Origin of the sequence: Nocardioides sp. NPDC000445, assembly GCF_040300245.1 — a bacterium.
GTDB lineage: Bacteria > Actinomycetota > Actinomycetes > Propionibacteriales > Nocardioidaceae > Nocardioides.
Window position 1 is genome coordinate 338,425 of record NZ_JBEPDH010000001.1, and the last position, 57,671, is coordinate 396,095.

The 57,671-nt window shown below is 69.9% G+C and carries 50 protein-coding genes (1 of these 50 running past the window's edge); 23 read left to right on the plus strand and 27 right to left on the minus strand.

The genetic code is table 11. The annotated features are described in order from the left end of the window. Nucleotides 1–12: 12 nt before the first annotated feature. Nucleotides 13–591: a TetR/AcrR family transcriptional regulator gene (locus tag ABT304_RS01605; protein WP_350713037.1), complete on the minus strand. Its 579-nt coding sequence runs from the start codon at nt 589–591 to the stop codon at nt 13–15. Between the two features lie 121 nt (nt 592–712). Between ABT304_RS01605 and ABT304_RS01610 the strand changes: the two genes are divergently transcribed. After that, entirely contained in the window at nt 713–2,125 is a 1,413-nt protein-coding gene (locus ABT304_RS01610; RefSeq protein ID WP_350713038.1) for an APC family permease, read from the plus strand. 46 nt (nt 2,126–2,171) lie between these two features. Next, nucleotides 2,172–3,536, plus strand: coding sequence for a flavin monoamine oxidase family protein (locus ABT304_RS01615; RefSeq protein WP_350713039.1), 1,365 nt, complete (start codon nt 2,172–2,174; stop codon nt 3,534–3,536). A 10-nt stretch (nt 3,537–3,546) separates the two neighbouring features. On the opposite strand, the gene ABT304_RS01620 is transcribed toward ABT304_RS01615, so the two are convergent. Continuing rightward, entirely contained in the window at nt 3,547–5,067 is a 1,521-nt protein-coding gene (locus ABT304_RS01620; protein ID WP_350713040.1) for a PAS domain-containing sensor histidine kinase, read from the minus strand. 176 nt (nt 5,068–5,243) lie between these two features. On the opposite strand from ABT304_RS01620, the gene ABT304_RS01625 reads away from it, so the two are divergent. The 12 genes from ABT304_RS01625 to ABT304_RS01680 all read left to right on the plus strand — a co-directional run bounded on the left by ABT304_RS01625 (nt 5,244) and on the right by ABT304_RS01680 (nt 18,381). Continuing rightward, nucleotides 5,244–6,389, plus strand: coding sequence for an acyl-CoA dehydrogenase family protein (locus ABT304_RS01625; RefSeq protein ID WP_350713041.1), 1,146 nt, complete (start codon nt 5,244–5,246; stop codon nt 6,387–6,389). A gap of 28 nt (nt 6,390–6,417) precedes the next feature. Further along, complete coding sequence (locus ABT304_RS01630; protein WP_350713042.1) at nt 6,418–6,804, plus strand: hypothetical protein; 387 nt, start codon at nt 6,418–6,420, stop codon at nt 6,802–6,804. Then, entirely contained in the window at nt 6,801–8,099 is a 1,299-nt protein-coding gene (locus ABT304_RS01635) for an aromatic ring-hydroxylating oxygenase subunit alpha (protein WP_350713043.1), read from the plus strand. The genes ABT304_RS01630 and ABT304_RS01635 overlap by 4 nt, the downstream gene beginning before the upstream one ends. Continuing rightward, complete coding sequence (locus ABT304_RS01640; protein WP_350713044.1) at nt 8,092–8,622, plus strand: aromatic-ring-hydroxylating dioxygenase subunit beta; 531 nt, start codon at nt 8,092–8,094, stop codon at nt 8,620–8,622. Before ABT304_RS01635 ends, ABT304_RS01640 begins: the two co-directional genes overlap by 8 nt. Then, nucleotides 8,619–9,365 carry an SDR family NAD(P)-dependent oxidoreductase gene (locus ABT304_RS01645; protein ID WP_350713045.1) on the plus strand — a complete coding sequence of 249 codons (747 nt, stop codon included), beginning with the start codon at nt 8,619–8,621 and terminating at the stop codon, nt 9,363–9,365. Before ABT304_RS01640 ends, ABT304_RS01645 begins: the two co-directional genes overlap by 4 nt. 30 nt (nt 9,366–9,395) lie before the next feature. Then, nucleotides 9,396–10,346 (plus strand): PDR/VanB family oxidoreductase, encoded by a 951-nt coding sequence (locus tag ABT304_RS01650; protein WP_350713046.1) that lies wholly within the window; start codon nt 9,396–9,398, stop codon nt 10,344–10,346. Between the two features lie 142 nt (nt 10,347–10,488). Continuing rightward, a complete protein-coding gene (locus ABT304_RS01655) occupies nt 10,489–11,985 on the plus strand; it encodes a GMC family oxidoreductase (protein WP_350713047.1) in 1,497 nt (498 codons plus the stop codon). Between the two features lie 35 nt (nt 11,986–12,020). After that, nucleotides 12,021–13,472 (plus strand): aldehyde dehydrogenase family protein, encoded by a 1,452-nt coding sequence (locus ABT304_RS01660; RefSeq protein WP_350713048.1) that lies wholly within the window; start codon nt 12,021–12,023, stop codon nt 13,470–13,472. A gap of 245 nt (nt 13,473–13,717) precedes the next feature. Further along, nucleotides 13,718–15,433: an MSCRAMM family protein gene (locus tag ABT304_RS01665; protein WP_350713049.1), complete on the plus strand. Its 1,716-nt coding sequence runs from the start codon at nt 13,718–13,720 to the stop codon at nt 15,431–15,433. A gap of 113 nt (nt 15,434–15,546) precedes the next feature. Then, complete coding sequence (locus ABT304_RS01670) at nt 15,547–16,485, plus strand: alpha/beta fold hydrolase (RefSeq protein ID WP_350713050.1); 939 nt, start codon at nt 15,547–15,549, stop codon at nt 16,483–16,485. A 21-nt stretch (nt 16,486–16,506) separates the two neighbouring features. Continuing rightward, nucleotides 16,507–17,319 carry an IclR family transcriptional regulator gene (locus ABT304_RS01675; RefSeq protein WP_350713051.1) on the plus strand — a complete coding sequence of 271 codons (813 nt, stop codon included), beginning with the start codon at nt 16,507–16,509 and terminating at the stop codon, nt 17,317–17,319. Between the two features lie 54 nt (nt 17,320–17,373). After that, on the plus strand, nt 17,374–18,381 hold the full coding sequence (locus ABT304_RS01680; protein ID WP_350713052.1) for a 2-hydroxyacid dehydrogenase: 1,008 nt from the start codon (nt 17,374–17,376) through the stop codon (nt 18,379–18,381). Here ABT304_RS01680 and ABT304_RS01685 read toward each other — a convergent pair. Genes ABT304_RS01685 through ABT304_RS01710 form a run of 6 tightly spaced genes read right to left on the minus strand, consistent with a single transcriptional unit; the run spans nt 18,378 to nt 24,592 of the window. Next, a complete protein-coding gene (locus ABT304_RS01685) occupies nt 18,378–19,103 on the minus strand; it encodes a sulfite exporter TauE/SafE family protein (RefSeq protein ID WP_350713053.1) in 726 nt (241 codons plus the stop codon). The genes ABT304_RS01680 and ABT304_RS01685 overlap by 4 nt on opposite strands. After that, nucleotides 19,103–20,119 (minus strand): ABC transporter ATP-binding protein, encoded by a 1,017-nt coding sequence (locus ABT304_RS01690; protein WP_350713054.1) that lies wholly within the window; start codon nt 20,117–20,119, stop codon nt 19,103–19,105. Before ABT304_RS01690 ends, ABT304_RS01685 begins: the two co-directional genes overlap by 1 nt. After that, nucleotides 20,116–21,075 carry an ABC transporter ATP-binding protein gene (locus tag ABT304_RS01695; RefSeq protein WP_350713201.1) on the minus strand — a complete coding sequence of 320 codons (960 nt, stop codon included), beginning with the start codon at nt 21,073–21,075 and terminating at the stop codon, nt 20,116–20,118. The genes ABT304_RS01690 and ABT304_RS01695 overlap by 4 nt, the downstream gene beginning before the upstream one ends. A 44-nt stretch (nt 21,076–21,119) precedes the next feature. Beyond that, a complete protein-coding gene (locus tag ABT304_RS01700; RefSeq protein WP_350713055.1) occupies nt 21,120–22,064 on the minus strand; it encodes an ABC transporter permease in 945 nt (314 codons plus the stop codon). 13 nt (nt 22,065–22,077) lie between these two features. Further along, on the minus strand, nt 22,078–23,007 hold the full coding sequence (locus tag ABT304_RS01705) for an ABC transporter permease (protein WP_350713056.1): 930 nt from the start codon (nt 23,005–23,007) through the stop codon (nt 22,078–22,080). Nucleotides 23,008–23,038: 31 nt separating this feature from the next. Then, nucleotides 23,039–24,592, minus strand: a complete 1,554-nt coding sequence (locus ABT304_RS01710) for an ABC transporter substrate-binding protein (RefSeq protein WP_350713057.1) — start codon at nt 24,590–24,592, stop codon at nt 23,039–23,041. Nucleotides 24,593–24,804: 212 nt separating this feature from the next. On the opposite strand from ABT304_RS01710, the gene kdgD reads away from it, so the two are divergent. Next, nucleotides 24,805–25,719 (plus strand): 5-dehydro-4-deoxyglucarate dehydratase, encoded by a 915-nt coding sequence (gene kdgD / locus ABT304_RS01715; RefSeq protein WP_350713058.1) that lies wholly within the window; start codon nt 24,805–24,807, stop codon nt 25,717–25,719. A gap of 26 nt (nt 25,720–25,745) precedes the next feature. Then, nucleotides 25,746–26,720 (plus strand): 2-hydroxyacid dehydrogenase, encoded by a 975-nt coding sequence (locus tag ABT304_RS01720; RefSeq protein WP_350713059.1) that lies wholly within the window; start codon nt 25,746–25,748, stop codon nt 26,718–26,720. Here ABT304_RS01720 and ABT304_RS01725 read toward each other — a convergent pair. The 5 genes from ABT304_RS01725 to ABT304_RS01745 all read right to left on the minus strand — a co-directional run bounded on the left by ABT304_RS01725 (nt 26,671) and on the right by ABT304_RS01745 (nt 35,637). Next, nucleotides 26,671–27,963 (minus strand): hemolysin family protein, encoded by a 1,293-nt coding sequence (locus ABT304_RS01725; RefSeq protein ID WP_350713060.1) that lies wholly within the window; start codon nt 27,961–27,963, stop codon nt 26,671–26,673. The two genes, ABT304_RS01720 and ABT304_RS01725, sit on opposite strands and share 50 nt — an antisense overlap. Nucleotides 27,964–28,185: 222 nt before the next feature. Then, on the minus strand, nt 28,186–31,554 hold the full coding sequence (locus tag ABT304_RS01730; RefSeq protein WP_350713061.1) for a PQQ-dependent sugar dehydrogenase: 3,369 nt from the start codon (nt 31,552–31,554) through the stop codon (nt 28,186–28,188). 123 nt (nt 31,555–31,677) lie between these two features. Next, nucleotides 31,678–32,802: a sugar phosphate isomerase/epimerase family protein gene (locus ABT304_RS01735; RefSeq protein WP_350713062.1), complete on the minus strand. Its 1,125-nt coding sequence runs from the start codon at nt 32,800–32,802 to the stop codon at nt 31,678–31,680. A 215-nt stretch (nt 32,803–33,017) separates the two neighbouring features. Next, nucleotides 33,018–33,809 (minus strand): mycofactocin-coupled SDR family oxidoreductase, encoded by a 792-nt coding sequence (locus ABT304_RS01740; protein WP_350713063.1) that lies wholly within the window; start codon nt 33,807–33,809, stop codon nt 33,018–33,020. 1,216 nt (nt 33,810–35,025) lie between these two features. Next, nucleotides 35,026–35,637, minus strand: coding sequence for a TetR/AcrR family transcriptional regulator (locus ABT304_RS01745; RefSeq protein WP_350713064.1), 612 nt, complete (start codon nt 35,635–35,637; stop codon nt 35,026–35,028). A gap of 431 nt (nt 35,638–36,068) precedes the next feature. On the opposite strand from ABT304_RS01745, the gene ABT304_RS01750 reads away from it, so the two are divergent. The 6 genes from ABT304_RS01750 to ABT304_RS01775 all read left to right on the plus strand — a co-directional run bounded on the left by ABT304_RS01750 (nt 36,069) and on the right by ABT304_RS01775 (nt 42,545). Further along, on the plus strand, nt 36,069–36,974 hold the full coding sequence (locus ABT304_RS01750; protein ID WP_160027890.1) for an NADP-dependent oxidoreductase: 906 nt from the start codon (nt 36,069–36,071) through the stop codon (nt 36,972–36,974). A 51-nt stretch (nt 36,975–37,025) separates the two neighbouring features. Further along, on the plus strand, nt 37,026–37,748 hold the full coding sequence (locus ABT304_RS01755; RefSeq protein WP_350713065.1) for an alpha/beta fold hydrolase: 723 nt from the start codon (nt 37,026–37,028) through the stop codon (nt 37,746–37,748). A gap of 163 nt (nt 37,749–37,911) precedes the next feature. Further along, entirely contained in the window at nt 37,912–39,054 is a 1,143-nt protein-coding gene (locus tag ABT304_RS01760) for a Gfo/Idh/MocA family protein (RefSeq protein ID WP_350713066.1), read from the plus strand. Nucleotides 39,055–39,539: 485 nt separating this feature from the next. After that, entirely contained in the window at nt 39,540–40,112 is a 573-nt protein-coding gene (locus ABT304_RS01765; protein ID WP_350713067.1) for a MarR family winged helix-turn-helix transcriptional regulator, read from the plus strand. 164 nt (nt 40,113–40,276) lie between these two features. Further along, entirely contained in the window at nt 40,277–41,251 is a 975-nt protein-coding gene (locus ABT304_RS01770) for an aldo/keto reductase (protein ID WP_350713068.1), read from the plus strand. A gap of 187 nt (nt 41,252–41,438) precedes the next feature. Then, entirely contained in the window at nt 41,439–42,545 is a 1,107-nt protein-coding gene (locus ABT304_RS01775) for a Gfo/Idh/MocA family protein (RefSeq protein WP_350713069.1), read from the plus strand. A gap of 1,025 nt (nt 42,546–43,570) precedes the next feature. Here the strand turns inward: ABT304_RS01775 and mftF are convergent. The 7 genes from mftF to mftA are packed head-to-tail and all read right to left on the minus strand — an operon-like array spanning nt 43,571 to nt 49,340. Then, nucleotides 43,571–44,971, minus strand: a complete 1,401-nt coding sequence (gene mftF / locus ABT304_RS01780) for a mycofactocin biosynthesis glycosyltransferase MftF (RefSeq protein ID WP_350713070.1) — start codon at nt 44,969–44,971, stop codon at nt 43,571–43,573. Next, nucleotides 44,968–45,777 (minus strand): mycofactocin-coupled SDR family oxidoreductase, encoded by an 810-nt coding sequence (locus ABT304_RS01785; RefSeq protein WP_350713071.1) that lies wholly within the window; start codon nt 45,775–45,777, stop codon nt 44,968–44,970. The genes mftF and ABT304_RS01785 overlap by 4 nt, the downstream gene beginning before the upstream one ends. Next, nucleotides 45,774–46,445, minus strand: coding sequence for a mycofactocin biosynthesis peptidyl-dipeptidase MftE (gene mftE / locus ABT304_RS01790; RefSeq protein WP_350713072.1), 672 nt, complete (start codon nt 46,443–46,445; stop codon nt 45,774–45,776). Before mftE ends, ABT304_RS01785 begins: the two co-directional genes overlap by 4 nt. Beyond that, nucleotides 46,442–47,692, minus strand: a complete 1,251-nt coding sequence (gene mftD, locus ABT304_RS01795) for a pre-mycofactocin synthase MftD (protein ID WP_350713073.1) — start codon at nt 47,690–47,692, stop codon at nt 46,442–46,444. The genes mftE and mftD overlap by 4 nt, the downstream gene beginning before the upstream one ends. A gap of 28 nt (nt 47,693–47,720) precedes the next feature. After that, nucleotides 47,721–48,932 carry a mycofactocin radical SAM maturase gene (gene mftC, locus ABT304_RS01800; RefSeq protein WP_350713074.1) on the minus strand — a complete coding sequence of 404 codons (1,212 nt, stop codon included), beginning with the start codon at nt 48,930–48,932 and terminating at the stop codon, nt 47,721–47,723. 14 nt (nt 48,933–48,946) lie between these two features. Then, nucleotides 48,947–49,231 carry a mycofactocin biosynthesis chaperone MftB gene (mftB, locus tag ABT304_RS01805; RefSeq protein WP_350713075.1) on the minus strand — a complete coding sequence of 95 codons (285 nt, stop codon included), beginning with the start codon at nt 49,229–49,231 and terminating at the stop codon, nt 48,947–48,949. A gap of 10 nt (nt 49,232–49,241) precedes the next feature. Beyond that, the gene (gene mftA, locus ABT304_RS01810; RefSeq protein WP_350713076.1) at nt 49,242–49,340 is read right to left on the minus strand and encodes a mycofactocin precursor MftA; all 99 of its coding nucleotides are present in this window, start codon (nt 49,338–49,340) and stop codon (nt 49,242–49,244) included. Between the two features lie 131 nt (nt 49,341–49,471). Here mftA and mftR point away from each other — a divergent pair, with 131 nt between their 5' ends. Continuing rightward, nucleotides 49,472–50,083 (plus strand): mycofactocin system transcriptional regulator MftR, encoded by a 612-nt coding sequence (gene mftR / locus ABT304_RS01815; RefSeq protein WP_350713077.1) that lies wholly within the window; start codon nt 49,472–49,474, stop codon nt 50,081–50,083. A gap of 43 nt (nt 50,084–50,126) precedes the next feature. Here mftR and ABT304_RS01820 read toward each other — a convergent pair whose 3' ends face one another. The 7 genes from ABT304_RS01820 to ABT304_RS01850 all read right to left on the minus strand — a co-directional run. Continuing rightward, a complete protein-coding gene (locus tag ABT304_RS01820) occupies nt 50,127–51,359 on the minus strand; it encodes a lytic transglycosylase domain-containing protein (RefSeq protein WP_350713078.1) in 1,233 nt (410 codons plus the stop codon). A gap of 125 nt (nt 51,360–51,484) precedes the next feature. After that, nucleotides 51,485–53,485, minus strand: coding sequence for an oxidoreductase (locus ABT304_RS01825; protein ID WP_350713079.1), 2,001 nt, complete (start codon nt 53,483–53,485; stop codon nt 51,485–51,487). Continuing rightward, a complete protein-coding gene (locus tag ABT304_RS01830; RefSeq protein ID WP_350713080.1) occupies nt 53,467–54,537 on the minus strand; it encodes a phosphotransferase family protein in 1,071 nt (356 codons plus the stop codon). The genes ABT304_RS01825 and ABT304_RS01830 overlap by 19 nt, the downstream gene beginning before the upstream one ends. Then, nucleotides 54,534–55,712: an acyl-CoA dehydrogenase family protein gene (locus tag ABT304_RS01835; protein ID WP_350713081.1), complete on the minus strand. Its 1,179-nt coding sequence runs from the start codon at nt 55,710–55,712 to the stop codon at nt 54,534–54,536. The genes ABT304_RS01830 and ABT304_RS01835 overlap by 4 nt, the downstream gene beginning before the upstream one ends. A gap of 44 nt (nt 55,713–55,756) precedes the next feature. Next, nucleotides 55,757–56,404 carry a hotdog domain-containing protein gene (locus tag ABT304_RS01840; RefSeq protein ID WP_350713082.1) on the minus strand — a complete coding sequence of 216 codons (648 nt, stop codon included), beginning with the start codon at nt 56,402–56,404 and terminating at the stop codon, nt 55,757–55,759. Nucleotides 56,405–56,429: 25 nt separating this feature from the next. Next, entirely contained in the window at nt 56,430–57,197 is a 768-nt protein-coding gene (locus ABT304_RS01845) for an SDR family NAD(P)-dependent oxidoreductase (protein WP_350713083.1), read from the minus strand. Between the two features lie 39 nt (nt 57,198–57,236). Next, a protein-coding gene (locus tag ABT304_RS01850; RefSeq protein WP_350713084.1) for a thiolase family protein crosses the window boundary here: on the minus strand, nt 57,237–57,671 show its 3' end. The gene runs 741 nt beyond the window's last position; only the last 435 of its 1,176 coding nucleotides appear in the window; its start codon lies beyond the right edge, outside the window; its stop codon occupies nt 57,237–57,239.

A 57,671-nucleotide genomic window follows, 5' to 3' on the forward strand; every position in this document is an offset into this window, starting at 1 on the left:
CGACCTCGATCGCTAGACACCCAGGACCACGTCGACCATCGCGACCTGCTCCGCTCTCGACCAGGTCGCGGGGTCGAGGACCGCGACCACCTGGGCCCCGATGAGGACAGTCATCAGCAGGTCGACCGACCTGGCGACGTCGGTCGCAGGGAGCTCTTCGGCGTCGATGGCCTCCTGCCAGTGCCGCGTCATGCGCCGCTTCCAGGCCGCGACCGCGGTGTTGTTGACCGTGGCCAGGGCTGCGTCGTTCATCGCCCGCTGCCACAGCGACATCGCGATCCGCGCCTCGAGGGTGGTGTCCTGGGCGAGCGGCATGATCTCGTGGCACATCCGGCGCAGCGCGATCAGTCCGGCGGAGCGGCCGACCGACGCCTCGATGCGCTCGTTCGTGGCGTCGAGGACATGCTCGTACGCCGCCCGCAGGATCTCGTCCTTACCGGCGAAGTAGTGGCTGAGCGCGCCGTTGGTGTAGCCCGCCTCGGCTGCGAGGTCGCGCATGTTGACGCCGTCGACGCCGCGTGCGGCCAGCAGTCGCCAGGCGGCCGCGATGATCGCGCGCCGGCGCTCGTCATGATCGACCAGTCGTGGCATCAGGCTCCTTCCGACGGCGCCCTAAAGGTCTTACCGATGTCCGTGGCCGCGTCGCGGCTGTAACGTGCATCACATCTTGGTTCTACACCCGTTGAACCATAACGCATGGCAGGGAGTATCCATGGTCGACATCACTCAGTCGGAGGCACCGGCCACCGCATCGTCGTTGAAGGGCTCGATCGGCATCGCCGGCATCGTGTTCCTCGTCATCGCCGCCGCCGCACCGCTCACCGCGGTCGCGGGCTCCCTGCCGGTGATGATCGCCCTCGGCAACGGGGCCGGCGCCCCGATGGCGTACGTCGTCGCGGCTGCTGTCCTCCTTGTCTTCAGCGTCGGCTACGCCGCGATGAGCCGCTCGGTGACCGACACCGGCGCGTTCTACGCGTACGTCACCAATGGGCTCGGCACCTCGCCGGGGCTGGGTGCGGCCGCGCTGGCGCTGCTCGCCTACACGACCATCCAAGCGGCCATCTACGGCCTCGCCGCCGCGACGACACGCGACGTCGTCCTGCGGTTCGGAGGCCCGGACCTGCCGTGGTGGCTGTGGGCCGGCGTCCTGATCGCCATCGTCGCGCTCCTCGGCTACCGCAGCATCGACCTCGGGGCGAAGGTGCTCGGCATCCTTCTCGTCGCCGAGATCGCGCTCATCGTGATGCTCTCCGCCGCCGTCCTGATCCGGGGAGGGGCGCACGGCGTCGACGTCGGCTCGTTCACCCCGTCGTCGTTCCTGTCCGGCTCGCCCGGGATCGCCCTCATGTTCGCGATCGGCTCCTTCGTCGGCTTCGAGGCCACGGCGATCTATGGCGAGGAGGCCCGCAACCCGAAGCGGACCGTGCCTATCGCGACCTACGTCGCCGTCGGCACGATCGGGGTCCTGTACGCGGTGGCGAGCTGGACATTGGTGCTCGCCTTCGGGAGCGACCAGGTGCAGGCGGCCGCGCAGGCCGACCCGGCCGGCTTGACCTTCACGGCCGCCGCCACCTTCCTCGGTGGCACTGCCGCCGACGTGATGATGGTGATGCTCGTGACCAGCCTCTTCGCGGCGCTCCTGGCCTTCCACAACGCCATCGCGCGCTACGTCTTCGCCCTGGCCCGCGCCGGGCACGCCCCGCGCCCGCTGATGGGCGTCCACCCGCGGCACGGGTCGCCGTACGTCGGCTCGCTGGCCCAGACAGCGACCGCCGTCGCCCTCGTCGGGGCCTTCGCGATCGCCGGCGCCGATCCGGTCCTGGAGCTGTTCACCTGGATGGCCGGGGTATCGATCGTGGCGATCCTCGCCGTCATGATCCTCACCAGTGTCGCGATCGTCGTGTTCTTCCGGCGCGAGGGCACCGACACCCGGTGGTGGCACACCAGGGTCGCGCCGGTCCTGGGAGCGGTGGGGCTGATCGGCATCTCGGTGCTGGTGATCGACAACTTCACCACCCTGATCGGCGGCTCGACCACGCTCGCCAACAGCTTCCTCGTCGCCGTCGTCGTGACGTACGTCCTGGGGGCGCTCGTCGGCCGCAGGCGTCCCGCACGCCGTGGCTGACCGACCTTCCCGATCCCGTCTCGACCTCTCGACCCAAGGAGCACCCATGTCCACGAGCGCCACCACCCCAGCCCGACCCTCCGTCATCGTCGTCGGAGCCGGCTTCTCCGGCCTCGTCGCGGCCCGCGAGCTCGAGGCCGCAGGCGTCGACGTCCGCATCTACGAGGCCCGCGACCGGATCGGCGGGCGCGCCTGGACCGACGAGCGCCTCGGCGGGCACGCCCTCGAGATGGGCGCCACCTGGGTCCACTGGATGCAGCCCTTCGTCTGGACCGAGATCACCCGCTACGGTCAGCAGATCCACCCCAGCCCCGACATCGAGGAGGCGTACTGGGTCACCGAGGGCGTGGTCCGCCGTGGCACCGAGCACGAGCTCGACGAGAAGCTCACGCGGCTGCAGGAGGTGATCTTCGAGGGTTCGCGGGAGCTCTTCCCCTATCCGCACGACCCGCTGTTCGTGCTCGAGTCCGAGGACACCGACCCCGACCTGCGCGAGCGCTTCCTGGCTGCGGACAAGGGCAGCGTCCTCGACTGCCTGCGCACGGGCGAGTTCAGCCAGGAGGACATCGACCTCGCCGACTCGTACTGGTCAGCCGGCTATCAGGGCTCCACCACGACCGCGTCACCGCTGATGGCGAAGCACTGGGCCTCGCTCAGCGACCACCGCAGCTCCCTGATGGACGAGCAGACCCTGCGGTTCAAGCTGACCCGCGGCATGCGCGGACTCTACGAGGCCATCGCGGCCGACCTGCGCTGCCCGATCGCGCTCGGTACGCCGGTCCGGTCCGTCGACCACGACGAGCACGGTGCCCGGGTCGTCCTCGCGACCGGCGAGGAGCTCGAGGCCGACGCGGTCATCGTGACCGCGCCGATCGGGGCGCTGGGGAACATCGAGTTCACTCCGCCGCTGGGTGACCTGCAACGTGAGGTCATTGCGGAGGGGACCAACTCCGTCGGCTTCAAGATCTGGATCAAGGTCGCCGGGCGGCACTCCGTGATCGCCGGGGCGCCAGGTGACAACCCGATCTCGCTGCTGCGCAGCGAGTACTTCCTCGAGGAGGAGGACGCCACGATCCTGGTCGGCTTCGGGTCGGACCACACGACCATCGACCTCGAGGACATCGAGTCGGCCCAGCGCGCCGTCGACGTCTGGGACGCAGGCCTGACGGTGATCGACTGCGGCGGCCACGACTGGGTCGCCGACCCGTGGTCGGGCCAGACCTGGGCAACGGTGCGCTCGGGCCGATTCATCGATGGCTGGAGCCACTTCACCGAGACCTCCACCCGGCTTCACCTCGCGGGCGCCGACTTCGCAAAGGGATGGAACGGCGTCGTCGTCGACGGCGCGATCGAGTCCGGAATCACGACCGCCCGGAAGGTGCTCACCGCCGTCCTCGCACCCGTGGTCTAGCGACCCGAGATCACCGGGCCTCGGGTTCTTCGGCCAGGGGCAGCGCGAACCCGAAGCGTGACCCTCCGGTCTCCCGGTGCTCGGCCCAGATGCTGCCGTGCTGGCGAGTGATGATCCGATGGCTCAGCGCGAGGCCGATCCCGCTGCCCGCCTCCTTGCTGGTGAAGGACTCGGCGAACGGGTCTCGTACGAAGCCCCGGCCCTGGTCGTCCACGGTGACGACACCCATCCCGTCGGTGGTCCGCACGGTCACCTCGATCCGCCGCTGGGCCCGGTCGCACGCGGCCATCTCGTCGATCGCGTTGAAGCACAGGTTCATCACCACCTGCCCGGTGAGCACCTGCTCGCAGCGGACGAGGATGGGTTCGCCGCCCAGCTCGATGTGCAGCTCGACATCGCTCGCCGCTGCACGGAGCCGGATGAAGTAGAGGCATTCGTAGACCACCTCGTTGAGGTCGACGACCTGCTCGACCTGCTCGAGGTGGCCGACGAACGAGCGCAACGCACTGACGATCCCCGTCGCACGGTCGATCTGCCGGGCCGCGCTGTCGAGGCCGTACGCGACCTGGTCGGCGAAACGCTGCGGCATCTCGCCCGCCTGGGCCAGCGAGCTCGCCCGGCCCCGGATCCCGGCGATGAAGTTGCCGGCCGCCGCCAGCGGCTGGCCGAGCTCGTGCGCGATCGCCATCGCCATGTCGCCCATCGCGTTGTAGCGGGCGAGGTAGTTCTCGTGGCGCAGCTCCAGCTCACGCCTGGCCTCGCCGCGGACCCGCTCGGAGACGTCGTGCAGGATCATCAGGTAGGCGTCGACCTCGTGGACGCGCAGTCGCTCGATGCTCCCCTCCAGCCAGGTGGTGCTCGCGCCGTCGCCGAGCAGCTCGAGCTGGACGGGCCCGACCGGTGCCGCACCAGCGGCGGTGTCCTCCCAGGAGACCGGCCGGCCACCCCGCCGCAGCCTTCCGTACGTCGTCAGCGGATGCCCCGCGGGCGGGTCGTCGTCGCCGGTCAGCCCGATGTAGCTGAGCGCCGAGTCGGTCGCGAACCTGACGGCGCCCGCCTCGTCGAGCAGGAACGCGACGGTCGAGGTGTGCCGTGCCAGCGCGTCGACGTACGACGTGGTGAGCTTGAGCTCGCGCTCGACCTCCTGCTCCCGGGCGATGTCGCGGAACTGCACCATCACGGCCGGGCCTTGGGCGAGCTCGACCCGGACGGCGATGGCATCGGTCGGGATGATCCGCCCGGACCGGGACCGGTAGTGCCACTCGATCCGGCTGGAGCCGCGCTCGACGGCGTCCTGGAGCCAGGCCCGGCCGAGGACCCGGTCGTACTGCTGGGCCGAGCTGCTCATGTGGTTGGCCTTGAGCGGCCGGATCTCGGCGACCGTGAACTCGAGCATGTCGCAGGCCGCTCGGTTGGCCCACAGGATGTTCTTCGTTCCGGCGTCGTGGATCAGCACGCACGTGCTGGACGCGTCCATCATCGCGACGAAGTCTTCGGTCACCAGCTCGGGTGCCGCGGAGTCGACCTGCATACCGGCCAGCGTAGGAGCGACCCGCCGTCGGCGGCAGCCCCCGGCCCGCGGGGGCTCTGAAGAAATCCCCTACGCCCCTGGGAGGGAATCCCCCGGCACCGCAGGCAATGACCAATCGACGCTGCCCGGGCCCGAACCTAGCGTCAGGGGCAGACCCGATCGATGAGGAGCAACCGATGGTCCAGACCCAGGAGAGCCGCCCGACGACGGTCCCGCTCGAGGACGTCCTGGTGGAGCTCGCCGGCCGCCGACAGGAGTTTCGCGACCAGCGCTACGTGTCGCGGGACTTCGTGGCCCGGCTCAAGGAGACCGGTATCTACCGCGCCTCGACCCCGAAGCGGTTCGGTGGCGAGCCACTGCCGCCCGCCGAGTTCCTGCAGCGGATCGAGCGGATCTCGGCGGTGGACGGCTCCACCGGCTGGGTGGCGAGCTTCGGCTCGGCGCTGGTCTACCTCGCCGCCCTTCCGCTCGAGACCCAGGCCGAGCTCTACGCCGACGGACCGGACGTGTGCTTCGCGGGCGGGCTGTTCCCCGTCCAGCACGCCGAGCCGACCGAGGCCGGCTTCCTGGTCAACGGCCGCTGGAAGTTCGCCAGCGGGTGCATGGGCGCCGACATCCTCGGCGTCGGCATCCCCGGCGACGACTCGACGGCCGGCAAGCCGCGGACCGCGCTGCTGCGTCCCGACCAGGTCGAGATCGTGCAGGAGTGGGACGTCGTCGGCATGAAGGGCACCGGCTCGTTCGACCTCGCGGTCGACCACGTCGAGGTGCCGCGCGAGTGGACCTTCATCCGCGGCGGCGAGCCGACGGTGGACGAGCCGCTCTACCGCTACCCCACCCTCGCGTACGCCGCCCAGGTGCTCGCCGTCGTCGGCGCCGGCGTCGCCCGGTCCGCGCTCGACTTCGCCACCGAGGTGGGGGCAGGACGTACCGGGGTCACCGGGGCGCCGAAGCTGGCCGACCGCGCCTACTACCGGATCGGTCTCGCCGAGGCGGAGGCGAGCCTGCGCTCCGCCCGGGCGTACTTCTACGAGGTCAGCGACGAGACCTGGCAGACCGTCCTCGCCGGCGATCCGGCCACGAGCCGGCAGAACGCTCACCTGCGGCTCTCCGCGACGCACCTCGCGAAGACGTCGGCCGAGGTCGTGAACCAGGTCATCCACCTGTCCGGTACCGGCGCGATCAGCACGACCCATCCCCTGCAGTGGCTGCTCGGCGACGCCCTGGTCCCCCAGCAGCACGCGTTCCTCGGTCCCGCGATGTACGACGCCGCCGGCGCCGTGCTGATGGGCCAGCCGCCCACCGTCCCCGGCTTCCAGTGACCCGCCCCTACCCGAGAGGAGACCGCCCATGAGCACGCCGCCGCTCCGCGTCCTGTTCTGCATCGGCATCAACCAGAACTTCTTCGACCTGCCCGAGGGCGGCGTCGAGCCAGGCGATGTCTGGACCGCCTTCGTCGGCCTGATGGACGGCATCAAGGCGCTGCCCGGGGTCGACTTCATCGGAGACATCGACGACGACTCCCACATGGTCGGCCCCTCCGACGGCTGGCCCTGGACGTGCTACCTGCTCTGCGACGTCGACGCCCAGGAGACCGTCAAGGAGGCCTGCGGCCTGCTGCGGACCATCGCCGTCGGCTCCAGCCCCTGGAAGCTCTGGAAGTTCGCCAAGATCGAGGCACGGATCGGCCGCGCCCTCACCCCACGCGAGTACGAGAAGAAGGACGCAGTCCGATGACCACCGACTTCACGGCCGAGACCGTTCACGACCTGCCCCCTGCCGACCTGGTGCTCGAGGACCGCGTCGCCGGGCGGATGTACACCGACCCGGAGATCTTCGAGCAGGAGATGACGAAGGTCTTCGAGAGCACCTGGGTCTGGGTCGCCCACGAGTCCGAGCTGCCCAAGGCCGGCAGCTTCAAGTCGACGTACGTCGGCAGGCAGCCGGTCATCGTGACCCGCGACCGCAAGGGCAACATCCACACGATGGTCAACCGGTGCCGGCACCGCGGCGCCTCGCTGTGCGAGCAGCGCACCGGCCACGCCAACGGGTTCACCTGCCCCTATCATGCCTGGTCCTACGGCCTCGACGGCCAGCTGCGCGGCATCCCGTACCCGGACGGCTACGAGGGCGTCATGGACAAGTCCGGGCTCGGCCTGAAGAAGCTGCGTACCGAGTCCTACGGCGGGATGGTCTTCGCGACGTTCGCCGAGGACATCGAGCCGCTCGAGGACTTCCTCGGCGACGTGAAGCTCTGGATCGACCGCTTCATGGCGCAGGGCGGCGGCTACCCGGTCAAGGTGATCGGCACCCACCAGTTCAAGTTCAAGGGCAACTGGAAGATCCAGCTCGAGAACACCACCGACGGCTACCACTTCCCGATCGTGCACCGGTCCTGGATGGCCTCAGTCGATGCCGAGACCGCCGAGATGATGTCGTTCATGACCGACCCGACGGCGGTCACGCACGACCTCGGCAACGGGCACTCGGTGATGCAGATGGTGCCCGAGCACTCCGACCTCGAGACCGACGACGGCAGCGAGCCGCTGCAGCCCCGGTTCGACCCGCTCGTCGCCGACCTGCGCGAGCGCGGCGTCGACGAGGCCGAGATCCGCCGGCTGGTCCGTGCCGTCCACGGCACCGGCTTCAACCTCAACCTGTTCCCGAACGTGTCGATGTCGATCTCGTTCCTCCGCGTGCTCCGGCCGATCAGCGTGAACGAGACCTACATCGAGCACGTCGCCCTCGGCCCCGACGGCCCGGCCGAGATCGTCGACCCGGTCAACCGCGAGCGGCTGCGTGCCCACGAGCACTTCCAGGGCCCCTTCGGATTCGGCACTCCGGACGACTCCGAGGGCTGGGACCGCGTCCAGCGCGGTGCCCGGGGCGCACCCGAGATGCCGATCATGGTCAACCGCGGGCTCGGCCGCGAGAAGCCGTCCGACCAGGGCTGGCCCACCAGCCACGTGACCGACGAGACCGGCATGCGCGCCGCGTACCAGCAGTGGAAGCAGATGATGAGCGATGACTGAGACCGTTCCCCTGACCGTTCCCGTGACCGAGACGCTCTCCGTGACCGACCCGCGGGTGGTCCGCGCGATCGAGCTGATCTGGCGCGAGGCCGCGATCCTCGACGCCAAGGACTACGAGACCTGGCAGGCGCTCTACAGCGACGACGCGGTCTACGTCATCCCGATCGACCGCGACGCGGAGTCCTTCGACGACATCCTCAACATGGTCTACGACGACGCCCGGATGCGGCGGCTGCGCGTGACCCGGATGACCGAGGGCTTCGCCATCGCCGCGGTCGACGCCGCCACGACCGTACGCACCGTCTCCCGGTTCGTGCCGACCGCCGTCTCCGACGACGAGGTCTCCCTGCGTGCCGCCCAGATCCTGGTCGCCTACAAGCGCGGCAGCCACGACCTCTGGGCCGGCGACGTCGACCACGTGATCCGGCTCGGCGCGACGCCGGCCGAGGACCGGATCGTCCGCAAGGTCGTACGCCTCGTCGACGCCGACGACGCGGTCCCCGCCGCCGGGTTCCTGCTGTGAGCGCCGTGGCACCCGTCGCCGTCGTCACCGGTGGCGCGAGCGGCCTCGGCCGGGAGATCGCCCGCCGGCTGCACGCCGGCGGGCACCGGGTCGCGGTCGCCGACATCTCGGCCGAGGCAGCCACCGAGCTCGCCGCCGAGCTCTCGGCGCAAGGACCCACCGCGCAGGCGTACGCCGTGGACGTCGCCGACCGGAAGGCGGTCGAGAAGCTGCATGCCGGGGTCGTGGCCGACTTCGGCAGCGTCGAGGTCCTCGTCAACAACGCCGCCCGCACCCAGGCCCGGCCGCTGCTCGAGATCACTCCGGACGAGCTGGACCAGGTGATGCGGGTCAACCTCAACGGCACCTTCTACGCCTGCCAGGTCTTCGGGATCGCGATGGCCGAGGCCGGCTACGGCCGGATCGTGAACATCGCCTCGCTGGCCGGCCAGAACGGCGGCACCGCGACCGGTGGTCACTACGCCTCCTCCAAGGGCGCGGTGCTGTCCGCGACGAAGGTCTTCGCCCGGGAGCTGGCGGCCCGTGGGGTCACGGTCAACGCCGTCTCCCCCGGACCCCAGGACAGCCCGATGGTCCGCGAGCTCCTCGGCGACGGCCTCGACGGCCTCGTCGCCGGCATCCCGGTCGGCCGCCTCGGGAGCATGCGCTTCATCGCCGACATGGTCGCCCTGCTTGCCTCCGCCGATGCCGCCTCCGTCACCGGCGCCTGCTGGGACGCCAACGGCGGTCTCTACCTCCGCTGACCCGCACACCGCACACATCAGGAGCACCCGATGACGAACATCGTCTTCCGTGTCGTCGACATCGCCGAGGAGGCACCGGACATCCGTACCCTGCGGATGGTGCGGGCCGACGGCCAGGCCCTCAAGCCCTATCCGGCGGGCTCGCACATCGACGTCGTCGGGCCGACGGGTATGCTCCGGCAGTACTCGCTGTGCATGCCGCCAGAAGATCCCGAGTCGATCCTGATCGCGGTGAAGCGGGAGCCCGAGTCGCGGGGCGGCTCGGCGGCGATCCACGAGGTCCGGGTCGGGGATCACCTCAAGGTGAGCAAGCCGCGCAACCTGCTCGCGGTCGCCGATGACGCCGACCGGCACTTCCTCGTCGCGGGCGGCATCGGCATCACGCCGCTGCTCTCGATGGCGTACGACCTGCACAGCCGGGGCGCCGAGTTCGAGCTCCACTACTTCGCCCGCTCCCGCGAGGAGGCCGCCTTCGTCGACCTCCTGGAGAGCCGGGCCGAGTTCCGCGACCGGGTCCGGATCCACCTCGGCGTGCCGCGCGCCAGGCACCCGGAGGTCCTCACCACGGTCGTCCCCCGGCTCACCCCCCGCAGCCACGTGTACACCTGTGGCCCGCAGGGCTTCATGGACCAGGTCGTTACCACGTTCGCGGAGGTGATCGGCGAGGCGCAGGTCCACCTGGAGAACTTCGTCGCCTCCGAGGTCGACACCAGCGAGGACCAGGCGTTCACCGTCGAGCTCGACACCGGCGAGACCTTCTGGGTCCCGGCCGACCGCTCCATCCTCGGGGTCCTTGAGGACAACGGCGTCGAGGTCTTCAAGTCCTGCGAGGAAGGCGTCTGCGGATCCTGCGTCTCCGGCCTGCTGGAGGGAACCGTCGACCACCGTGACAACTGCCTCACGGCCGCCGACCGGGAGAGCCAGCTGGCTCTCTGCGTCTCGCGCGCCACCAGCGAACGTCTGCTGATCGAGCTCTACTGACGTACCTGCTCCGGGCTCGGGGAAACCCTTAGCCGGCTGCACCTTGTCCCCATGGTGAGCCACCGAGCACCACTTCTAGCGTGACCTTGCGCACAGCAGCGCCTCTCGGACCCATATCCGAACGTGTGACAGGAGCCGGCAGTTGACCACCGACATTCTCATTCTCGGAGCAGGTACCGCCGGCTCCGTCCTGACCCGCCGTCTGCTGGACGCGGGTCTCCGGGTCACCCTCGTCGAAGCCGGCGGGATGGACACCAACCCGGCCATCCACGATCTCTCCCGGGTGGGCGAGCTGTGGGCCGGCCCGGAGGACTGGGGCTGGTTCAGTACGCCCCAGGCACACGCCCAGAGCCGGCGGATCATGTCTCCGCGCGGCAAGGTCGTCGGCGGATCCGGCCAGCTCAACGGCACGATCTGGGTACGCGGCGCCGCCTGGGACTATGACGGCTGGGCAGAAGCCGGCAACAAGGGCTGGGCCTGGGACGAGGTGAGCCCGATCTTCGACCGGATCGAGACGAACCTGGAGACCGGCGACGGCTTCATGGACCGGGTGACGCCGGACCTCTCCCCCCTCCAGGAGGCGATCATCGACTCCGCGGTCGCCGCGGGCCTGCCACTCAACGACGACTACAACGCCGGCGACCAGGACGGCGTCTCGCGCATGCAGCTGAACCTGCGCGACGGCAAGCGTCTCTCGACATGGGCTGCGTACGTGCGCGGCGTCCTCGACCACCCGAACCTCACCCTCCTGACCGGAGCGCTCGTCGACCGCGTCGTCGCCGACGGTCGTGCCACGGGCGCGGTCGTCATCGTCGACGGCGCACCGCGGACGATCGAGGCGGATCGCGTCGTGCTCACCGCGGGCGCGCTCGCCTCCCCCGGGGTGCTCCTGCGCAGCGGCATCGGCCCGGCGAGAGGTCTCGAGGCACTCGGCATCCCGGTCGTCGCCGACCTACCCGGCGTCGGCTCGAACCTCCAGGACCACTGGCTGGTCCCGGTCATCTTCGGCACCGAGAAGCGCGAGATCGACCCGCCCCAGCCCTTCCAGCCGGTCACCCAGACCCACTGGTTCTGGAAGTCCGATCCGGCCCTGCCTGTGCCCGACACCCAGCCGATCAACTTCTCCATCCCGTTCTACTACGACCCGGAGATGACCGGACCGCCGTCCGGGTTCACGCTCCACGCCGGCCTGATCCGGCCCAAGAGCACCGGAACCGTGTCGATCGCGAGCACGGACCCGGAGGCGGAGCCGCTCATCGACTACGGCGTGCTCAGCGATCCCGGCGACGTCGCCGCGCTCGTCGCCTCCGTACGCCAGGTGCGCCAGGTCGCGGCCGTCGGTCCGCTCGCGGAGGAGTGGGGTGCGTACGAGGTCCAGCCCGGACCCGGCACCGACGACAGCGACGAGGCCGTCGCGGCCTGGGTCCGGCGGTCCGTACAGACGTACCACCACCAGGTGGGCACCTGCCGGATGGGCACCGACGCCGACGCCGTCGTCTCCCCCGATCTCGCCGTCGTCGGCGTCGAGGGACTCATGGTGGCCGACGCCTCCGTGATGCCCGCGGTCACGACCGGCAACACCAACGCACCGACGGCGATGATCGCCGAACGTGCCGCCGACATCATCCTCGGCCGCTGACCCGGCCCTCACCCGCATCGACCAGGAGCACGCACATGACCACCACCCTCGACCTCACCACCGACCTCCTCCTCGGCGACTCCTTCGTCGCCGGGACCGGCGGCACCTTCACCTCGCTCAACCCTGCGACCGGGGCCACGCTCGCCGAGGTCTCCGCGGCCTCGGCCGGGGACGTCGACCGCGCGGTCGACGCAGCGACGTCGGCTCTGCACGGGGACTGGGCCGCCGTACCTCCCTCCGGGAAGGCCGCCCTGATCCATCGGCTGGCCGATCTCGTCGAGCGCGACGCGTCCGTCCTGGCCGACCTCGACTCGCTCGACATGGGCGTCCCGAACGGGCTGGCCCAGATGCTGTTCGTGCCCAACCTGGTCGCCACGCTGCGCTACTACGCCGGCTGGGCTGACAAGATCAACGGCGAGCAGATCGGCAACGATGGCTACTTCGGTCGGCCGACGCACGCCTACACGCTGCGCCAGCCCGTCGGCGTGATCGCGGCGATCGTGCCGTGGAACGCGCCGCTGATGATCCTGGGCTGGAAGCTCGCTCCCGCCCTGGCCTGCGGCAACACAGTGATCATCAAGCCCGCCGAGGACGCCTCGCTGTCGATCCTCCACCTGGCCCGCCTGGTCGTCGAGGCCGGGTTCCCGGCCGGTGTGGTGCAGGTGCTGCCCGGTCAGGGGTCGGTCACCGGTGCGGCTCTGGTCCGGCACCGGGGCGTGCACAAGGTCAGCTTCACCGGGTCGACCGAGGTCGGCCGGGAGATCCAGAAGGTCACCGCCGACACCTTCAAGCGCACCACCCTCGAGCTGGGTGGGAAGTCCGCGCAGATCGTCTGCGAGGACGCCGATCTGGACCTGGTCTTCCCGTCGATCGGCATGGGCGTCTTCGCGAACTCCGGCCAGACCTGCGCCGCGGGAAGTCGCGTGTTCGTCCACCGCTCCCTGTACGACGCCGTGCTCGACGGTCTCGGCGGTGCGGCCGGAGCTCAGGTGCTCGGGGACCCGTTCGCTCCCGAGACCACGCTCGGCCCGCTCGTCAGCGCGAAGCAGCGCGATCGGGTTCTCGGCTACGTACAGAAGGGGTCGGCGGAGGGGGCGAAGCTGGTCGCCGGCGGCAAGGCTTTCGGGGACGCGGGGTTCTTCGTCGAGCCGACCGTCTTCGCCGGCACCAACGAGATGACGATCGCCCGCGAGGAGATCTTCGGTCCGGTGGCCACCGTCATCCCGTTCGCCTCGGACGAGGAGGCGCTCGCGCTGGCCAACGACACCGACTACGGCCTGGCCGGCACGATCTACACCCAGGATCTCGCCCGCGCCCACACGATGTCGGCAGGGCTCCAGGCCGGGGCCATCGGGGTCAACGGCTGGTCACCGCTGATGCCCCAGCTGCCCTGGGGCGGCCTGAAGTCGTCAGGCGTCGGCCGCGAGTGCGGGTACGACGGGATCCTGGCCAACACGGAGAGCAAGACCGTCACCGTGGTGCTCTGAGGGCGCAGCGGAGAAGTGCGCCGAGTTACCCGATCTTCGGCATGCGCCGGTACCCCCGGCGGGATAACGATCAGATAACGGGGGCGAGGCACCGAACGTCCCGACGACCGGTGGCTCCTTCCCCCGCCGAAGACAACATCCGTCCAGGCCGCAGCCACGCGCGCCGACGGAGCCCTGCATCTGGGAAGCGGGCCCCGCCCTCCCACGTTGACAGCGACCGCGAGGTCTCTGAAAGGGGACACGCCATGCGCTCGATACCGAGCCCACTCCTGCCTCGCGCAACCAAGCCGAGGTTCTTCAAGAGGTTGGCGGCGCTGAGCGCCACCGCCCTCGTCGCCACGACGCTCGTGGCCTCCGGTGCCGCTGCATCTCATCCCGAGGCGAGCCTCGCGGGCAGCAACTTCGAGATCGACGTCGACGCCAACCTCAAGGTCGACGACCCGGCCCCCTCGCTCGACTGGGCGAGCGTCACCGAGACCCGGGCCACCGACAAGGTCAACGGCACCGGCGACAACTCGTACGCCGGCGGCGTCAAGGAGGACACCTCCTGTCCCGGTGAGGTGACCGACTCGATCCCGCCGAACAAGAGCGACCTGCTCAGCTTCCACGTCTACCGGGAGGCCGGCACCGGAAGCCACCCCGGCTTCCTGAACCTCGCCTGGAGCCGGGTGAGCGACCCGAGCGGCACCACGCTGATGGACTTCGAGTTCAACCAGTCCAGCACGAAGTGCGCCTCCGGACCCAACGTCGTCCGCACCGCCGGTGACCTGCTCATCGAGTACGCCATCGACCAAGGTGGCTCCCGGGCCGACATCACCGCTCGCCGGTGGACCGGCAGCGCCTGGGGTCCGACGACCGACCTGGACGTGCCCTCCGCCACCTGCGGTGGAGCTCCGTGTGCGGCCGGCACGATCAACTCCTCGCCCATCCCGGCCGCGGACTCCGACGGGCTGATCGCCTCCGGCTCGAAGCAGGCGCGGACCTTCGGTGAGGCGCAGATCGACCTGCGGCTCCTGTTCCAGCCCAACAAGTGCACATCGTTCGGCAGCGCGATGCTGAAGAGCCGCTCCTCGGACTCCTTCACCTCGCAGCTGAAGGACTTCGTGGCACCCGTCGGGATCAACCTGCAGAACTGCGGTCAGGTGATCATCCGCAAGCAGACGCTCCCGGACGAGGACCCCAACGCCACCGACTTCGGCTACACCAAGGCGTTCAGCACCGACCCCACCTCCGCGAACACGTTCACGCTCCAGGATGACGGGGTGAAGGACTACGGCAAGACCGTGCTCTTCGGCTCCGGCTACACCGTCGTCGAGGACGTGATCCCGTCTGACTGGAGCTTCGTCAGCGTGAACTGCGATGCCAGCACAGGGGTCACGCCGAGCATCAACGGTGCGACGGTGACCTTCGCGATCGACGCGGACACCGACGTACTCGACTGCACCTACACCAACGAGCTCCAGCTCGGGGCGCTGAAGATCCTGAAGAACAGCACGAAGGGCGGAGCGGTCACCAACCCGGGAGCGGTCTTCTCCTACGACGGCACCAGCGTCACCGACAACGGCACCGGCGACCAGGATCCCGACGTCGGCGAGGTCTGCGTATCGGGCCTCTCCCTCGGGGACTACGACGTGACGGAGACGTCGCCGCCTCCCGGCTACGCCGACGCCCCCGGCGGCGCACAGACCGTCACCGTGGTCAGCGGGACGAACTGCACCGACAACCAGCCGACCGGTGCGGCGGTCGCGACGTTCACCAACGCGCCGCTCGCCGACATCCAGGTCAACTTCCGTGACGGCGGTTCGGGCGAGACCAGCCTGACGTCGATGACCTGCGAGAACACCGGCGTGACGCCGGACACCGGCACCGCCACCGGTTGGGACGACACGATCACCCATGAGGGCATCGCGATCGACCCGTCACCCCGGACGGTCACCTGCACCATCGTGATCGATCCCTGATCCCCCACTTCCACCCCAACCGCGGGGCCGTCCGGTTCACCGGGCGGCCCCGTCGGGTACCCCGCCGGCGCAGCGGCAACATGACCGAAACCCATGGCGACTAGCGTGCAATCATGACGCGGGTGATCGAGCAACAGTCTCGGGTGATCCACGGATACAGGCGCGCGTTCCGCATCGGCGGGGACGGCTCCGCGATCATGCTCATCCACGGGATCGGCGACAGCTCGCGGACCTGGGAGGACGTCCTGCCGATGTTCGCCCAGAACCATCTGGTCATCGCGCCCGACCTGCTCGGTCACGGCGACTCCGACAAGCCCCGCGCCGACTACTCGATCGGCGGGTTCGCCAACGGCATGCGCGACCTGCTCTCCGTGCTGGACGTGGAGCGAGTCACCCTCGTCGGCCATTCGCTCGGCGGCGGTGTCGCGATGCAGCTCGCCTACCAGTACCCGCAGCTCGTCGAGCGGATCGTGCTGGTCTCCAACGGCGGCTCGGGACGCGGTGTCTCGACCTGGCTGCGACTCGCGACCCTGCCGATGGCGCCAGAGCTGCTCAAGCTGCTGCGGCTGCCGATCTCGCGGATCGGGCTGTCCGCCTCCCTCGGCCTGCTACGTCGCTTCGATCACGATCTCGGCGTCGATGCGCCGGACCTGACCAGGATCGTCGACGCCTTCCCGGACAACCAGTCCCGCCAGGCGTTCGCCCGGACCCTGCGTGCCGTCGTCGACTGGCGCGGCCAGGTCGTCACGATGCTCGATCGCTCCTATCTGGCCTCGAACATCCCGCTGATGATGATCTGGGGCGACCGCGACGGCGTCATCCCCTACCGCCACGCCGAGCAGGCCCAGTCGGCGATGCCGCAGGCCATGCTCGAGGTTTTCGAGGGCGCCGGCCACTTCCCGTTCCGCTCCGACCCGGGCCGCTTCGTGATGGCCGTCGAACAGTTCATCCGGAGCACCAAGCCGGCGATCTGGGATCAGCACGGATGGCAGACGCGGCTGCGCAACGGCCCCGAACCCGAAGACGATCTTCATACGTGGACGGGCATCTGACCCGCGCATTACCCTGCGGACATGAACGACGCTGCCGCACCCGATGCCGCCACCGGAGGGGTTCGCGAGGTGAAGTCCGCCGCCCGCACGGTGGAGATCCTCGAGTTCCTCGCCGCGCGCCAGAACCGCCCGGTGCGGCTGCGCGAGCTGAGCGAGGCGCTCGGGGTTCCCCGCAGCAGCCTGCACGCCCTGCTCCGTACGCTCGCCAAGCACGGCTGGGTACGCAGCGATGCGACCGGCACGCTCTACGGCATCGGCATCCGGGCCCTGCTGGCCGGCACCAGCTACCTCGACACCGACCCCTACCTGCCCCAGGTGACCCCGTTCCTCGTCGAGCTCCGCGAGCAGCTCGACGAGACCTTCCACTTCGGGCGTCTCGACGGCACCGACGTGGTCTACCTCGCCACCCGCGAGTCGTCGCAGTACCTCCGCCCCTACAGCCGCGTCGGCCGCAGGCTGCCCGCTTACTCCACGTCGCTGGGCAAGGCGGTCCTGGCCGCGCAGCCCGAGGGCGAGGTCGCCGACCATCTGCCGGCCGAGCTCGCACCGCTCACGCCGCACACGTTCACCGACCGGGGCGCACTGGCCGCCGAGCTCGAGGCGACCCGCCGGCGCGGCTACGCGATCGACAACGAGGAGAACACCCTCGGCCTGCGCTGCATCGCCGTCGCCCTGCACTACGACGAGCCGGTCACCGACGCGATCAGCGCCTCCATCCCGATCGCCCGGCTCACCCCCGAGCGGGAGGCCGAGGTCATCGCCGCCCTGCGCCAGGCAGCGGACCGGATCGTCCGCGTGGTCGGCCCGATCCGCAACTCCCTCACGTGGGCCTGAACCCCATATGGCGACGCTTGTCCACGGATGTAGACGCATGACACAATCGCGGACGTGTCCTTCACCTCTCCCACCACGCCGCTGAACGTGCTGGTGACCGAGCCGATCATGGCCCGGTTCACCGACGTACTGACCCGGAAAGGCACCTCGCCGCACACGTGGACGTTCGCGTGGGGTGGCGACCCTCGGCTCGCCGAGGCCGCCGCGACGGCCGAGGTGCTGGTCTGCTCCTCGACGACGCCGGAGCTGCTGGCCGCGATGCCCCGGCTCCGGCTGGTGCACGTGACCGGTGCCGGCGTGGACAGGATCCCGCTCGACGCGCTGCCACGTGACGTACGTCTGGCCAACACCTACCACCACGGCCGCTCCATCGCCGAGCACGTGGTGATGGTGTCGATGATGCTGCTGCGCGGCGTCCTGCGGTCCGAGGCCGACATGCGCCGCGGCGTGTGGAGCAACGCGATCGTCTCCGACGACTACCCCTTCGGCGGCGTGCTGGCCGGCCGCACCCTGGGCATCGTCGGCTTCGGCGAGATCGGCTCCAGTGTCGCCCGGCTCGGGTCGGCGATGGGGATGAAGGTCCGGGCCGTACGCCGCAACCCCGACGCCCCGCTGCCACCGGGCGTCGAGCTGGACTGGGTCGGGCCCGACTCGGCCCTCCACGACCTGCTGGCCGCCTCCGACGTGGTCGTCGTGACCGTACCGCTGAGCGACGCGACCCGCGGGCTCATCGACGCCGCCGCCCTCGCCGCGATGCGGCCGAGTGCCGTGCTGGTCAACGTCGCCCGCGGCGCCGTGGTCGACGAGCAGGCGCTCCACGACGTGCTCACCGCCGGCACGATCGCCGGGGCCGGCATCGACGTGTGGTGGCGCAACCCCCGCGACGCCGACGCTCCCCCGCCCTCGCACCTCGACTTCACCAAGCTGCCGAACGTCGTGCTGACGCCGCACCAGTCGGGGCACACCGCGGAGGTGTTCGCCGGCCGCGCGCAGGACATCACCGACAACGTCGACGCGCTCGCCGAGGGCCGGCCACTGCGCAACCCGGTGGCGAGGAGCTAGCCGAGGAGCTGGTCGGCCACCAGCATGACGGCGCCGAAGATCGACACCGCGATCGCCGTACGCCGCAGCCGCACCGGCGACATCACCCGGTTGAGCAGCAGCGACAGGCCCCACCCCAGGAACGGAGCGGGCACGAGAGCGGCGGTGACCAGCAGGGTGCGCTGGTCGACGGACCCGGTGGCGGCCAGGGCGAGGAACGACAGGGCCGAGCCGACGAGGAAGAACGTGCTCATCGAGCTGCGCAGCCCGGCGCCCTCCTTCTGCTGCCAGACCAGCGCCATCGGCGGACCGCCGATCGAGGTGGCGGTGCCGAGCAGCCCCGAGGCCGCACCCGCGGCCACGAGGTTGCGGCGCACCGGCCGCGGTTGCCAGCCCAGCGAGTTGAGCGCTACCCCGGTCAGCACCACAGCGGCCAGCATCAGGGCGAGACCCCGCTCGGGCAGCGCCGCGACGAGCAGCGCTCCGGCGATCGTCCCGGGCACCCGGCCGAACAGCGCCCAGCCGGTGCCACCCAGATCGATGTGCTGCCGCTCGGAGACGACGACCATGATCGTCACCACGAACGCGAGCATCACCAGCGTGCCGGGCAGCAGCGCCGGGTCGACCAGCGCGACGACGGGAGCGGCGAGCATCCCCATGCCGAAGCCGATGGACGCCTGCAGGGCCGAGGCCAGGACGACCGCGACGGCGACGAGCGCGAAGGACCCGAGCGAGAGCCCCATCAGCCCGCCTGTGCCGCGGCCAGCTCCTGCTCCTCAGCCCCCAACGGGTGGAAGCACTCCGCGGTGTGACCGCCGTCGACCGGGTCGATGGCGAGCGGCGGGAGCGCGGTGGCGCACTCGTCGGTCGCCTTCCAGCAGCGGGTCCGGAACCGGCAGCCGGACGGCGGGTTGAGCGGCGAGGGGATCTCGCCGGACAGGATGATCTGCTCGCGCCGACGCTCGTGGTCGAGCGAGGGCGCCGCCGACAGGAGCGCCCCGGTGTAGGGATGCTGAGGCCGCTCGAACGTCGACTCGGTCTCGCCCTGCTCGACGATCCGGCCGAGGTACATCACCACGACCCGGTCGGCCACGTGCCGCACCACTGACAGGTCGTGCGAGATGAACAGGTACGCCACGCCGAGCTCCTGCTGCAGGTCGTTGAGCAGGTTCAGCACCTGTGCCTGCACCGACAGGTCGAGCGCGGAGACCGGCTCGTCGCAGACGATCACGTCGGGGTTGAGCGCGAGCGCGCGGGCGATGCCGAGACGCTGCCGCTGACCGCCGGAGAACTCCTGCGGAAACTTCCCGGCGTCGCCCGGCCGCAGCCCGACGAGGTCCAGCAGCTCGCGCACCCGAGCCGCCCGCTCACGCGAGGTCCTGTGCAGACCGGTGTGGGTACGCCACGGCTCGCTCACGATGTCGCCCGCCGACATCCTGGCGTTGAGCGAGGCGAACGGGTCCTGGAACACCATCTGCACCCGGCGCCGGAACGCCAGCAGGTCGGCGCCCTTGGTCGTGGTCGGGTCGACCCCGTCGAAGCGTACGGAGCCACCGTCGGGGGTCTCCAGCATGAGCAGCGTGCGGGCCAGCGTGGACTTGCCGCAGCCGGACTCCCCCACCAGGCCGAGGGTCTCGCCCCGGTGCAGGTCGAGGGTGACACCGTCGAGCGCTCGCAGCTCCTTGCGCTTGCCGGCGTGGCGTACCGGGAAGATCTTGGTGAGGTCGCGGACCTCGAGGAGGGGTGCATCGGCGCTCATCGGTTCACCTCGTCGGGGAAGTGGCAGGCGGACAGGTGGCCGGGGGCGACCTCGCGGGCCGCGGGCCGCTCCTCGCGGCAGCGGTCGCGCGCGATCGGGCAGCGGTCCTGGTAGACGCAGCCGGCCGGGATCGCGGCCAGCTCCGGCGGCGAACCACCGATCGACTTGAGCTCCGCACCGCGCTCGGCGTGCACGGGCACCGACTCCAGCAGGCCCGCGGTGTAGGGGTGCTTCGGAGAGCCGAAGACCTCCTCGACCAGGCCCTGCTCGACCACGTTGCCGGCGTACATCACCACGACCCGGTCGGCCTGCTCGAAGACCAGGGCGAGGTCGTGGGTGATCAGCACGACCGCCATGTCCCGCTCCTCGCGCAGGTCCTTGAGCAGGCTCATGATCTGGGCCTGGACCGTGACGTCGAGCGCGGTGGTCGGCTCGTCGGCCAGTAGCACGGCCGGCGACAGTGCCACGCCGATCGCGATCAGCAGCCGCTGGCGCATGCCGCCGGAGAACTGGTGCGGGTAGGAGTCGACCCGGGCCTCCGGCTCTGGGATGCCGACCCGGCGCATCAGCTCGATGGCCTCCTTGCGGGCGGCCTTCTTGGACAGGCCCCGGTGGATCCGGAACGGCTCGGCCAGCTGGGTGCCCACGGTGTAGACGGGGTTGAGCGCGGTGAGGGCGTCCTGGAAGACGATCGCCAGCTCCTTGCCGGCGATGTCACGCCGGCGCCTCGCCGAGGCCGTGCGCAGGTCGGTGGTGCCACCGTCACCGGTGATGCGGACGGCACCCTCGGTGACATCGGCGACCGGCTCCAGCAGGCCGACGACCGCGGTGGCGGTCATCGACTTGCCGCAGCCCGACTCCCCGAGCAGCGCGAGGGTCTCGCCCCGGCGTGCCTGGAAGGTCACCTTGTCGACGGCTCGGACGACACCACGGGGCGTACGGATGTCGACGCTCATGCCGTCGACGTCGAGGGCGACGGCCTTCTCGGTCAGGGTGCTGTTCACTGGGCGTCCTCCGTAACGGCCTGAGTGACGGGCGGGTCGACGGTCGGGTCGACGGTCGGGGTCGCGCGGCGACGCTGCCGCCGCGGGACGGTGAGCCGCCACCGCTGAGCGGGATCGGTGGCCAGCCGCACCCAGGCGGCGAGCACGGCGGCGGACACCGTCGCGATCACGATGGCCAGGCCGGGGAAGAAGGAGAGCCACCATGCGGTCTGCAGGTAGTTCTGCCCCTGGGCGACCATCAGGCCCCAGCTGACGTCGGGTGCCTGGATGCCGATGCCGAGGAAGCTCAGCGACGACTCGGCGAGCATGACGTAGCAGAAGTCGAGCGTGGCGACCGTCAGGAGCGTCGGCAGCACGATCGGGAAGACGTGACGGCGGATGATGCTGAAGCTCCCCGCCCCGAACGTACGGGCCGCGTCGACGAAGACCCGGCTCTGCAGCTCGGCCGACTCGGCCCGCGCGGTGCGCAGGTAGATCGGGATGCGGGTGATCGCCAGCACGATGACGATGTTGCGCGGGCTGGGCGAGTAGACGTACAGGACGACGACAGCCATCAGCAGCGACGGGAAGCTCAGGATCACATCAGCGATCCGCATCACGAGGGTCTCGCGCCAGCCGCGGTGGTAGCCGGCCCACATGCCGATCACCGAGCCCACGACCAGCGAGATCAGCACCGCCGGGATGGCGACCCCGAGGGTGGTCCGGGTCGCGACGACGATCCGGGCCAGGACGCTGCGCCCGAGCGAGTCGGTGCCCAGTACGTAGAGCCAGCCGTCGAGCTCGAGCGGTGCCTTGTTGCCTCGGGTCAGGTCCTGGGCGTTGGCCTCGCTGCCGAGCAGGACCGGCCCGAAGACGGCCACGAGCAGGATGAAGCAGAGGATCACGGCGGCCACGGTCGCGACCTTGTCGCGCAGCAGCATCCGCCAATAGCTGGTGCTCATCAGTTCTCCTCTCTCACACCATCGCCTTGTCGCGCACACGGGCGTCGAGCAGGGCGTAGCAGATGTCGATGGCGATGTTGAGCAGGAAGATCGTCACCGCGGTGAGCAGTACGGCCGCCTGCAGGATGGCGAAGTCGCGGCCGGTGATCGAGTCGATCATCAGCTTGCCGATGCCGGGCCACCCGAAGATCGACTCCACGACCACGGCACCGTTGATCAGCCCGACCGCCAGGTCGCCGGCCACGGTCAGCGCCGGGGCGGCGGCGTTGCGCAGGGCGTGGTGCGCGACGACCCGACGGCTGTCGGCACCCTTGCTGCGCGCCAGCCGGACGTACGGCGCGGACAGGGCCGCCACCATCGCACCGCGCACCACCTGGGTGAGCACGCCGACGGGGCGCAGCAGCAGGGTCGCGATCGGCAGGACCCAGGAGAGCAACCCGGCGTCGACACCCGAGGTCGGCAGCACCCCGAGCATCACCGCGAAGACCCAGACCCCCATGATGGCGAGCCAGAAGTCGGGCACGCTCGCAGCCGTCATCGACAGGAACGACGCAAACCGGTCGGCCAGCGAGTTCGGACGGTACGCCGCCCACGAGCCGATCACGACGGCGAGGACGACCGCGATGAGCATCGTGGTGATCGCCAGCTGGAGCGTCGCGGGGAAGGCCCGCAACGCCATCGCGGCCGCGGACTCACCCGTGCTCAGCGACGTGCCGAAGTCGAGGCGGAGGATGCCCTGGAGGTAGTCGATCAGCTGCTGCCAGACCGGCAGGTCGAGGCCGTTGACCGCGCGGAAGGTCTCCTTCTGGGCCTCGGTGGCGTTCTCCGGCAGGTACAGGCTGGCAGGGTCGCCGGTGAGGCGGGCCAGGAAGAACACCCCGAGCAGCACCACGACGAGCGGCAGCAGCGAGGTGAGGGCTCGCTTGCGGAGGAACGTCACCATGGATGACCTCCTGGGTGAGTCGCGGCCGGGATCACTTGGCTGGCTTCATCTCGGTCACGCGCATCTCGTCGCCGGTCGCCGAGTTGGGCTCGTACTCGACGTTCTCCGACTCGCCGATGATCCCGGTCATGTGCGCGATGTAGGCGAACTGCGAGACCTTCTCCGGCTCGTCGGCGAAGATGCCGGCGAAAGCGGCCTGGCGGTCATCGCCCTCGGCCTTGTCGGCGGCCTCGATCTGGGCGTCGAACTCCGGGGTGCCGAACGTCGACTGAGCGCCGTCGCTGAGCATGTACTGGTCGACGGAGAACTGGGCGTCACCGGCCTGGTTGCCGTGCTGGACGAGGATGATGTACGGCCCGGTGTTCTTCGGGAACGGACGGGACTGGTACTCGACCGACGCGGCGGTGTCCATCATCTCGATCGAGACGTTGAGACCGATGTCCTCGAGCGCCTTCTGGACGACCTCGACGGTCTCGCCGACCTTGGGGAAGAGGCCGTTGCGAGAGATCAGCCGGATCTTGGTGTCGGTCGGCACTCCGTCGGCCTTCGCCTCGGCGATGAGCGACTTGGCCTTCTCCGGGTCGTACGGCCACGCCTCCAGATCCGGGTTGTGGCCCACGACGCCCTCGGGCACCAGCTGGGAGGCGACGTCCGCGTAGCCCTCGAAGAGGCTGTCGACGATGGACTCGCGGTCGATCGCGTAGTTGATCGCCTGGCGCACCCGGATGTCGTCGAGCGGAGCGTACGTCCCGGTAGACCGCAGCGCGGTCGTCTCGTTGTTCGGGTAGCGGACCGCGGCGTCCCCGGAGAGGTCCTCGGGCGCGAGCCCGGTGGCGATGTCGGCCTCGTTGTTGGTGATCATGGCGGCGCGTACGCTGCCCTCCTCACGCCACTGGTACTCCGCCTTCTTGAAGGCGGGGGCGTCTCCCCAGTACGTGTCGTTGACCGCGAGGGTCAGCTTGGTGCCGTTCTGCCAGTCCTCGATCTTGTAGGGGCCGGTGCCGATCGGCTCGCGCACCTTGGCGGTGTCGCTGGTCGATGCGGGCACGACCTCGATGAAGGAGAGGCGCAGCGGCAGGATCGGGTCGGCCTCGGCGGTGGTCACCTCGAGGTGGGTGGCGTCGACGGCCTTGACCTGGAGGTCGTCGTCACCGAAGACGTACCCCTCGACATTGCAGCCGAAGGTGCCGTTGACCGCGCGGTCGATGGAGTGCGCGGCGGCCTCGGCGTCGAAGGCGGAGCCGTCGGAGAACTTCACGCCCTCGCGGAGGGTGAAGGTCCATGTGGTCGGCTCGGTCTGCTCCCACTCGGTGGCGAGCAGCGGCTGCAGCTCACCGGAGGCGGGGTCGCGCTCGACCAGCGGCTCGGTGATGTTGGAGCGCACCACGACGCCCGTCGAGGTCAGGTTGGCATCGCACGGTTCGAGGGTCGGCGGCTCCTGCGGGAGCACGATCCGGACCGTGTCACCGGCCGCGCCGGCACTGTCGGAGTTGGCGACGCCACACGCCGAGAGGGTGAGCGAGACAGCCATGAGCGAGGCGCTTGCGAGTCCGAAACGGGACCGCAGCGAGGGACGAAAGTTCATGCGACTGTTCCTCCAGTCGATCGGCGACATCTACATATGTGGACGTCGTTGTCATTCGTGGATGAACCGTACGAGCGAGTTTTGTGTGACGTCAAGCACGTCAGGCAATGCCCATAGGGCATCGAACGATGCCGTTGCGATGTTGGACGCGTATCGCTTCCGCTACCTAGCCTCGGGATCTCCGACGTCGTCGAACCCCTTGAGGAGACCCCATGGGCCGCTACTCCCCCACCGAGCTCCGTGACGCCCTCGGCGCCGGCCTGCTGTCGTTCCCGGTGACGCACGCGACCGCCGACTACGCCTTCGACGAGGACGGCTACCGCGCCCATCTGCAGCACCTCGACGGCTTCGAGGTCGCCGGCCTCTTCGCCGCCGGCGGCACCGGTGAGTTCTTCTCGCTGACCCACGACGAGGTGTCCCGGGTCCTGCGGGCCACCGTCGAGGAGGTCGGGGACGGCACTCCGGTGATGGGCGCGGCCGGCTACGGCACCTCCCAGGCCGTCGCGATGGCGCAGCGGGCCGAGGCGGACGGCGCCGACGGCATCCTGCTGCTGCCGCCCTACCTGACCGAGCTGCCGGGTCGTGGCCTGTACGAGCACGTCGCCCGCGTCTGCTCGGCGACCTCGCTCGGCGTGATCGTCTACCACCGCGCCAACGCCCGCTACGACGCCGACACCGTCGTCCGTCTCGCCGAGGAGTTCCCGAACCTCATCGGCTTCAAGGACGGCGTCTGCGACATCGACCTGCTCGCCACACTCAATGCGCGCCTCGGCGACCGCCTGCTCTACGTCGGAGGCCTGCCCACCGCCGAGACGTACGCCCTGCCTTATCTGGAGCTCGGCGTCAGCACCTACTCCTCGGCGATCTTCAACTTCGCGCCGCAGTGGGCGGTCGAGTTCTACACGGCCGTACGCAACCGCGACCGCGACGACGTGCTCGCCCGGCTCCGCGACTTCGTGGTCCCCTATATCGCGATCCGCGACCGCGGAGCCGGCTACGGCGTCTCGATCGTCAAGGCCGGTCTCACCGCCGCCGGCCGTCCGGCCGGTCCCGTACGTCCCCCGCTGACCGACCTCACCGAGGATGAGCTGGTGGAGCTGACCGCACTCGTCAAGACCGTCATCTGACGGCCACTCGACCGACAGGAGCAACCGTGACCCGCCGCATCCTCCAGGTAGGACCGCTCAAGCCGTCGCTGGCCGAGACCCTCACCGACCGCTACGACGCCCTGGTGCTGCCCGACGACGACAGCTGCGCCGCGTTCCTCGCCGAGCACGGGCCCTCGATCGGCGCCGTGGTGACCACCGGGCGTACCGGCGTACCGGCCGAGCTGATGGCCCAGCTGCCCGCACTCGGCGCCGTGGTCAACTTCGGGGTCGGCTACGACACCACCGACGTCGAGACCGCGGCCGCACGTGGCGTGCTGGTCTCCAACACCCCCGACGTGCTGACCGACTGCGTGGCCGACACCGCGATCGGCCTCGCCATCGACACCCTGCGCCGGCTCAGCGCGGCCGACCGGTTCGTACGCCGCGGCGACTGGCCGCAGGCCGGCAACTTCCCGCTGACCCGCAAGGTCTCGGGCAAGCGGGTCGGGATCCTCGGTCTGGGCCGGATCGGCCAGGCCATCGCGACCCGCTTCGAGGCCTTCGGCTGCCCGATCTCCTACCACTCCCGCAGCGAGGTCCCCGGCTCGCCCTACACCTACGCCGCCTCCCCCGCGCAGCTCGCCGCCGACGTCGACATCCTGGTCCTCGCCACCTCCGGCGGCAGCGGTACGCAGCACCTCGTCGACCGCAAGGTGCTCGAGGCGCTCGGGCCCGAGGGCTACCTGATCAACATCGCGCGTGGCTCCGTGGTCGACCAGGACGCGCTGGTCGAGCTGCTCCGCGACGGTGGCATCGCCGGCGCCGGCCTCGACGTCTACACCGAGGAGCCCACGGTCCCCGCGGAGCTGATGGACCTCGACAACGTGGTGCTCCTCCCGCACCTGGCGAGCGGCACCGTCGAGACGCGTGCCGCCATGGAGCAGCTGACCCTCGACAACCTCGACCGCTGGCTCGCCGACGGCACCGTCCTCACTCCGGTTCCGGAGGTGACGTCTCGGGGCGCAGCGCGATCTCGGTGATGCGGTTGCCGTTCCGGGCGGTCACCTCCAGGGTGCCGTCCCGGAGCGCCAGCACCTCCCCGACCTGCGGGATGTGCCCCAGCCGAGCGATGAGGTAGCCCGCGACGGTCTCGTAGGCGCCGTCCTCGAGCTCGATGCCGGTGGTGTCGGCGAAGTCCTCGATCGTCATCGCGCCGTCGATCCGGGACAGGTCACCGTGGTCTCGGATGCGGGCCTCGCCGTGGTCGTACTCGTCGCGGATGTCGCCGATCATCTCCTCGACGAGGTCCTCGAGGGTCACGATGCCGTCGGTGCCGCCGTACTCGTCCACGACCATCGCCAGGTGGGTGCCGCCCTCGCGCATCGTGGCCACCGACGGGATCACCCGCTTGCTCCCCGGCAGCGAGAGCACCGGACGAGCGACGTCGCGGATCGTGCGCTGGTCGGTGGCGACGACTCCGAGCAGGTCGCGTACGTGCAGGAACCCGAGGATGTCGTCGAAGCCCTCCCCGGTCACCGGATAGCGGGAGTAGGGCAGGTCACGCACGGTCTCGGCAGCCGCGGGAAGCGGCATCGAGGCAGGCATGAAGGTGACGTCGCCGCGCGGGCGCATCACCTCCCGCAGCGTCGTCTCGGTGGTGGCGAAGACGTCACGGAGGATCCGGCGCTCCTCCTCCTCGAGGTCCGTGTTGGTGGACACCATCTCGCGCAGCTCCTCCTCCGTGACCTGCTCGGCCGAGGCCTTGGGGTCACCGCCGAGCAGCCGCACGACGGCGTCGGTGGAGACCGAGAGCAGCCAGATCACCGGCCGCATCACGGTGGCGAACCTGTCCAGCACGGGCGCGACGGCCAGCGAGATGCCGGCGGCCTTCTGCAGCGCCAGCCGCTTGGGCACCAGCTCGCCCAGCACCAGGGAGAGGTAGGCGATGAACAGGGTCAGCACGATCAGCGCCGTGGTCTCGGCCAGTGCCTCGGTCAGGCCGAGACGCTCGAGGTAGGGCGCGACGTCGGGAGCGATCGCCGACCCGCCATAGGCCGCGGAGAGGAAGCCCGCGACGGTGACGCCGATCTGCACCGCGGCCAGGAAGCGGTTGGGGTCGCGGGCGACCTCGGCCACCCGTGCGCCACGTGGGCCCTTGCGCTCGAGCGCGGTCAGCTGGCTCTCCCGCAGCGACACCAGCGCCAGCTCGGTCGCGGCGAACACGCCGCCGACCAGTACGAACACCAGCACCAGCCCGAGGCTGAGGAATGTCTGGCTGTCCATCAGGCCCGCTCACCATCCGATCGGAATCCAGGTGAGCGGTAGGAACTTCGAGGCCTCTTCACACCGATGAATCTACAGGCGCGTCTCTGCTGCGATGGTTTCGAAGTGCCCGCTTGTCCGGGCTTGCCCTGACTCGGCCGCCGAGGTCGGCGCAATAGACGCGGAGTGAGACGCGTGCGGGTCCAAGGGACATGTCCCTTGGACCCGCACGGAAGAGTCACCTCAGAGCTGGCTGATCACCGCCTGCGCGTCCCGAACCAACGCGGCACGCGCCTCGGGGTCGGCGACGTTGAGCGAGCTGGCCGCCAGGTCGGCGTACTCCTGCAGCTGCGACCGCGCGGAGGCGAGACGCCCGGCCTCGGCGTGCTTGACGGCCTGCCGGAGCCGCTTCTCGAGGACACTCTCCCCGGCCGGCGTGACCTCGCCGGAGCGAGCGAGCCGTTCAGTCAGGGCGGTGAGCTCGGTCAGCGACGTGGTGGTCGTGAACGGCACCGTTCTCGTCGTCGCATGTCCGGCCTTGTCGGTCGCGGTGACCTCGAGGGTGTGCGACCCGAGCGAGAGCCGCCACAGGGCGAGCTCGTCGCCGGCGACCGCGGCACCGTCCAGGGTCGCGGTCACAGACCCCACACCGGAGGTGGCGTCGGTGGCCGACCACGAGGCATCCCCGGAGTTGCCGGCTGCGGCGCCGTCGGTGACACCGTCCACCGCGACCTGCGGAGCGGTCTTGTCGATCCGCACCACGACCTGCCCGACCTCGGAGACGTTGCCGCCGTTGTCGGTCGCGCGGTACTGCACAGTCGTGACCCCTTCCGCGGACACTGTGAGCGGGTTGTTCGCGTTCTCCCAGGTCTGACCGCCGTTGGTCGAGCGCTGCCGGGAAGCGACGGTGCCGTTGTCGGTCGCCGCCACCGCCACGGACACGTTCCCCGTCCACCAGCCGTTCTGCCCGGTCGGCTCCGCCGGGTTGAGTGTCGCCGAGACCGTCGGAGGCGCGACGTCGGCGAAGCCGTCGCCCACGAACCTGATCCGATCCAGGGTGACGCCGCCTGTGGAGGTCACGAACAGGTCGCCGCTGCCCGACGGCGCACCGGACAGGTCGGACGTCGTCTCGGACCAGTCCTCGCTGGCGACGTCGAACGAGGCGAACGGCGTCGCGTCGGCCGATCCCCATCGCAGCTTCACGCTGCCGGTGCCGCTGGCGCGCAGCTTCGCCGAGGTGATGCCGGCGAGGTTCACAGGCTTCCAGGAGAGCCAGTCGCCCGCATCGAGCGAGGTGACCTTCCGCAAGCCGCTCGCCGTGTCGTCCGGAGCGATCGCGACGCCCTCGGAGGCGTCGGCCCACTCGGCCTCCTGCGACTTCGGGTTCAGGATCATCGACACCTCGGACCTGGCCGCCGGCACACCGTTGGCGCCGTTGTCGGTGTAGCCGATGACGACGACTCCGTAGATGTTCTCCGTCTCGCCGTGCTCGGTGGCATCGGCGGGCGTCGGGATCGCGAATCGGCACCCGGTCCCCTGGCTGAGCGGGTGGGCGTGGACGTCGTGCCCGAGGCCGAACGTCCAGGTCACCCGTGAGCACACCGTCGCGTTCCCGTCCTCGGCGTCCTCGGTCGTCACGTCGAACGGCACCGCCTGACCCCAGTCGAAGAAGCCTCCCTCGGCCGGCGTGGCCACCTCGATCGTCGGCGCTACGTTGCCCACGCTGATCGAGGTCGAGGTGATGCCGCGACGTCCCTCGGCATCAGTGACGCGGAGCCGAGCGGTGTAGCGGCCGAGCTCGTCGTACGTGTGGGACGTGGTCGCCCCGGTCGCGTCGAAGGTGCCGTCGCCGTCCAGGTCCCACTCGTAGGTGAGCGCACCGCCTTCGGGGTCGACCGAGCCCGAACCGTCGAACTCGACGGTCAGCGGGGCCGAGCTGCTGGAGATGGGATCGGCGACGATGTCCGCACGCGGTGCCTTGTTGCCGACGCTGTAGTCGATCCGATAGAGCCCGGCATCCGGGTTGGCGCGGAAGAAGCCGTCACCGTAGTCGAGGACGTAGAGCGACCCGTCCGGCCCGAACTCGATGTCGATCGGGCTGTCGGTGATCGGCTGCCGGTTCGTCTCGAGATCGGTGTTGGGCAGGAACTGCTCGATGTGCGAGACCGGGCCGCTGGGCCAGTCGACGGTGAACGCCGCCAGGTAGTCCTGGGAGAACTCGGCGAAGAACGCCTTGCCGTCCCAGTACTCGGGGAACTTCGTCGGCGAGGGGTTGTCCGCGTCGTAGTGGTATACCGGACCGCCCATGGGCCCCTGGCCGCCTGCCGGACCGAAGTCGGTCAGCTCCGGCCACGGCTGGTGCGTGTTGTTGTCGCCGTAGTAGAGGGTCGCAGCCGTGGCCGGCGGGACGGTCGAGAGCCCCGTGTTCCACCGCGAGTTGTTCTCCGCGCCGGCGGCGCAGTCGAAGAAGTCCCCCGGTGTCGCGGTCTCGAAGTCCCACTCGTTGTAGTTGAACTGGTCGCCGGTGCAGTACGGCCAGCCGCCGTTGATCGGCTCGTCGATCGCGGTCGTCTGCCACTCGACGTACCCCATCGGGCCACGCTCCGGGTTCGGCGCCCCGGCGTCCGGGCCGTAGTCGCCCCAGCTCACCGAGTCCGTGGCGGGGTCGACATCGATCCGGAACGGGTTGCGCAGACCCATCGCGAAGATCTCCGGTCTCGTGCCCTCCGTGCCGGGGGCGAAGAGGTTGCCCTCCGGAATGGTGTACGAGCCGTCCTCCTGGACCGCGACCCGCAGGATCTTGCCCCGCAGGTCGTTCGTGTTGCCCGCGCCGCGGCGGGAGTCGAAGCCGGGGTTGAACCCGGGGGCGTCGTTGTTGGGCGCGAACCCGTTCGCACCCGGGGTTCCGGCCGGGGTGTTGTCACCCGTGGCCAGGTAGAGGTTGCCCTGGTCGTCGAAGTCGACGTCGCCGGCGACGTGGCAGCACTGGCCACGCTGTACCTCCACCTTGAGGATCACCTGCTCGGTCGCGAGATCCAGCTTGTCGGCGGCCTCGTCCCACTTCACCCGGGTGAGCTGGTTGTAGCCCTTCCACTGGTCCCAGTAGGCCTCGGTCTGACCGGCGGGCAGCGTGTTGGGCGCCGAGCCGGACGGCGTGGTCGTCGGGTAGGGGCCGGTCATGGTGCGCGGCGCGTAGTAGAGGTAGACCCAGCCCGACTCCTCGAAGTCCGGCGCGAGGGTGACGGTCTGCAGGCCGTCCTCGGAGTTGTTGTACGTCGCGATCGTGTTGATTACGCGGGTCGTACCCGCGTCGGGGTCGACGAGCCGGATGTCGCCGTTGCGCGCGGTGGTGAGCACGCGCCGGTCCGGCAGGACGGCCATGTCGATCGGCTCACCGGTGTCCTTGGTGAGAGTGACCTTCTCGTAGTTGGACCAGTCCAGGGCGAGGCCGGCGCCGGGCTCGGTGCCGTGGTCGACGCCGTCGTGGGCGGCAGCGGACGTCGCGAGTGCGAGCCCGGAGGTGAGAGCGAGTGCGAGCCCGGAGGTCACCGCGAGGAGTGATCGCCGGGCACGGCGGCGGGGTACCCCACCGCCTGAGCTGTATGTGGGCATGACGATTCCTTGGAGAGCGAGGGCGAAAGAAGCCGGAGGAGGGCGTGCGAGCACGCCGGTGGCCGGAGCGCGACCCGGTGAGGGCGCGCTCCGGCGGTCAGCGAAGGGAGAGGTGGCGGCCGGTCAGCCGCGGAGCTCGTCCATGTTCTGGTAGCTCAGCTTGGCCAGGGCCAGGGACTGGCCCGGGTTCATCGCACCGCCGGGCGCGGTGTCCTGCTCCCACATCGGGTTGTGGTAGCCGCGCGCCGGCATGTCACCGAAGAAGGCCTGATAGTCGATGTCGCCCTCCCCGAACGGCGCCATCACGTAGCCGTTGGCCTGCGTCTCGTCCTTCTTGCCGTCCTTGGCGTGGAACAGCGGGAAGCGCATCGGCGCGGACTTGACGACCTCGAGCGGGTCGAAGCGGTCCTCGACGAGACTGCCGTCCGGGGCGGTGTAGGTGTGGTGCTTGTGCTGGGCGACGTGCGCCCAGTAGATGTCCATCTCTAGCGACACGTAGCCGGGGTCCGTGTTCGCCAGGAACCACTCCAGCCGGCGTACGCCGGATGACCGTGTCGGGCGGCCCAGCGCGTCGGTCGGCCCACTGTCCAGGAGGAAGCTGTACGCCACGTCGTGGTTGTGCGTGTAGAGCTTGAGCCCGTGCCCGGCAGCGCGCTCACCGAGGATGTTCCAGCGATCGGCTGCGGCCTGCCAGTCGGCGAGGTAGGCCGACCCGGTGGGATCGCTTCCGGTCCCGATGTGCCTCATCCCCAAGATGTTCGCGACCTCGCACGCCGCGTCGAACGCGGCCAGTGACGCATCGGTGATCGTGGAGGGAACCGACCCGTGGTTGCCCTCGGCCTCGAGACCGTTGTCATCGAGCCACATCCGCAGCAGGTGTGCGCCCTCGACGTTGTTGACGTTGCCGCCGGGCGCGTTGGCGTTCTGGTTGTAGCCTGCGAACTCGATCTGCCGGTAGCCGATCTTCGACAGCTCCTCGAAGACCGCCTTGAACCCCGAGGCGTACGGGCTGGTCGCCGGGTCGCGGCTGATCGCGTCGCGCACCGTGTAGAGGATGATTCCGCGCCGCGGCCGCGGGATCAGCAGCGCGTCGGCTGCGGCGGATCCGGCGAGAGGGACACCGCCGAGGGCGATTCCCGCCGCGGCCATGCCTGTTGTGGCCGCCAACAGCTGCCGACGGTTGAGCCCGAGCTTGCGTGCGATAGCCGGAACCTCGTGGTTCGCGGCAGGGGTGGGACGGTTGCGCATCAGTGCTCCTTCGGGAGGGTGAAGCCAAGTGAGCCGCAACTGTGACCTGTGTCACGTTGTGCGATCGTCAACTTACGGTTCCCACGAAGCACCCGTCAATAGTTCAAACTGGTCATGCAAAAGTATGAAAGTATCTTTCGAAAGTCCGATGAGGGCCCTTGATGGACTCCCCCATACGTCATCGCCCACTCGCGCTGTGAACCCATCCGGAAGCGTCATCCGCCGAAGCCGCCGTCGGCGGCGACGACCGAGCCGTTGAGCACCGCCCCGGCACGTGAACACGCGTGCACGACGGTGGCGGCGACCTCGTCGGGCGTGAGCGGGCGGCGTAGGAGCTGGTGGGCGGCGAGGTCGTCCGGGCCGACCGCGTAGAGGTCGGCGGTCGCAGCGAGCATCGCGGTGTCGGTGGAGCCCGGTGAGACGGCGCAGGCGGTCACGCCCGTGCCGGCCAGGTCGGCGGCCAGCCCCCTCACCAGACCGATCACGGCATGCTTCGCGGCGTTGTAGGCGGCGAGGTGGAACAGCCCGCGCGAGCCCGCGGCGGAGGCGAGCGCGACGAACCGGCAGCCGCTGGGTTCGGGGCCGGCAAGCATCGCCGGGACGGCCGCTGCGGCGGTGTTCCAGACCCCGGCGACGTCGATCTGCCACTGCAGGTCGAGCGAGGTGTCCTCCCACAGCGGGCGCCCGCCGGCGATCACGGCCGCACCTGCGACCGCGATGTCGAGCCGTCCCCACCTCGCCGTCGCTGCATCGACCGCCGCGGTCAGCGCCGCCGGGTCTCGTACGTCACCGACGACCGGCCCGACCCAGCCGGCCGGGAGCGAGGCAACGAGGGCGTCCAGGTCGGCCTGCGTGGCCTGGGGATAGGCGGCGGGAGAGTCCTCCCCCACGCACCAGTCGAGCGCGACGACGCGTACGCCCTCGGCCACCAGCCCACGCACCGTCGCTGCGCCGATCCCGCGCGCGGCGCCGGTCACCAGCGCGACCCGTGTCGTCTCGACAGTCATCGTGCCGCGGCTCTCGTCCGGAGCCAGCCACCGGCACCAGGACCGCGGAGCCGAGGACGGTGTGGAGGATGTCGATCTGATCGCCCACCGCGGTGGCGGTCAGGGGCAGCCCGATGGTGGCCGGGGTTCATGACGACTCTCCTTCATCTCCGGCGTCCAGCGACGCAGCTCGAGTGACGCACAACACATTAATGACACGCAGCGTCGAAAAGAGAGGTACGCCCGAGCCAGCACTCTTGTGCTTCGGAGCGCCTGAGGCTGCCGATAGCGACGGGCCGTGATGGCTCGCATTCATCGTGCTCAGCGTGGCGGATTCGCGCTGATCGTGGTGTGACCAGCCGCCTGGGGCCTGAGAGCACCCCGCTGTGGCAGGTGGCCTGTTCGCCACGGTCGCCACTGTCTTGGTCCTTACGGGCCCGAGTGCTCTCCAAGCTTCTCGCCACGGACCCCCTGGTTCCGCTGACCTGGAGTGAGTGAACAGCTCACTCGCTGACGCCAGCCTCAGCAGCACCGGTGCCAACCGGGCCTCGACAAAGCCGCGATTGTCGGCGTACCTCAGACACGAACCTGAACGTTCGAGCGCATTGGCGTCACCGGCTCGACCCCTACTTGAGCAGGGACTCGACGCCATGTGGAGGAGTTACCGATAGCAGGATCCGCTGGGTCCACCTCTTCTCGCCGCCCAGCGTATGTTGGCTCAACCAGACCAGCCGTCCAGCAGCGATGTCTCTTCGGCCGTTGAAAGAGTCAGTCCGTCCCACGCGGGCCCCACGCCTTAAGCCAGGGTGTTGGCGCTGCCTCGCCGAGCGACACGAACGGGAGTGATGCCCTGTTCCTGTGCTCCCCTGAGCCCGACGCCACCGCCTTCACCGACATGGAGCTCCTCAGGGCGGGCGTCGAGACGTTCGAGGGCTTCTCGGTAGAGCACCGAGGACGGCTCGCGGCACCCGACGTGCAGGAGAAGACGGCGTGGTCGACGTCATGCGCGAGTCGACTGGGTGGCCATGCCTCGGCGATCTCGGCGCTTGCGTCGCTGATGATGCCTGCGACGCCGGGCTTCGCTCACGCACTGCACAACAGTCAGCCGTCGCGCGAGTGGAGGAAGCCGCTCGCAGCGGGCAGCGACAGTAGATCACCTCAGCAGGGTGCGGACCGCCGAGCGGACGCGGCGGTGACGCCGAAGGCATCGATGAGGACGATCGCAGAGTTCGATGTCTCAGTCGTGGGACCAGGACACCGCGTTCATCGCCACATCAGCAACCCGGCGCAGTTCTGCCTCGCTCTTGCCCGTCGCCGCTTGAACGGCGATGCCGTACGCGACCGTCACGATGTAGGCCGCCAGCGTGCGCGGATCCTCGGTCTCCGGCAGATCACCCTCGGCCCGCGCACGCAGAAATCGGGACTCGAGGCGCGCAGCGCCATCCTGGCGCCAGTCGACGAGGACCTTCTGGGCAGTGAGCCCATTGTTGCCGGCGGACAGCGCAGCCTGGACACCAAGGCATCCGTGGGGTGCCTCGCTACTCGTGCTGGCAGCGGCTGCGCCGCGAAGAATGGACTCGGCGACTTCGCGTGCGGTCGGCTCGGACAGCGCACGGATTCCGTAGGAGGCTGGGCCTTCCGTGTACCGCTCGACCGCTCGGCGGAACAGCTCGTCCTTGCTCCCGAACGCCGCATACATGCTGCTGCGAGTGATGCCCATCGCCTCGGTCAGGTCCGTCAGGCTCGCCCCTTCGTACCCTTTGGCCCAGAACACTCTCATGGCTTGTTCGAGGGCGTAGTCGTAGTCGAACCCGCGGGGTCGCCCCAGCTTGGTCTGCGATGTGGGCATGGCAGTCATTATGTCCTCTTACGGACCAGGCAGTCCAGATAAGGCGAAGGATCAGGCGTTCAAATCGCCGTCGATGGTGAGCACAGCTCCGGTGATGAACGCCGCCGAGGCGCCCGCGACGAAAGCGACGAGGGACGCCCCGGTTCAGCGCGCGGTCATCGTGGAGTAACTGGCCGCTGACGATCGAGCTCGCGGGCCGAGGACGGCGCGAACACCCAGGCCTGACGCCCCGGGCCGTGACGCCTGCCCGCACGGTCGAGGGCTTGCGAATAAATCTCTGACCGCCTACGTTACTTTCGTACCGATCGGTCCTGAAGTGACGTACTGGACCTAGGGACGTGACCTCGCTGCCGGGCCTGCGTGAGCGAGCACACCGAAGCAGGCCGCAGCGGAAGTGCCGCCGGCTTGGTATGAGAAGGAGAAGGATCAACATGAAAGCCGCCGTCATCGCCTCGTTCGGCGAACCCTCCGTGTTGCGAGTTGCGGAGGCTCCGCGACCGGTGCCGGGTCCGGGTCAGGTGCTGGTGCGGGTTCACGCCGCCGGGGTGAACCCGGCGGAGATCTTGGCGCGCGCCGGAGCGTTCCGCCTGCGTGCTCCCGCCATTATCGGATTCGAGTTCGCCGGCGTCGTCGAGGCGGTCGGCCTGGGCGTCGACGAGGGCGTGGTCGGCGACCGCGTCGCCGGGTGGCCGGACTCCGCCACCCAGGGCTCCTACGCCGAGTACACGGTCAGCAGCAACTTCGCGACGATCCCCGACGGCGTTTCCTTCGAGGAGGCCGCGGCTACTGTCATCGGCGCCGACAACGCGGCGAGGGCTCTCGGGCTTCTGAACCTTCGCCCGGGTGAAACGCTCGTGGTCACCGGTGCGAGCGGTGCTCTGGGCAGCGCCGCCGTGCAGTTCGCGCGACAGCGGGGTGTGACGGTGATCGGCGTCGCCGGGACTGCCAACGCGGACTTCGTCCGGAGTCTCGGGGCGACCCCTGTCGTCCACGGCCCGGGCCTGGTCGATCGCATCCGTGCCGCTGCTCCGGGCGGGGTCGACGCCGCGCTCGACACCGCCGGCAAGGGGCTCCTTCCCGCCCTCGTCGATCTTCTTGGCGGCCCCGACCGGATCGTGACGCTCGCCGACCGCGATGCCGCACAACACGGCGTCGCATTCAGCCCCGGGGGCAGCGGGAACCGCGACCGTGGCCCTGTCCAGGAAGCGCTGAATCTGATCGCCGCCGGCGCATGGACCGCACGCATCGGCCGGAGCTTCCCGCTCGACGAGGCCGCGGACGCTCATCGCCTCGTCGCCACGGGCCACACCCACGGCAAAGTCATCCTCCTTCCCTGACTCGGCCGATCGGCCGTTCAACCACGACAACAATCAATTGGAGAATCCGAAATGCCTGCAGTCCTCGTCCATGGTGTACCCGATACCCACCGGCTCTGGGACACCGTCCGTTCCTATCTTCAGCGCGATGATATTGTGACGATCGATCTCCCCGGGTTTGGCGTACCCCTGCCAGCGGGATTCACGTCGACGAAGGAAGAGTATCTCGACTGGCTTATCACGAAGATCGAAGAAATCGGCGAACCCGTCGACCTGGTCGGTCATGACTGGGGGTCTCTGCTCACGGGCCGTCTCGCGTCTATCCGACCAGATCTGGTGCGGACATGGACAGGCATCAGCGGACCAATCGATCCGGAGTATCCGTGGCACTATCTCGCCAAGATCTGGCAAACGCCAGGCGAGGGCGAGCAATGGATGGCGGACCTCGACCTCGAGGCGTTCGCAGCAAGCCTCAACGAGGCGCAGATGCCGCGCGACGCGGCCGACGAATCGGTCCGGCATCTCGATGCCACTATGAGAGCAAGCATTCTCGCCCTCTACCGTTCGGCGATCGAGGTCGGGGCGGAGTGGAAGCCAGGTTTGAGCAACGTGACCGCACCAGCGCTAGTGATCTGGGGCCTGGACGATCCGTTCCTTCCTCACCGCTTCGCCGACGAGCTCGGTAATGCCACACGCGCACGTGCCGTCTTCAAACTGCGCAGCTCGCACTGGCCGATGATAGAGCGTCCGGCCGATGTCGCGCGCGAACTCGAGGCCCACTGGGCTCGCGTGTAAAGCCTGCGCTTGGGCCACTCGGGCTCCCCGCGGCCGCTACGCGAACGGCAATGACTGCTCGCGCGCCATGGTGAGCCCGAGTGCCCACGCATTCATCCGGAAACGATCATCGTGACGCAGCCCGGAGAGCATTGCCGGGGCCGTACAAAGCAGGAGCATCCTCATGACGAAGTCAGCAATTACCCCGATCGGCGTCGGCCTTATCGGTGCCAGTGCCGATCGGGGTTGGGGCGGAATTGCTCACGTCCCGGCGCTCCAGGCGCTCGACGCGTTCCAGATCCGCGCCGTCAGTACGACTCGTATGGAGAGCGCGAACGCGACCGCTCGTCGGCTGGGCGCCGATCTCGCCTTCGACACACATGAGGCTCTGGTCGTGCGACCGGAAGTCGACCTGGTGGTGGTTGCGGTCAAGGTGCCGGAGCACAAGCAGATTGTTTCCGACGCGCTGGCCGCGGGCAAGATGGTCTATTGCGAATGGCCGCTCGCAAGAAACCTATCGGAGGCCGAAGCGCTCGAGGGGTTTGCCCGCGAGCGGCGGCTGCGGACGGTTGTCGGGTTGCAGGGCGGCCTGCATCCGCCGATCCTCTTCCTTCGCGACCTCATCGCGCAGGGCGTGATCGGCAAGCCGCTCAGCACGAGCATCCGAGCGCATCTTACGGACGACATGTGGGTCGGCCGATATGACCCGCCGGTCGAGTACATGGCTCACGCAAAGCATGGCGCCACGCTTTTGAGCATCATGCTCGGCCACGGGCTCGAACCGCTTGCGCGCGTGCTCGGCACGTTCGAGAGTCTGTCCGCCGTCGTCGCCAATCAGCGCGGTGACGGCGTCCGCCTCTCCGATGGCGCGTCACTGCCGAAGGACGCGCCGGATGAGATCGTCGTCGCCGGCGTTCTCGAAGGCGGGATCGTCACTTCGCTGCACTACAGTGCCGGGCGGTCTGCCGGCTCGGCGATGGCATGGGAGATCCAGGGCACCGAAGGCAGTGTGCGTGTGGAGTCGGCGTCGGGCTACATCCATTTCACCGATCTCACCATCACGCTGCGCCGCGGCAGCGAGCCTGTCCAAGTGCTACAGGTCCCTCCCGCTTATGCGGCTCCCGACCTGCAACTCGACGCACCCGCAGCGGGGGTAGCCCGCCTCTACGCCCAGTTCGCCACCGACCTCCGCGACGGAACCGCCGATGCGCCGGACTTCGCGGTCGCACTCGATCGCCACCGGGTACTCGAGGCGATCACACGGGCCGCTGAAACAGGTCATCGGCAGCATCTGTCCCGCCCCGACCGAATGGACTCCAATCTTTGAACCCGGGAGAGACACTGCCGCAGGACCCGAGGAGATGGCGATCCGCGAGCCAACCCCTGACCTGATGACACAGAACCGACCGCACCGTGTCGAAGTACTCTGGCGACCAGCGGGACCTCGCCCTCCATCCCTCTTCTTCAATGCGGCGCCGACTGCGTCGCTCGCCCACCGCTTCTCCCGCGCCGTGCGGCGCTCATCCGCATCGCCGATCGTGCCCATGTGTCCCCCACGGCGCGGGCTGCTCAGGCCGCGTTCGACACCGGCTGGCCGCGAAGGCACAGCTGGCCCTCATAGCGGCATGCACGCGTGGCGTGGCCATTCGGTTGCAGGCTGGCGGCGCTGCTCGGAAGTCAGCTTTCAAAGGCACCCGGAGCAGATGTCCTCGGCTGGGATCGCTGCGCCTGGCTGGCCCGGAGGACATGATCATCGACATCGCGTTGGACCTACGCTTCGAGTCCGCTAACGCCAGCCAGTAGCCTTGCCCCATGGCCCGAGAACGCCATCGACGCCCACTCGGCGAATCCTCCCGTCCCTCCTCGATTGCCTCTGGCGCCGGTGTCGACGACTCCGCCCCGGCGGTGGAACCACACTGGCTCGACCGCCGCGAACGCGCGGCCTGGCTGGCCACCTCCTCCATCATGATCAGCCTCCCTGCGGCACTCGATGCGCGCATGCAACGGGAGTCACAGCTGACCTTCTTCGAGTACATGGTGCTCTCCGTCCTCTCGGAGGAGACCGGCCACGAGATGCAGATGAGCGCCTTGGCAGCGCGAACCGCGGCATCATTGTCTCGCCTCTCACACGTCGCCGGTCGCCTCGAGAACCGCGGATTACTGGTGAGGAATCGTCTTCCAGGAGCAGGTCGACGTACCAGCGCAGTCCTCACCCATGCCGGCCTCGAGGCGGTCGTGTCCGCGGCACCAGGACACGTCGCCGCCGTTCGCGAGTACCTCATCGACCACCTGGACCCGTCGCAGCTGGCCGCTCTCGAGTCCATCGGCAGCGCCGTCCGGGCCGCCGTGACCGGCGAAAGCACCGTCGCCTCGTCGCCGGCCTGATCCTGTGCGCGTCGCGGAACTGGTGCGCTCGCACCTTTCCGCCGCCCGAGCGACCGCCTGACGCGGACCATCGACGACCCCAGCCCGACGGCGTTATTGATGCTTCAAGGTGACCCGGTTATGGTAGTTCTTGAAGCTACAAGTTCACCGAGATAGGGGCTCTTATGATCACGACGTCGCTCAACGGTCTGAACGTCTCCCGCATCGGCCTCGGCACCATGGGGATGTCGGCCTTCTATACGGGCGCCGGCCGTTCGGACGCGGAGGCGATCCGAACGATCCACCATGCACTCGATGCTGGCGTGACCCATCTCGACACTGCCGAGGCGTACGGGCCGTTCACGAACGAAGCACTGATCGGCCGAGCGATGCGCGGTCGCCGCCGGGATCAGGTCGTCCTCGCGACGAAGTTCGGGGCACTCTCCCACACGAGTCGACCTGGACTCGACAGCAGCCCGGCGAGCATCCGGCAGGCCGTCGAGGGGTCCCTGCGACGATTGGGCACCGATTACATTGACCTCTACTACCAGCACCGAGTCGACCCTGAGGTCCCGATCGAGGAGACCGTCGGCGCGCTCTCCGACCTTGTGGCCGACGGGAAGGTACGCCACATCGGCTTGTCCGAGGCCGGAGCCGAGACCATCCGTCGAGCGCACTCCGTCCATCGCCTCGCCGCCGTCCAGACCGAGTACTCGTTGTGGACCCGTGACCCGGAGGCGGCCATTCTCCCCGTCACGCGGGAGCTCGGGATCGGCTTCGTCCCCTATGCGCCCCTCGGCCACGGCTTCCTGACGGGGACCATCCGCACTCTCGACGGCTTCGCCGACGACGACTGGCGCCGCACCAACCCCCGCTTCGCAGACGGCAACCTCGAGCACAACCTGCGCATCGTGGACCAGGTGCACGCTGTCGCGGCCGCCGTCGACGCGACGCCCGCCCAGGTGGCCTTGGCCTGGCTGTTGGCGCAGGGCGACGACGTCGCACCCATCCCGGGCACGACCAAGGCCACAAGGGTCGACGAGAACGTGGCCGCCCTGGACCTGCGCCTGACCGCGGAGCATCTTGATCTGCTCGCCGCGGTCGGCACCCCGGTCGGCGAACGGCACCGCCCGGCGGACATGAACGCTATCGACCGTTAGCAGCCACTACCCCATATAGAGCGGACCATCGCCGCCATGGCATCGCGAGCGTGCAGTCGCGGCCAGGCACCGAGGCGAGCCGGAACCGCCCACTAGACGCGTCCGGCCAACTTTGCGCACTGACCACCCCATACGCAGGGCGGAGAGACCGTACCTGATGACTGATAACAAGAACGAGAGATGCACTATGTCGAAGGAACCCATCAGAGTCGGCATCATCGGGGCCGACACCAAGGCGAGCTGGGCCGGGGCTTCGCACGTCCCCGCACTGGCGGCTCAGCCAGAGTTCCGGCTCGCCGCCGTCGCGACGCGCCGAGAGGAGAGCGCCCGTAGCGCGGCCGAGGCGTTTGGCGCCGATCGGTGGTTCGCGGACCCGATGGATCTGATCCGAGATCCCGACATCGATCTTGTCACTGTCGCCGTCAAAGTCCCGGCCCACCGCGAGCTGGTGCTCGCCGCGTTGGCCGCCGGCAAGGCGGTCTACTGTGAAGCCCCTCTTGGCACGACGCCCGAGCAGAGTGAGGAAATGGCAGCGGCAGCCAGCCGGCTGCACACCGCCATCGGCCTGCAGGGCCGGGCGAACCCCGCCGTTCGACGCGCGGCCGAGATGATCAGCACCGGTCAGCTCGGACGCGTCCTCTCCGCGCGGGTCACCGCGACCACGTTCGGGAACGGTCCCGAGTCGGTGACCGCGTACGAGTACTTCGACAAGGCAGAGGCCGGGGCTGGATTCCTGCAGATCGCGGTCGGTCACGTCCTCGACGTCATCGAGGCGGTTCTGGGGGAGATTGCCGAGATCGACGCTCGCACGGAGCTGCTGTGGCCCGAGGTTCGGCTGGTGGATACCGACACGACGACGGCCCGCGAGATCCCCGATCACCTCGATGCCGTCGCCAAGACCGCGTCAGGGGCCTCGGTGGGCATCCAAGTCCTCGCTGGCGTACCGGCCGACCAGGCCGAGTTCAGGCTAGAGGTTCGTGGCACGGAGGGCCGGCTGACCCTGATCGGCCATCACCCGGCGGGCGTGCAGGTCGGCGACCTGACCCTGGCCTCCGACATCGAGTTCTCGGCACCCGACGCACCGGTCGCGACCGGCACCGGTCCAACGGCGGCCGAGATCTGGAAGGGCGCCTCCATCAACGTCGGCGAGGTCTACGCCGCACTGGCCCGCGATATCCGGAATGGGACCTACCTCACGCCCGGGTTCGAGCATGCTGCGCACAACAGCCGCCTGGTCGCCCGGACCCTGGTCGCCGCAGAGACCGGCGTCCGCCAACTGCGGCAGAGTTGGTAGCGCCGACAGGGACAGGACGTTGCGCCACCCCGATGACTGCGACTTCACCGCAGCTCTCTGAGCTGGACCGGCGTCCGCGGTCAACATTGCGGACGCCGGTCCAGCTCTGGCCAGGTAGGCAGCCACCGCCTTCGCCCTGATCGAAACCAAGAGCTCAACCGGTTGGCTGTGTCAGCAGGCGTCACCTGTCACCGTGAGCGCCGATCGCCACGCATGGGCAGCCGGGCATCACGCATCGCCCCCGTGGTGTCGATCGGCGTCCTCTTCCTCGAGCCTGGCCAGCCAGGCGTAGATCTCGGAGTGCCGGAATCGCAGACAGCGACCGACCGGAATCCGATCGATCCGCGAGCCTGTGTGCGCAGGTCGTAGAGCGTTTGGACACTCACCCCGAGCTCCGCGGCCAGATCCTTGATCGAATAGGACGCCTCGAAGGCGCCATGGAGGACGTTGTCGACCTCACCGCCGCGGACATCGTCGCGCCCGGCATCGGTCGTGGTGAAAGCTCTGGAGGTCGTCATGCACCAGAGGTACGCGCCCGTCTCCGAGTCGATTCGCAGCCCTCCGAGACGGCGCTCAGAGATTCCGAAACCGGAACGATAACGCGATAAATGCGAGTCAGGGCCGTGTTCGAATCCGTCAGTTAGGAATCAGAACACGGCCCTGATCAGGCGTTTCGGTGGAGGTGAGGGGACTCGAACCCCTGACCCTCTGCACTGTTGCGCGGATTCTCGATCGTTGGGAAAATCTCGCTCGTCCTCGGACGATCAGCTTCTGACCTGGGCCGATGCCCTGAACCGCGGGCACCTGCGAGACTGACTCTACCCCGACAACACGGGTGATCTCGACCGAGCTCGCGCCAATTCTGACTCGCAAAGTGGGCCATATCCGGGCTCCTACCAGTCGCTCCTCGGCGAGGACCATCTCTTGGAGAGGCTCCGCGATCGCCGTTCCTCGCGACATCACCCGCTCTGCTACTAGGTCCGAAACCCAGACGGCTGCAACCATACGTGCTCTGGCGGTCGGGCCTACCGCTGTGCCCGGCGCACGAGGCGCGGGGCAAGGCAACGTACGGAGCGGCTACTCAGAACCCCGAGCCAGAGTCCGGCACCGTAGGCGAGGTCGTCGAGGCGACGGCCGAGGAGGGTCGTGGGCCGGACGTCGGTCTCGTGAAAGGCGACGGCGGTGTCGACGACGAGCGCGGCGAGGACCATACGGCGCACGGTGCGGCTGAACAGGCAGGCGACCAGGGTGAGCGGCCACCAGTGGCGCAGCAGGAGGGCCGACTCCTGACGCAGCGACCAGCCGAGTCCTCGGGTGGCGAGGCGGGAGGCGAGGCCACGGCGGCCGGGCACGTCAGGGAGAGCTTCCGAGACAACGCGGCTGCCCCAGACCAGCGAGGCAAGCGCCGCGGGTGCCGACCACCAGCGGCAGGCGAGGATCGCGGCTCCGGCGGCGGCCATGGCCGAGGAGAGTACGGCCGGAGCGATCGCGTCCCCGTGGCGGCGGCCGAGCTCGGCGCCGCCGGAACCGTAGACGAGCTTGCGGCCGAGCCAGCCGCGGACCGTGCCGCGGACCTCGTGCAGTGCTTCGAGATCGGGCTGGTAGCGGACGACGTGGCCGGCCTCGACCAGTCGCCAGACCAGGTCGACGTCCTCGCCGACGCGGAGGTCGGCGGCGAAGCCACCGACCTCCCTCATCGTCGTCGTGCGGGCGACCAGGCAGGCCGACGGCAGCCACCCGACGGCCGCACCCGGGCGGACCGAGCAGGCCCTCGCGCCGAGGGAGAGGGAGGAGGCGGCGGCATCGTGGCGTTCGAACCACGACGGCCGAACCTTGTCGGTGTGCCCCCGCACCAGCGGCCCCGCCAGCGCGACACGAGGGTCCGCGAGCTGGCCGGCCAGCTGCGCGAGCATCGCCGGGTCGGCGCTCACGTCGGAGTCGACGAAGGCGACATAGGCCGTGGCGACCTCGGCGAGGCCGCCGTTGCGGGCGCCGGCGGGTCCGCGGTTCTCGGCCAGCGCGATAAGGGTGGCGCCGTGGCGACGTACGACCTCCGCGACAGCGGCCGGGTCACCGGAGGCGTCGTCGACGACGATCACGCCGAGCCCGCTCAGGGCGGTCAGGCAGCGGTCGAGGTGCTCGGGGCGGTCGTGGGCCGGGACGACGACGGTGAGCTCGGCCGGGTCGACCGGCGTCAGGTCGTCGGGGTCGGCGAGGTTGCCGTCGAGCAGGCGTCGGGCGACGAGGTCGGTGGCGGCGTCGCGGACCTGCACCCGCCTGTCGACCACGCGGCCGGCCGCGGCGGGCGCCAGGCGCATGGATCGCAACGGGGATCCGCCGACCAGCGACAACCCACCCTCGGGTGTCGGGAGGAGTCGTACGTCATCGCGGACCCGCACCGTGAAACCGTCCGGCAGCAGCGTCATCCGCCGAAGCCTCCGTCTGCTGCGACGTCCGATCCGTTGAGCGCGGCACCGGCACGGGAGCAGGCGTGGACGACGGTGGCGGCGACCTCGTCCGGGGTGAGCGGGCGGCGCAGGAGCTGGTGTCCGGCGAGGTCCTCCGGAGCGACCGAGTAGAGGCCGGCGGTCGCGGCCAGCATCGCGGTGTCGGTCGAGCCCGGCGGTACGGCGCAGGCGGTGACCCCGGTCCCGGCGAGGTCGGCGGCCAGGCCCTTCACCAAGCCCACCACGGCGTGCTTGGCGGCGTTGTAGGCGGCCAGATGGAACAGCCCGTGCGAGCCCGCGGCGGAGGCGATCGCAACGAACCGGCACCCACCGGGGTCGGGGCCGGCGAGCATCGCCGGGACGGCCGCGGCCGCGGTGTTCCAGATCCCGACCACGTCGATCTGCCACTGCAGATCGAGGGAGGTGTCCTCCCACAGCGGGCGTCCGCCGGCGATCACCGCGGCGGCCGCCACCGCGATGTCGAGCCGTCCCCACCGCTGGGTCGCGACGCCGACCGCGGCGGCCAGCACCTCCGGGTCCCGTACGTCCCCGACGACCGGTTCGACCCAGCCGGCCGGGAGCGAGTCGACGAGGGTGTCGAGGTCCGCCTTCGTGGCCTGCGGGTAGCCCGCCGGGGAGTCCTCACCGGCGCACCAGTCGAGCGCGACGACGCGTACGCCCTCGGCCACCAGGCCGCGGACGGTGGCGGCGCCGATCCCGCGAGCCGCGCCCGTCACCAGCGCCACTCGGGTCGTCGCCTCGGCTGCGGTCTCGCCGGGTCTCATCGGGCGGCCGCGCCGATCTGAAGACGGTCGTATGCGGCGAAGACCATCTCGGCGAGGATCCGCTTCCCGAGCTCCGCACTCGCACCCGTCGGGTCGCCGAGGACGCCGTTGGCCGAGACCGCCTCCACTCCCCCGGCCCGCATCTGGGACAGCAGCTCACGCAGCGGACGGGTGTTGCCGGGGGCGGCGTTCCGCAACCGAACCCGCTCGGGAGCCAGGTGCAGCATCAGCGAGGTCTCGGCGAGGCCGGCGTGCGGGTCGGCGTACGGCACCTGACACGGCACCCAGTTGACGTCGCGCCCCTCGGCGCGAAGGGTCCTGACCCCGGCCCCGAGCCCGTCGAGGTTGCCACCGTGGGCGTTGACGAAGACCACCCGGGAGGCCCAGGTGGTCAGGGACCGGCCGAGCTCGACGACCAGGGACTTCAGCGCGTCGGTGCCGATCGAGATGGTGCCGGGGAACGACTGGTGCTCCCCGCTGGCACCGATCGGCACCGCCGGCGCGACGGAGGCACCGATGAGCGGGGCGAGCTCGTCGGCCACCGCGGTCGCGATCACCGTGTCGACGTCGAGCGGCAGGTGCGGGCCGTGCTGCTCGGTGGAGCCCAGCGGCACCAGGACGGTGCCGCCCGGCACGATCTCCGGCCAGGGGCGGTCGACCAGGCTCACGGCCGGTCCGATGGTTGGCCCGATGGTTGACCCAGGGCGAGCTCGAAGCCGTCAGGGATCACCAGATCCTCTGGTGTGAGGTCGTGGATGGAGGCCTTGCCCATGCCGAGGACCGCGGAGTCGAGGCCGTTGCGGAGGATGTCGAGGACGTTCTCGACGCCGGCCTGGCCGTTGGCGCCCAGGCCCCACAGGTAGGCGCGCCCGACCATCACCGCGCGTGCGCCCAGGGCGAGCGCCTTGGCGACGTCGGAGCCGCGGCGTACGCCACCGTCGAGGAGCACCTCGATCTGGTCGCCCACCGCGGCGGCGATCGGGGGCAGCACCCGGATCGTGGCCGGGGTGCCGTCGAGGTTGTTGCCGCCGTGGTTGGAGACCGAGATCGCGTCCACGCCCGCGTCGACCGCACGCAGCGCGTCATCGACCCGGCACACGCCCTTGAGCATGAGCGGCTTCGCGCCCGTGATCTCCTTCCAGGTCGTCACCATCCAGGCGACGTCGTCCCAGGACGGTGGCGGCGTGGTCATCCACTCGTAGTAGGCACCGAAGAACGTGGGCGGCTCCCCCAGGCTGCCGTCGTCGGCGATCGGCGCCAGGTTGGGCGCGGTCAGGTCCGGGATCCCGCCGCTGCGGGCGTACGCCGCCAGCCATCTCCCCCGGCTCATCACCTGGGGCGCGAACCGGAGCATCGCCGAGAGGTCGACCTTCTCCGGGATCTCCGGGCTGCCCCAGTCACGGCCCATCGAGAAGGACCAGTCGAGGGTGGCGATCAGCGCCTTCGCGCCGGCGGCGTGGGCTCGGCGCATTCGGCGGATCATCACCTCGCGGTCGCCGGTCCAGTACATCTGGAAGAAGGTCGCCGCGTTGGCCGCCACGACCTCCTCGACCGACTTCGAGGCGAAGTTGGACAGCCCCATCACGGTCCCCCGGGCCGCCGCCGCGCGGGCGACCGCGACCTCGCCGTCGGGATGGACCGCCTGTACGCCGGTGGGCGAGATGATCACCGGGAACCCGATCTCCTGGCCCAGGACCGTGGTCGACAGCTCGCGCTTGTCGTGATGGCCGGCCACGTGCGGTGCCAGGCCGAGGTCGGCGAACGCCTGCTGGTTGTCCGCGATCGTCTGGCCGCGCTCCGAGCCGGCCAGCAAGGCGGCGTAGACCGGCTTCGGCAGCCGCTTGCGGGCACGCTCCTGCGCCACCGCGACGGACTCGAACCACGGGTTCTGCTTCCAGGGGTTCTTCCAGGGCATCTCTGCTTCTCGCTTCTGCTCGTTGGGGTCAGTTGGGTGCGAAGCCGGCCAGCGGCGACTCCGCGCACGCACTCACCGGCGGGGCCAGATCGGAGTCCGAACGCCGTCGGGAGAGCGTCAGCAGGACCGGTGCGTTGCGGCTGGGAGCGCTGTGGGAATGGTCCTGACTGACCGCCGGGATCGTCCGCGCTCCGGCCAGGGCGGACTCGCCGTACCCCTGGACGCACTCGGGGTCCGGCCCGTCCAGCGGCAGCCCGGTGAAGAACTTCGCGGCCATGCAGCCACCGCGACACGAGTCGTAGTGGGAGCAACCCGAGCAGGCACCGCCGGTCTGCGGCTCACGAAGCTCCTGGAAGAGCGCCGAGGTCTTCCACACGTTGTCGAACCCGCCGTCGGTCAGCAGGTTGCCCGCGAGGAACTGGTCGTGGATCGCGAACGGACAGGCATAGACGTCGCCCACCGGGTCGATCAGGCACACCACCCGGCCAGCGCCGCACAGGTTGAGGCCCGGCAGAGCGCCGCTGCCGTCCGCGGGGCCGAAGGCGGCCAGGTGGAAGAAGGAGTCTCCGGTCAGCACGTTGTCGCCGTTGGCGACCAGCCACTCGTAGAGCTCGCGCTGCTGCTCGGGCAGCGGATGGAGCTCGTCCCACACATCAGCACCGCGGCCCGAGGGACGCAGCCGGGTCAGCCGCAGCGTCGCCCCGAACCGGTCCGCGATCGCCTTGAACTCATCCAGCTGGCCGATGTTCTCCCGGGTGCAGACCACGCTGAGCTTGGCGTCACGGAAGCCCGCCTCGTGCAGGTTGCGCAGCGCCGTGATCGCGGTGTCGTACGACCCCGTCCCCCGCACCCGGTCGTTGACCTCGGCGGTGGCGCCGTCGAGAGAGATCTGGACGTCCACGTAGTCGCTGCCCGCCAGCCACCGCGCCCGCTCCGGGGTGAGCCGGACGCCGTTGGTCGAGAACTTCACCCCGACGTCGTGGGCGACGGCATATTCGACCAGGTGCCAGAAGTCGGGACGTACGGTCGGCTCCCCGCCGCCGATGTTCACGTAGAAGACCTGCATCCGCTGCAGCTCGTCGATCACCGCCTCGCACTGCTCGGTGCTCAGCTCCCGCGGGTCACGCCGGCCGCTGCTCGACAGGCAGTGCGCACACTCCAGGTTGCAGGCGTAGGTCAGCTCCCAGGTCAGGCAGATCGGCGCATCCAGGCCGAGCTCGAAGTGCTCCACCAGCTTCATCGTCACGCTCCTTCTCAGGCGGATTCGGGTCGGGCGGGTCGGATCATGTCGGCCCGGGCCAGGCCGGAGAGCGCAGCGACGTACGCAGCGTGCTGGCCCTCCGGCACACCCGACGCCACGAGCGCACCGCGCACGTCCGGATGCGACCCCAGGGAGCGCACGACCGCCACCAGCTCCGGGCGCTTGAGGAAGGTCAGCTTCCGGTTCCCGAAGTGATAGGCCAGCGCCCCGAAAGGCTCGGGACGCAGCTCGACCGACGGCGACAGCGCCCACGCGCTGTCCAGGCTCACGGCGTTCATCAGCTCGGGATCAGTAGACGCCGCACATGCCGTCGATCGAGACCTCCTCGATCAACGACTCCTCGGTCAGGACCTCGTCCACGACCTGGGTGTTCTCTTCAGGGTTCATGACAGCTCTCCTTCATCTCGGGTGACGCAGGACACATTAATGACACTCAGGGTCAAAAAGATAGGGGCTCGCCCGAACCGGCAACACTTTTGCGCTTCGGCACGACCGAGGCTGCTGATAGATTCCGACGAATGCCGACCAGCCCCGCCCCCGCGACGCGGCGCAGCTCGCTCCGCGGACGACCCGCCGCGACCACGCACGCGGAGATCGAGCAGGCCGCCTTCCGGCTCTTCATGACCAGAGGCTTCGAGGCCACCACCCTCGACGACATCGGCGAGGCCATCGGCGTCGGCAGACGCACCATCACCCGCTACTACCCCTCCAAGAACGACATCCCCTGGGGCCAGTTCGACCGCACCCTCGACGGCTTCCGCGAGATCCTGCGCTCCATGCCGACCGAGCTCCCGCTGCACGAGGCGGTCCACCGCGGCGTACTCGCCTTCAACGACTTCCCCGCCGATGCCAGCCCCAGCCACCGCGACCGGATGCGCCTGATCCTGACCACCCCGGCCCTCCAGGCCCACTCGGTGCTCCGCTATGCGAGCTGGCGGGAGGTCATCGCCGAGTACGCCGCCGAGCGCACCGGAACGCGCCCCGACGACCTCCTCCCCCAGACCATCGGCCAGGTCTCGCTCGCCCTCGCGCTGACCGCCTATCAGGCATGGCTCGCCGACGAGGACGCCTCGCTCCGTCACCTGCTCGACGCCGCGATGGCCCACCTGCGCGCCTACCTCTCGAGCTGACGCTCGACCGACGGTCGCGCCGGGTCCGCAGCGAGTCGGGAGCTCATCGGACCAGGTCGTCGATGCAGCGGTTCCAGGCGACGAGATCGAGCCGACTCACACCGTTCGCCGTGCATCGGGTGACCGCCTGGGTCAGGGTCAAGACACGATCGACGGGTTCACGGACAGGAGTCGGAAGCGGCTCGGCGACCTTCTCGAGAGTCCCGTCGGCCTCGTTCTGTTCCTGCTCGGGCGGCGAAGCGGGAGCCTTCTCCGGGGCAGGCGATCTGGGGTTGGACCCCGTGGCGTCCTTCCCGCTGTTCCGACCACCAGCCTCGGGTTCCGGAGCGGAGCCCGGACGACCTGTGGCACCGTCGTCACCCCGTGCGATCCGCCTTGGTCTCGGCGCCTCCCTTTCGCCGTCGACCCCAGCTGAAGCCCGCCGGCTGGAGCCGGGGCCATAGGACACCGGCAGGGCCTGACCGGGCACGGCGGCATAGTCGCCCTTCAGGTACGCAACGCGGGTCTGCAGCACCTGGTCGGCGTAGGACCCCGAGTGGTTGTAGCGGAGGACCGCGGCGCGGCGCCCAGCATCATCGCCGAGGCTCTGGGGACCCGAGCAAAGGTGCACCGCTGCCGCCAGCGCGGCGTCGTTGATGTCCTGAGGATCCCTCTGCCCGTCGCCGTCAGCATCCACACCGACGGCCGACCAGGTGGCGGGGATGAACTGCATCGGACCGACAGCACGATCCCAGACCGTGTCCCGGTCGTACTGCCCGGAGTCCGTGTCCGCGATCGCCTGGGTCTTGTTCGTACCGTCGAGAGGGATGCCATAGATGCCCGGGCGAGAGACGCCGTCGGCCCCCAGACTGCTGCCGCCGAAGCGGCCGTGGTCCGACTCGACGCGGCCCACGGCCGCGAGCAGCTGCCAGTCGAGGTTGCACGTGCTGTCCGCAGCATTGATGACCGTCTCGGCGCGCTGGTAGGCGGCGAGCGCAGCGTTCGGGACCCCCTCCGTCGAAGCTTCTGACGGAACCTGGTTGACGTGCCTCTGCGGGACGCCGGCCGCCACGACAGCCGGCTGCGAATAGCTCGCCGGGTCTCGGACCGCCGCTGTCGGCACCGAGACGCCGCCAGGAGGCGCGGAGCCCGGCCTGTCCCCGCCGGCGAACGCAGACGGGATCACCAGGTGGACTGCGCAGACGACCGACACAGCGAACAGATGGACGAGCGGGACGCCATGGCTGGACACCTTCGTTCCCGATGTCGGTATTTCAGCACGCTGCATCCGTGTCATCAGGTCTCCTCCTAGGCTGAACGTTGGACTAAATCTACCATCATTAGGTTTAAAGAGAGTGGCGTGCGCCACATTTTGCCGATCGGTCCGGCGACCGACGTGAGCTGAAACGGACCTGCGCCCAGCTACAGCGCCGCGGCGACCGATGTGCCCTGGGCGATCGCGCGCTTCGCATCGAGCTCGGCCGCCAGGTCCGCGCCACCGATCAGGTGCGGCGTACGACCGACGGCGATCAGGGCGTCGTAGAGGTCACGCACCGACTCCTGGCCGGCGCAGACCACGACGGTGTCGGCTTCGATGGTGCGGGAGACGCCGTCGACGACGACATGGAGTCCGCGGTCGTCGATGCGCTCGTAGGACGCGCCCGGGACCAGCTTGACGCCAGCTTGGCCGAGCACCGCTCGATGGGCCCAGCCCGAGGTCTTCCCGAGGTCCCTGCCGATAGCGGTCGCCTTACGCTGCAGAAGGGTGACCTTGCGGGACGGCTCGTGCGGTCGCGGCTCGGTGAGCCCTCCTGGCTGCGTCAGGGTGGGGTCAACGCCCCACCGCGCCAGCCAGCCGTCGAGGTCCTCCTTGGGATCGTGGGTGAGCCAGTGGGAGACGTCGACGCCGATGCCGCCGGCTCCCACCACCGCCACCCGCTCGCCGGGCGTCACCCGGCCGGCGAGCACGTCGGCGTAGCTCGCGACCTTGGTGTGGTCGATACCCGGGATCCGCGGGATCCGCGGCCGGACGCCGGTGGCGACCACGACCTCGTCGAATCCGTCGAGGTCGGCCGGCGATGCGGCAGACCCGAGGCGTAGGTCGACGTCGAGCACCTCCAGACGACGCCGGAAGTAGCGCAGCGTATCGGCGAAGTCCTCCTTGCCAGGCACCTCCATCGCGAGCCGGAACTGTCCGCCGACCTCCTGCTCGCGCTCGAAGAGGGTGACCGCGAGTCCGCGCTCGGCGGCGGTCACCGCGGCGGCGAGGCCGGCCGGTCCGGCGCCGACGACCGCGACGCTGCGGCGCCGGGGCGCGGGCTGGATGGTCCACACCGTCTCCCGGCAGGCGCGCGGGTTCACCAGGCAGGACGTCTCCAGCCCGGAGAAGCCGTGGTCGAGGCACGCCTGGTTGCAGGCGATGCAGGTGTTGATCTCGTCGGCTCGCCCGGCAGCGGCCTTGGCGACGAAGGCCGGGTCGGCCAGCAGCGGCCGGGCCATCGCGACCAGGTCGGCGTCGCCGGCAGCGACGATGTCGTCGGCCAGCTGTGGGGTGTTGATCCGGTTGGAGGCGCACACCGGGACGGCCACCGCGGCCTTCAGCAGCCGGGTGTAGCGCAGCCACGCACCGCGTGGCACCTGGGTGATGATCGTCGGGATCCGCGCCTCGTGCCAGCCGATCCCGGTGTTGAACGCCGTCACGCCCTCCTCCTGCAGGGCCTGCGCGAGCTCGATGGTCTCCTGCCAGGTCTGGCCGCCGTCGACCAGGTCGAGCAGCGAGATCCGGTAGAGGATAGGGAAGTCCCGACCCAGCTCGGCCCGGATCCGACGCACGATCTCGACCGGCAGCCGCCTCCGGGCGTAGGCCGTGCCGCCCCACTCGTCGGTGCGGTCGTTGGTCCGGGGCGCGAGGAACTGGTTGATCAGGTAGCCCTCCGAGGCCATGATCTCGACCGCGTCGTAGCCGGCGGCCCGAGCTCGCGCGGCGGCCGCGGCGAAGTCGTCCACGACCTGCCAGACCTCCTCGCTGGTCAGCGCCCGCGGCTGGTACGGGTTGATCGGGCTCCTGATCTCGGAGGCGCCGACGCTGGCGGTGTGGCGGCCGTAGCGGCCCGCATGGATCAGCTGCAGCGCGATCCGGCCACTCTCGGCGTGCACCGCGTCGGTGATCGGGCGGTGGGCGTCGATCCGGTCGTCGGTGGCGATGTCGCCGGAGCCCTCCTCGAGGCGGCCCTCGGCGTTGACCGCGTACGCGCCGGTGATGATCAACCCCGCGCCGCCGCGGGCACGCTCGGCGAAGTAGCCGGCCAGCCGTGGGACGTCCTCGTCGGCGTCCTCCAGGCCGGTGTGCATCGAGCCCATCACGACGCGGTTGGGCAGGTCCAGGGTGCCGAGGCGCAGGGGGCTCAGCAGGTGGTCGAACATCGTGCTCCTCGGGCTGTCCGGTCGGCTGTCAGGGTGTTCAGCGCCGCCTCCAAGAAGGGGCTGACCGCGAACCCGGCGGTGTCGTTGCCGTCCTCTGGTGCGCCCTCGGCTCGCCAGCGGTAGTCGATGCCCGCGGCGATGACGGCGATCTTGTAGTAGGCCAGACCGAGATGGACCGGCCAGTGCTCGAGCTCGATCCCCCCGGCACGCTCGTAGCGGTGGGCGAGGGTCTCGGCGTCGGCGAGTCGCGGGCTGGTCCACGCCGTGGGGAAGCCGAGGACGTGGTCGAAGGCGGGGTGCCGGTAGGCGCACATGGTGGCCACGTCGGCGATGGGGTCACCGATCGTGGAGAGCTCCCAGTCGACGACGGCCGCGACCCTCGGCGTCGCGCCGGACAGGTCCAGCAGCGCGTTGTCGATGCGGTAGTCGCCGTGGACGATCGAGGTGTGCCGCTGATCGGGGACCTGATTCTCGAGCAGTGCGCGCACCTCGTCCGCGGCGTCGCACATCTCGGCGCCGGCCGGAGCGACCAGCTCCCATTGGCTCGACCAACGGGTGATCTGACGACGCACGTACGCGTCGGGGCGGCCGAAGCGTTCCAGGCCGACCGCGACGTGGTCCACCCGGTGCAGCGCCGCCAGTGCCTCCACCAGGGCATCGACGATGCCGTCGACGACGTTCTGGTCCAGGCCCTCGAGCTGGTCGCGAGACTGGACCGTCACCCCGTCGACGAACTCCCACACCGAGAACGGGCCGCCCAGGAGCGCCTCGTCGTCACAGAAGACCACCGGGGCCGCGACCGGCACGTCGGTGCCTGCGAGACCGCTGGTGACCCGGAACTCGCGGCCGACGTCGTGCGCCGACGGGGTGCGGCCGTGCCGTGGGGGCGTGCGCAGCACCCAGCGGCGTACGCCGTCGTGGAGGAGGACGGTCAGGTTGGAGCGGCCGCCGGAGATCAGGCTGCCGCCCAGGCGGGGGCCGACCTCGGCGCCGGCGGCCAGCATCCGGGTGCGCACCGCGGCCAGCTCGAAGTCGGTGAGCACGGACGTCATGACAGGTCTCCCGCGATCCGGCGCACCGCGCGGCGGGCGATCGACCAGCGATGCACCTCGGAGGGACCGTCGTAGATCCGGAACGGGCGCAGCTCGCGGGCGATCCGCGCGACCGGCAGGTCGCGGGAGACCCCCAGGCCGCCACACATCTGGACCGCCCGGTCCGCGACCCGGTACAGCGCCTCGGCGGCGAACGTCTTGGCGATCGACGTCGACTCCGAGGCCCGGCCGCCGTCGTCGAGCTCGCGACAGGCCGCCAGGAGCAGCGCCCTGGTGGCGGCCAGGTCGATCTCGTTGTCGGCGATCATCTGCTGCACCATCCCCTGCTCGGCGAGCCGGGACCCGAACGCGCGGCGGCCGGCGACGTGGCGTACGGCGGTCTCGTGAGCGCGGGCGGCGGCGCCGGTCCAGCGCATCACGTGCGTCATCCGGGCCGGGCCGAGACGCACCTGGGCGTAGCGGAACCCCTCGTCGACCTCGCCCAGCACCGCGTCCTCGCCCACCTCGACGTCGGTGTAGGTGATCTCGCAGTGCCCGCCCAGCATCGAGCGGTCCTGGGTGCCGACGTGGCGCACCAGGTCGACGCCGGGAGCGTCCGCGGCCACCAGGAACATCGTCGCCCCGCCCGCTCCACCGGGCTCCCCCGACGTACGCGCCATCACGATGTGGAAGGCGGCCCCGTCGGCTCCGGTGATGAACCACTTGTGGCCGTTGAGCCGCCATCCCGCGGCGGTGCGCTCGGCGCGGGTGACCAGCGCCGACGGGTCAGCGCCCGCACCCGGCGAGGGCTCGGTCATCGCGAAGGCCGAGCGCACCTCGCCCCGGGCCAGCGGCGCCAGGAAACGCTCCTGCTGCCTCTCGTCGGCGACGTGGGCGAGCAGGTGGATGTTGCCCTCGTCGGGTGCGTTGATGTTGAGCGCCATCGGGCCGAACAGCCCCCGCCCGGCAGCCTCGAAGACCTGGGCGCGATCGACCATGCCGAGCCCCAGCCCGTCGTACGCCACCGGCGCATGCGGTGCGAAGACTCCTGCGGCGCGGGCCTCGGCCTGCAGCCGGGCCCGCAGGGCCTCACCGCCCGCGGCCTCGACGTCGCCGTCATGCTCGTCCTCCACCGGGAGGACGTGGGTCTCCACCAGCTTCCGGGTGGTCTCCGCGATCGCGGCCACTTGGGTCATCGCCTGCTCCTTGGTTGATCCGAGCTGTCTGAATTCATGGCGTCTCAGTCCTGGCCGGCCCGGAGACCGAGGAAGAGCGCGCGGGCGTCGGCGCAGAGGACGTCGCCGTCCCAGATCTCGCCCACCAGGTAGCGCTTGCGGCCCGACTCCTCCTCGAACCGGGCCCGGACCGTGAGCGACTTGTCGACCTGCGTCACCGCCCGGAAGTTCACCGTCAGGCCGGCAGTGCGCCCCGGTGGCCGCCCGCAGGTGTCGGAGAGACGTCCGAGCACCTCGTCGAAGAGCAGCGCGACCGCTCCTCCATGGACGGCGCCGTGGCCGCCGAGGAAGTAGCGCCCGAAGGTGACGGTTCCCTCGACGCTGTCCTGGCCGCGGCTGGTGAGCACGAACGCAGGCGCCATCACCTGACCGCGGCCGTCCAGGTCGACGCGGTGGCCGAACGCCTGCCGCGCCTCGGGAACCTGATGCTGCCGAAGCCGGGCCGACCACTCCTCGACCTGGCGGGTGAGCGCGACGATGCGCTCCTGGTCGGGCAGCGAGCCCGCGAGGTAGTCGAGGAACCCGCGTACCGCCTCGACGAGCGACCCCCACGCCTCCCCGCCCGGGAGCTCGGACTCCGTCCCGGGCGGGGACACGGTGAACGACTCGGGTACGCCGATGCGGGTCCCCCAGGGTTCGGCGTGGTCGGTCACCGTGCCATCAGCTTCGCCGCCCACCTCAGCGCGGCGCCATCCGGATCGCGCCGTCCAGCCGGATCACCTCGCCGTTGAGCATCGGGTTCTCGACGATGTGGGCGACCAGGCCGGCGTACTCCTCCGGCCGACCGAGCCTGCTGGGGTGCGGCACCTGGGCGCCGAGCGAGTCGATGGCCTCCTCCGGCAGCGCGTTGAACAGCGGCGTGTGGAACAGGCCGGGCGCGATGGTGTTGACCCGGATGCGATGGTTGGCCAGGTCGCGGGCGATCGGCAGGGTCATCCCGACGATGCCACCCTTGGAGGCGGAGTACGCCGTCTGGCCGATCTGGCCGTCGAAGGCGGCGACCGAGGCGGTGTTGACGACCACGCCGCGCTCCTCGCCGTCGATCTCGGCGCCCGCCACCATCGCGGCAGCGGCGAGCCGGAGCACATTGAAGGTGCCGACCAGGTTGACGTTGACGATCTTGGTGAAGTCGGTCAGCGGGAACGGCGAGCCGTCCTTCCCGACGACCCTGATCGCGTTGCCGATGCCCGCGCAGTTCACCGTCACGGCCAGGGGTGCCTCGGCGACGGCGGCGTCGACGGCTGCCTGCACCTGCTCCTCGTCGGTGACGTCGGCCGGCATGAAGACGGCGCGCTCACCGAGGTCGGCGGCGACCTGCTTGCCGTCGCTGCCGGGCAGGTCGAGGATCACGACGTGTGCCCCGGCCGAGTGGAGCCTGCGTACGGTGGCGAGGCCGAGTCCGGAGGCACCGCCCGTGACGAGGGCGGACTTGTCGGTGATGTTCATGCTGTTCCTTCCAGTGGTTCGGGCCTGTGGTGCGGAGAGTCAGAGGCGCTCGATGATGGTCGCGTTGGCCATCCCGCCGCCCTCGCACATCGTCTGCAGGCCGTAGCGGCCGCCGGTCTCCTCGAGGTGGTTGAGGAGGGTGGTCATCAGGCGCGTGCCGGAGCCGCCCAGCGGGTGGCCGAGCGCGATGGCACCGCCGCGCGGGTTCAGCCGCACCGGGTCCGCGTCGAACTCCTGCGCCCAGGCCAGCGGCACCGGCGCGAAGGCCTCGTTCACCTCGTACGCATCGATGTCGGCGATGCTCAGGCCGGACTTCTTCAGCGCCTTGTGAGTGGCCGGGATCGGGCCGGCGAGCATGATCTCGGGGTCGGACCCGGAGACCGCGAAGGTGTGGAAGCGCGCCCGCGGGGTCAGGCCGAGCTCGGCGGCCCTCTCCTCGCTCATGATGAGCGCGGCCGAGGCACCGTCGGTCAG

Coding starts and splice junctions, on each gene's coding strand:
- ABT304_RS01605 (WP_350713037.1), bottom strand. CDS start 591: ATGCCACGACTGGTCGATCATGACGAGCGCCGGCGCGCGATCATCGCG.
- ABT304_RS01610 (WP_350713038.1), top strand. CDS start 713: ATGGTCGACATCACTCAGTCGGAGGCACCGGCCACCGCATCGTCGTTG.
- ABT304_RS01615 (WP_350713039.1), top strand. CDS start 2,172: ATGTCCACGAGCGCCACCACCCCAGCCCGACCCTCCGTCATCGTCGTC.
- ABT304_RS01620 (WP_350713040.1), bottom strand. CDS start 5,067: ATGCAGGTCGACTCCGCGGCACCCGAGCTGGTGACCGAAGACTTCGTC.
- ABT304_RS01625 (WP_350713041.1), top strand. CDS start 5,244: ATGGTCCAGACCCAGGAGAGCCGCCCGACGACGGTCCCGCTCGAGGAC.
- ABT304_RS01630 (WP_350713042.1), top strand. CDS start 6,418: ATGAGCACGCCGCCGCTCCGCGTCCTGTTCTGCATCGGCATCAACCAG.
- ABT304_RS01635 (WP_350713043.1), top strand. CDS start 6,801: ATGACCACCGACTTCACGGCCGAGACCGTTCACGACCTGCCCCCTGCC.
- ABT304_RS01640 (WP_350713044.1), top strand. CDS start 8,092: ATGACTGAGACCGTTCCCCTGACCGTTCCCGTGACCGAGACGCTCTCC.
- ABT304_RS01650 (WP_350713046.1), top strand. CDS start 9,396: ATGACGAACATCGTCTTCCGTGTCGTCGACATCGCCGAGGAGGCACCG.
- ABT304_RS01660 (WP_350713048.1), top strand. CDS start 12,021: ATGACCACCACCCTCGACCTCACCACCGACCTCCTCCTCGGCGACTCC.
- ABT304_RS01665 (WP_350713049.1), top strand. CDS start 13,718: ATGCGCTCGATACCGAGCCCACTCCTGCCTCGCGCAACCAAGCCGAGG.
- ABT304_RS01670 (WP_350713050.1), top strand. CDS start 15,547: ATGACGCGGGTGATCGAGCAACAGTCTCGGGTGATCCACGGATACAGG.
- ABT304_RS01675 (WP_350713051.1), top strand. CDS start 16,507: ATGAACGACGCTGCCGCACCCGATGCCGCCACCGGAGGGGTTCGCGAG.
- ABT304_RS01685 (WP_350713053.1), bottom strand. CDS start 19,103: ATGGGGCTCTCGCTCGGGTCCTTCGCGCTCGTCGCCGTCGCGGTCGTC.
- ABT304_RS01690 (WP_350713054.1), bottom strand. CDS start 20,119: ATGAGCGCCGATGCACCCCTCCTCGAGGTCCGCGACCTCACCAAGATC.
- ABT304_RS01695 (WP_350713201.1), bottom strand. CDS start 21,075: ATGAGCGTCGACATCCGTACGCCCCGTGGTGTCGTCCGAGCCGTCGAC.
- ABT304_RS01700 (WP_350713055.1), bottom strand. CDS start 22,064: ATGAGCACCAGCTATTGGCGGATGCTGCTGCGCGACAAGGTCGCGACC.
- ABT304_RS01705 (WP_350713056.1), bottom strand. CDS start 23,007: ATGGTGACGTTCCTCCGCAAGCGAGCCCTCACCTCGCTGCTGCCGCTC.
- ABT304_RS01710 (WP_350713057.1), bottom strand. CDS start 24,592: ATGAACTTTCGTCCCTCGCTGCGGTCCCGTTTCGGACTCGCAAGCGCC.
- kdgD (WP_350713058.1), top strand. CDS start 24,805: ATGGGCCGCTACTCCCCCACCGAGCTCCGTGACGCCCTCGGCGCCGGC.
- ABT304_RS01725 (WP_350713060.1), bottom strand. CDS start 27,963: ATGGACAGCCAGACATTCCTCAGCCTCGGGCTGGTGCTGGTGTTCGTA.
- ABT304_RS01730 (WP_350713061.1), bottom strand. CDS start 31,554: ATGCCCACATACAGCTCAGGCGGTGGGGTACCCCGCCGCCGTGCCCGG.
- ABT304_RS01735 (WP_350713062.1), bottom strand. CDS start 32,802: ATGCGCAACCGTCCCACCCCTGCCGCGAACCACGAGGTTCCGGCTATC.
- ABT304_RS01740 (WP_350713063.1), bottom strand. CDS start 33,809: ATGACTGTCGAGACGACACGGGTCGCGCTGGTGACCGGCGCCGCGCGC.
- ABT304_RS01745 (WP_350713064.1), bottom strand. CDS start 35,637: ATGCCCACATCGCAGACCAAGCTGGGGCGACCCCGCGGGTTCGACTAC.
- ABT304_RS01750 (WP_160027890.1), top strand. CDS start 36,069: ATGAAAGCCGCCGTCATCGCCTCGTTCGGCGAACCCTCCGTGTTGCGA.
- ABT304_RS01755 (WP_350713065.1), top strand. CDS start 37,026: ATGCCTGCAGTCCTCGTCCATGGTGTACCCGATACCCACCGGCTCTGG.
- ABT304_RS01760 (WP_350713066.1), top strand. CDS start 37,912: ATGACGAAGTCAGCAATTACCCCGATCGGCGTCGGCCTTATCGGTGCC.
- ABT304_RS01765 (WP_350713067.1), top strand. CDS start 39,540: ATGGCCCGAGAACGCCATCGACGCCCACTCGGCGAATCCTCCCGTCCC.
- ABT304_RS01770 (WP_350713068.1), top strand. CDS start 40,277: ATGATCACGACGTCGCTCAACGGTCTGAACGTCTCCCGCATCGGCCTC.
- ABT304_RS01775 (WP_350713069.1), top strand. CDS start 41,439: ATGTCGAAGGAACCCATCAGAGTCGGCATCATCGGGGCCGACACCAAG.
- mftF (WP_350713070.1), bottom strand. CDS start 44,971: ATGACGCTGCTGCCGGACGGTTTCACGGTGCGGGTCCGCGATGACGTA.
- ABT304_RS01785 (WP_350713071.1), bottom strand. CDS start 45,777: ATGAGACCCGGCGAGACCGCAGCCGAGGCGACGACCCGAGTGGCGCTG.
- mftD (WP_350713073.1), bottom strand. CDS start 47,692: ATGCCCTGGAAGAACCCCTGGAAGCAGAACCCGTGGTTCGAGTCCGTC.
- mftC (WP_350713074.1), bottom strand. CDS start 48,932: ATGAAGCTGGTGGAGCACTTCGAGCTCGGCCTGGATGCGCCGATCTGC.
- mftB (WP_350713075.1), bottom strand. CDS start 49,231: ATGAACGCCGTGAGCCTGGACAGCGCGTGGGCGCTGTCGCCGTCGGTC.
- mftA (WP_350713076.1), bottom strand. CDS start 49,340: ATGAACCCTGAAGAGAACACCCAGGTCGTGGACGAGGTCCTGACCGAG.
- mftR (WP_350713077.1), top strand. CDS start 49,472: ATGCCGACCAGCCCCGCCCCCGCGACGCGGCGCAGCTCGCTCCGCGGA.
- ABT304_RS01820 (WP_350713078.1), bottom strand. CDS start 51,359: ATGACACGGATGCAGCGTGCTGAAATACCGACATCGGGAACGAAGGTG.
- ABT304_RS01825 (WP_350713079.1), bottom strand. CDS start 53,485: ATGTTCGACCACCTGCTGAGCCCCCTGCGCCTCGGCACCCTGGACCTG.
- ABT304_RS01830 (WP_350713080.1), bottom strand. CDS start 54,537: ATGACGTCCGTGCTCACCGACTTCGAGCTGGCCGCGGTGCGCACCCGG.
- ABT304_RS01835 (WP_350713081.1), bottom strand. CDS start 55,712: ATGACCCAAGTGGCCGCGATCGCGGAGACCACCCGGAAGCTGGTGGAG.
- ABT304_RS01845 (WP_350713083.1), bottom strand. CDS start 57,197: ATGAACATCACCGACAAGTCCGCCCTCGTCACGGGCGGTGCCTCCGGA.